65 protein-coding genes (2 of these 65 running past the window's edge) are annotated in these 55566 nt (G+C 40.0%); 57 read left to right on the forward strand and 8 right to left on the reverse strand.

Features of this window, described 5'->3' with window-relative positions:
- The 9 genes from G6554_RS06150 to G6554_RS06190 form a co-directional block, all read left to right on the forward strand.
- Positions 1-302: the end of a cysteine protease StiP family protein gene (locus G6554_RS06150; RefSeq protein ID WP_207342928.1), read on the forward strand. 820 nt of this gene lie to the left of the window's left edge; 302 of the gene's 1122 nt are visible here — the last part of the coding sequence; the start codon falls outside the window, past its left edge; the stop codon is at positions 300-302.
- Complete coding sequence (locus tag G6554_RS06155) at positions 299-1141, forward strand: hypothetical protein (RefSeq protein WP_166239811.1); 843 nt, start codon at positions 299-301, stop codon at positions 1139-1141. Before G6554_RS06150 ends, G6554_RS06155 begins: the two co-directional genes overlap by 4 nt.
- Before the next feature lie 489 nt (positions 1142-1630).
- On the forward strand, positions 1631-3271 hold the full coding sequence (locus G6554_RS06160; RefSeq protein ID WP_166239813.1) for a YceG family protein: 1641 nt from the start codon (positions 1631-1633) through the stop codon (positions 3269-3271).
- Positions 3272-3274: 3 nt separating this feature from the next.
- Positions 3275-4378: a toxic anion resistance protein gene (locus G6554_RS06165; RefSeq protein ID WP_166239815.1), complete on the forward strand. Its 1104-nt coding sequence runs from the start codon at positions 3275-3277 to the stop codon at positions 4376-4378.
- Between the two features lie 42 nt (positions 4379-4420).
- On the forward strand, positions 4421-5032 hold the full coding sequence (locus tag G6554_RS06170; RefSeq protein WP_166239817.1) for a TerD family protein: 612 nt from the start codon (positions 4421-4423) through the stop codon (positions 5030-5032).
- 31 nt (positions 5033-5063) lie between these two features.
- Positions 5064-5642 (forward strand): TerD family protein, encoded by a 579-nt coding sequence (locus G6554_RS06175; RefSeq protein ID WP_166239819.1) that lies wholly within the window; start codon positions 5064-5066, stop codon positions 5640-5642.
- 131 nt (positions 5643-5773) lie between these two features.
- The gene (locus G6554_RS06180) at positions 5774-6475 is read left to right on the forward strand and encodes an anthrax toxin lethal factor-related metalloendopeptidase (protein ID WP_166239821.1); all 702 of its coding nucleotides are present in this window, start codon (positions 5774-5776) and stop codon (positions 6473-6475) included.
- Positions 6476-6530: 55 nt separating this feature from the next.
- Entirely contained in the window at positions 6531-7325 is a 795-nt protein-coding gene (locus G6554_RS06185) for a thymidylate synthase (protein ID WP_166239823.1), read from the forward strand.
- Positions 7322-7810 carry a dihydrofolate reductase gene (locus G6554_RS06190; RefSeq protein WP_166239825.1) on the forward strand — a complete coding sequence of 163 codons (489 nt, stop codon included), beginning with the start codon at positions 7322-7324 and terminating at the stop codon, positions 7808-7810. The genes G6554_RS06185 and G6554_RS06190 overlap by 4 nt, the downstream gene beginning before the upstream one ends.
- A gap of 54 nt (positions 7811-7864) precedes the next feature.
- On the opposite strand, the gene G6554_RS06195 is transcribed toward G6554_RS06190, so the two are convergent.
- The gene (locus G6554_RS06195; RefSeq protein WP_166239827.1) at positions 7865-8104 is read right to left on the reverse strand and encodes a hypothetical protein; all 240 of its coding nucleotides are present in this window, start codon (positions 8102-8104) and stop codon (positions 7865-7867) included.
- A gap of 311 nt (positions 8105-8415) precedes the next feature.
- Here G6554_RS06195 and G6554_RS06200 point away from each other — a divergent pair, with 311 nt between their 5' ends.
- From G6554_RS06200 to hypE, 13 genes are all read left to right on the forward strand, one after another.
- On the forward strand, positions 8416-8610 hold the full coding sequence (locus tag G6554_RS06200) for a twin-arginine translocase TatA/TatE family subunit (protein WP_007084767.1): 195 nt from the start codon (positions 8416-8418) through the stop codon (positions 8608-8610).
- Positions 8611-8632: 22 nt separating this feature from the next.
- On the forward strand, positions 8633-9385 hold the full coding sequence (gene tatC / locus G6554_RS06205) for a twin-arginine translocase subunit TatC (protein ID WP_166239829.1): 753 nt from the start codon (positions 8633-8635) through the stop codon (positions 9383-9385).
- Between the two features lie 216 nt (positions 9386-9601).
- Entirely contained in the window at positions 9602-10681 is a 1080-nt protein-coding gene (locus G6554_RS06210; RefSeq protein WP_166239831.1) for a hydrogenase small subunit, read from the forward strand.
- Positions 10674-12395, forward strand: a complete 1722-nt coding sequence (locus G6554_RS06215) for a nickel-dependent hydrogenase large subunit (protein ID WP_166239833.1) — start codon at positions 10674-10676, stop codon at positions 12393-12395. Before G6554_RS06210 ends, G6554_RS06215 begins: the two co-directional genes overlap by 8 nt.
- 12 nt (positions 12396-12407) lie before the next feature.
- Entirely contained in the window at positions 12408-13202 is a 795-nt protein-coding gene (gene cybH, locus G6554_RS06220; protein ID WP_242637686.1) for a Ni/Fe-hydrogenase, b-type cytochrome subunit, read from the forward strand.
- Positions 13192-13680, forward strand: coding sequence for a HyaD/HybD family hydrogenase maturation endopeptidase (locus tag G6554_RS06225; RefSeq protein WP_166239839.1), 489 nt, complete (start codon positions 13192-13194; stop codon positions 13678-13680). The genes cybH and G6554_RS06225 overlap by 11 nt, the downstream gene beginning before the upstream one ends.
- Positions 13677-14111 (forward strand): hypothetical protein, encoded by a 435-nt coding sequence (locus tag G6554_RS06230; RefSeq protein WP_166239841.1) that lies wholly within the window; start codon positions 13677-13679, stop codon positions 14109-14111. Before G6554_RS06225 ends, G6554_RS06230 begins: the two co-directional genes overlap by 4 nt.
- A gap of 1 nt (position 14112) precedes the next feature.
- The gene (locus G6554_RS06235; RefSeq protein ID WP_166239843.1) at positions 14113-14466 is read left to right on the forward strand and encodes a hydrogenase maturation nickel metallochaperone HypA/HybF; all 354 of its coding nucleotides are present in this window, start codon (positions 14113-14115) and stop codon (positions 14464-14466) included.
- A 2-nt stretch (positions 14467-14468) separates the two neighbouring features.
- Entirely contained in the window at positions 14469-15128 is a 660-nt protein-coding gene (hypB, locus tag G6554_RS06240) for a hydrogenase nickel incorporation protein HypB (protein WP_166239845.1), read from the forward strand.
- The gene (gene hypF / locus G6554_RS06245) at positions 15113-17422 is read left to right on the forward strand and encodes a carbamoyltransferase HypF (protein ID WP_166239847.1); all 2310 of its coding nucleotides are present in this window, start codon (positions 15113-15115) and stop codon (positions 17420-17422) included. Before hypB ends, hypF begins: the two co-directional genes overlap by 16 nt.
- The gene (locus tag G6554_RS06250; RefSeq protein WP_166239849.1) at positions 17395-17631 is read left to right on the forward strand and encodes a HypC/HybG/HupF family hydrogenase formation chaperone; all 237 of its coding nucleotides are present in this window, start codon (positions 17395-17397) and stop codon (positions 17629-17631) included. Before hypF ends, G6554_RS06250 begins: the two co-directional genes overlap by 28 nt.
- Positions 17603-18715, forward strand: coding sequence for a hydrogenase formation protein HypD (gene hypD, locus G6554_RS06255; protein WP_166239851.1), 1113 nt, complete (start codon positions 17603-17605; stop codon positions 18713-18715). The genes G6554_RS06250 and hypD overlap by 29 nt, the downstream gene beginning before the upstream one ends.
- Positions 18715-19716 (forward strand): hydrogenase expression/formation protein HypE, encoded by a 1002-nt coding sequence (gene hypE / locus G6554_RS06260; protein WP_166239853.1) that lies wholly within the window; start codon positions 18715-18717, stop codon positions 19714-19716. Before hypD ends, hypE begins: the two co-directional genes overlap by 1 nt.
- Positions 19717-19755: 39 nt before the next feature.
- On the opposite strand, the gene G6554_RS06265 is transcribed toward hypE, so the two are convergent.
- A complete protein-coding gene (locus G6554_RS06265) occupies positions 19756-20103 on the reverse strand; it encodes a helix-turn-helix domain-containing protein (RefSeq protein ID WP_166239855.1) in 348 nt (115 codons plus the stop codon).
- A gap of 253 nt (positions 20104-20356) precedes the next feature.
- Here G6554_RS06265 and G6554_RS06270 point away from each other — a divergent pair, with 253 nt between their 5' ends.
- The 7 genes from G6554_RS06270 to G6554_RS06300 all read left to right on the forward strand — a co-directional run bounded on the left by G6554_RS06270 (position 20357) and on the right by G6554_RS06300 (position 24894).
- Complete coding sequence (locus tag G6554_RS06270) at positions 20357-20962, forward strand: TasA family protein (protein ID WP_166239857.1); 606 nt, start codon at positions 20357-20359, stop codon at positions 20960-20962.
- Between the two features lie 168 nt (positions 20963-21130).
- Complete coding sequence (gene tapA / locus G6554_RS06275; protein WP_242637694.1) at positions 21131-21886, forward strand: amyloid fiber anchoring/assembly protein TapA; 756 nt, start codon at positions 21131-21133, stop codon at positions 21884-21886.
- 96 nt (positions 21887-21982) lie between these two features.
- The gene (gene sipW, locus G6554_RS06280) at positions 21983-22564 is read left to right on the forward strand and encodes a signal peptidase I SipW (protein WP_166239861.1); all 582 of its coding nucleotides are present in this window, start codon (positions 21983-21985) and stop codon (positions 22562-22564) included.
- Between the two features lie 58 nt (positions 22565-22622).
- A complete protein-coding gene (locus G6554_RS06285; RefSeq protein WP_166239863.1) occupies positions 22623-23246 on the forward strand; it encodes a TasA family protein in 624 nt (207 codons plus the stop codon).
- A gap of 80 nt (positions 23247-23326) precedes the next feature.
- Positions 23327-23551 carry a hypothetical protein gene (locus G6554_RS06290; RefSeq protein WP_166239865.1) on the forward strand — a complete coding sequence of 75 codons (225 nt, stop codon included), beginning with the start codon at positions 23327-23329 and terminating at the stop codon, positions 23549-23551.
- A 141-nt stretch (positions 23552-23692) separates the two neighbouring features.
- Positions 23693-23944: a DUF2535 family protein gene (locus G6554_RS06295; RefSeq protein ID WP_166239867.1), complete on the forward strand. Its 252-nt coding sequence runs from the start codon at positions 23693-23695 to the stop codon at positions 23942-23944.
- 107 nt (positions 23945-24051) lie between these two features.
- Complete coding sequence (locus G6554_RS06300) at positions 24052-24894, forward strand: DegV family protein (protein WP_166239869.1); 843 nt, start codon at positions 24052-24054, stop codon at positions 24892-24894.
- Positions 24895-24928: 34 nt separating this feature from the next.
- Here the strand turns inward: G6554_RS06300 and G6554_RS06305 are convergent, their stop codons facing one another.
- Complete coding sequence (locus G6554_RS06305) at positions 24929-25819, reverse strand: MBL fold metallo-hydrolase (RefSeq protein ID WP_166239871.1); 891 nt, start codon at positions 25817-25819, stop codon at positions 24929-24931.
- 233 nt (positions 25820-26052) lie between these two features.
- Here G6554_RS06305 and G6554_RS06310 point away from each other — a divergent pair, with 233 nt between their 5' ends.
- The 6 genes from G6554_RS06310 to G6554_RS06335 all read left to right on the forward strand — a co-directional run bounded on the left by G6554_RS06310 (position 26053) and on the right by G6554_RS06335 (position 32024).
- Positions 26053-27570, forward strand: coding sequence for a spore germination protein (locus G6554_RS06310; protein WP_166239873.1), 1518 nt, complete (start codon positions 26053-26055; stop codon positions 27568-27570).
- 8 nt (positions 27571-27578) lie between these two features.
- The gene (locus tag G6554_RS06315; RefSeq protein WP_242637687.1) at positions 27579-28703 is read left to right on the forward strand and encodes a GerAB/ArcD/ProY family transporter; all 1125 of its coding nucleotides are present in this window, start codon (positions 27579-27581) and stop codon (positions 28701-28703) included.
- Positions 28687-29844: a Ger(x)C family spore germination protein gene (locus tag G6554_RS06320; RefSeq protein ID WP_166239875.1), complete on the forward strand. Its 1158-nt coding sequence runs from the start codon at positions 28687-28689 to the stop codon at positions 29842-29844. The genes G6554_RS06315 and G6554_RS06320 overlap by 17 nt, the downstream gene beginning before the upstream one ends.
- 76 nt (positions 29845-29920) lie before the next feature.
- Positions 29921-30499, forward strand: coding sequence for an SCO family protein (locus G6554_RS06325; protein WP_166239877.1), 579 nt, complete (start codon positions 29921-29923; stop codon positions 30497-30499).
- Between the two features lie 109 nt (positions 30500-30608).
- Positions 30609-31433, forward strand: a complete 825-nt coding sequence (locus G6554_RS06330) for an SGNH/GDSL hydrolase family protein (RefSeq protein WP_166239879.1) — start codon at positions 30609-30611, stop codon at positions 31431-31433.
- Positions 31434-32024: a YpmS family protein gene (locus G6554_RS06335; protein WP_166239881.1), complete on the forward strand. Its 591-nt coding sequence runs from the start codon at positions 31434-31436 to the stop codon at positions 32022-32024. It begins immediately after the preceding gene.
- 29 nt (positions 32025-32053) lie between these two features.
- Here the strand turns inward: G6554_RS06335 and G6554_RS06340 are convergent, their stop codons facing one another.
- Entirely contained in the window at positions 32054-32806 is a 753-nt protein-coding gene (locus tag G6554_RS06340; RefSeq protein ID WP_166239883.1) for a DUF4397 domain-containing protein, read from the reverse strand.
- A gap of 331 nt (positions 32807-33137) precedes the next feature.
- Here G6554_RS06340 and rsgA point away from each other — a divergent pair, with 331 nt between their 5' ends.
- The 3 genes from rsgA to msrB all read left to right on the forward strand — a co-directional run bounded on the left by rsgA (position 33138) and on the right by msrB (position 35281).
- A complete protein-coding gene (rsgA, locus tag G6554_RS06345; protein ID WP_166239885.1) occupies positions 33138-34205 on the forward strand; it encodes a ribosome small subunit-dependent GTPase A in 1068 nt (355 codons plus the stop codon).
- A 112-nt stretch (positions 34206-34317) separates the two neighbouring features.
- Complete coding sequence (gene msrA / locus G6554_RS06350; RefSeq protein ID WP_207342929.1) at positions 34318-34860, forward strand: peptide-methionine (S)-S-oxide reductase MsrA; 543 nt, start codon at positions 34318-34320, stop codon at positions 34858-34860.
- Positions 34850-35281 carry a peptide-methionine (R)-S-oxide reductase MsrB gene (gene msrB, locus G6554_RS06355; RefSeq protein WP_166239890.1) on the forward strand — a complete coding sequence of 144 codons (432 nt, stop codon included), beginning with the start codon at positions 34850-34852 and terminating at the stop codon, positions 35279-35281. Before msrA ends, msrB begins: the two co-directional genes overlap by 11 nt.
- 19 nt (positions 35282-35300) lie before the next feature.
- Here the strand turns inward: msrB and G6554_RS06360 are convergent, their stop codons facing one another.
- Complete coding sequence (locus G6554_RS06360; RefSeq protein ID WP_166239892.1) at positions 35301-35900, reverse strand: DUF502 domain-containing protein; 600 nt, start codon at positions 35898-35900, stop codon at positions 35301-35303.
- A gap of 119 nt (positions 35901-36019) precedes the next feature.
- Here G6554_RS06360 and G6554_RS06365 point away from each other — a divergent pair, with 119 nt between their 5' ends.
- Positions 36020-36178: a YjcZ family sporulation protein gene (locus G6554_RS06365; protein WP_166239894.1), complete on the forward strand. Its 159-nt coding sequence runs from the start codon at positions 36020-36022 to the stop codon at positions 36176-36178.
- 39 nt (positions 36179-36217) lie between these two features.
- Here G6554_RS06365 and G6554_RS06370 read toward each other — a convergent pair whose 3' ends face one another.
- On the reverse strand, positions 36218-37579 hold the full coding sequence (locus G6554_RS06370) for a TrkH family potassium uptake protein (protein ID WP_166239897.1): 1362 nt from the start codon (positions 37577-37579) through the stop codon (positions 36218-36220).
- A 188-nt stretch (positions 37580-37767) separates the two neighbouring features.
- Here G6554_RS06370 and G6554_RS06375 point away from each other — a divergent pair, with 188 nt between their 5' ends.
- The 10 genes from G6554_RS06375 to G6554_RS06420 all read left to right on the forward strand — a co-directional run bounded on the left by G6554_RS06375 (position 37768) and on the right by G6554_RS06420 (position 47404).
- Positions 37768-39123 carry an aspartate aminotransferase family protein gene (locus G6554_RS06375; protein ID WP_166239899.1) on the forward strand — a complete coding sequence of 452 codons (1356 nt, stop codon included), beginning with the start codon at positions 37768-37770 and terminating at the stop codon, positions 39121-39123.
- A complete protein-coding gene (locus G6554_RS06380) occupies positions 39124-39816 on the forward strand; it encodes a CoA transferase subunit A (RefSeq protein WP_166239901.1) in 693 nt (230 codons plus the stop codon).
- Positions 39801-40466, forward strand: coding sequence for a 3-oxoacid CoA-transferase subunit B (locus G6554_RS06385; protein WP_166239903.1), 666 nt, complete (start codon positions 39801-39803; stop codon positions 40464-40466). The genes G6554_RS06380 and G6554_RS06385 overlap by 16 nt, the downstream gene beginning before the upstream one ends.
- A 32-nt stretch (positions 40467-40498) precedes the next feature.
- Positions 40499-41770: a peptidase gene (locus G6554_RS06390; RefSeq protein ID WP_166240088.1), complete on the forward strand. Its 1272-nt coding sequence runs from the start codon at positions 40499-40501 to the stop codon at positions 41768-41770.
- A gap of 125 nt (positions 41771-41895) precedes the next feature.
- A complete protein-coding gene (ablB, locus tag G6554_RS06395; RefSeq protein ID WP_166239905.1) occupies positions 41896-42750 on the forward strand; it encodes a putative beta-lysine N-acetyltransferase in 855 nt (284 codons plus the stop codon).
- A 65-nt stretch (positions 42751-42815) separates the two neighbouring features.
- Entirely contained in the window at positions 42816-44213 is a 1398-nt protein-coding gene (locus G6554_RS06400) for a sigma-54 interaction domain-containing protein (RefSeq protein ID WP_166239907.1), read from the forward strand.
- A gap of 144 nt (positions 44214-44357) precedes the next feature.
- Positions 44358-45809 carry a lysine 2,3-aminomutase gene (gene kamA / locus G6554_RS06405; RefSeq protein WP_166239909.1) on the forward strand — a complete coding sequence of 484 codons (1452 nt, stop codon included), beginning with the start codon at positions 44358-44360 and terminating at the stop codon, positions 45807-45809.
- Positions 45799-46083, forward strand: a complete 285-nt coding sequence (locus G6554_RS06410) for a YokU family protein (RefSeq protein WP_166239911.1) — start codon at positions 45799-45801, stop codon at positions 46081-46083. Before kamA ends, G6554_RS06410 begins: the two co-directional genes overlap by 11 nt.
- A gap of 267 nt (positions 46084-46350) precedes the next feature.
- On the forward strand, positions 46351-46572 hold the full coding sequence (locus G6554_RS06415) for a YozE family protein (RefSeq protein ID WP_166239913.1): 222 nt from the start codon (positions 46351-46353) through the stop codon (positions 46570-46572).
- Positions 46573-46705: 133 nt separating this feature from the next.
- Complete coding sequence (locus G6554_RS06420; protein WP_166239915.1) at positions 46706-47404, forward strand: hypothetical protein; 699 nt, start codon at positions 46706-46708, stop codon at positions 47402-47404.
- A gap of 3 nt (positions 47405-47407) precedes the next feature.
- On the opposite strand, the gene G6554_RS06425 is transcribed toward G6554_RS06420, so the two are convergent.
- Entirely contained in the window at positions 47408-47572 is a 165-nt protein-coding gene (locus tag G6554_RS06425; protein ID WP_166239917.1) for a hypothetical protein, read from the reverse strand.
- A 188-nt stretch (positions 47573-47760) separates the two neighbouring features.
- Here G6554_RS06425 and G6554_RS06430 point away from each other — a divergent pair, with 188 nt between their 5' ends.
- The 4 genes from G6554_RS06430 (at position 47761) to G6554_RS06445 (ending at position 49589) form a co-directional block, all read left to right on the forward strand.
- Positions 47761-47931 (forward strand): YozD family protein, encoded by a 171-nt coding sequence (locus tag G6554_RS06430; protein ID WP_166239919.1) that lies wholly within the window; start codon positions 47761-47763, stop codon positions 47929-47931.
- A 201-nt stretch (positions 47932-48132) separates the two neighbouring features.
- Positions 48133-48312, forward strand: coding sequence for a hypothetical protein (locus G6554_RS06435; protein ID WP_166239921.1), 180 nt, complete (start codon positions 48133-48135; stop codon positions 48310-48312).
- A 13-nt stretch (positions 48313-48325) separates the two neighbouring features.
- Positions 48326-49123, forward strand: a complete 798-nt coding sequence (locus tag G6554_RS06440; RefSeq protein WP_166239923.1) for a serine/threonine protein kinase — start codon at positions 48326-48328, stop codon at positions 49121-49123.
- Positions 49124-49277: 154 nt separating this feature from the next.
- Positions 49278-49589 carry a hypothetical protein gene (locus tag G6554_RS06445; RefSeq protein WP_166239925.1) on the forward strand — a complete coding sequence of 104 codons (312 nt, stop codon included), beginning with the start codon at positions 49278-49280 and terminating at the stop codon, positions 49587-49589.
- 47 nt (positions 49590-49636) lie between these two features.
- On the opposite strand, the gene G6554_RS25960 is transcribed toward G6554_RS06445, so the two are convergent.
- Positions 49637-49765, reverse strand: coding sequence for a hypothetical protein (locus G6554_RS25960; protein ID WP_278187228.1), 129 nt, complete (start codon positions 49763-49765; stop codon positions 49637-49639).
- Between the two features lie 153 nt (positions 49766-49918).
- Between G6554_RS25960 and deoD the strand changes: the two genes are divergently transcribed.
- From deoD to G6554_RS06465, 4 genes are all read left to right on the forward strand, one after another.
- Positions 49919-50623: a purine-nucleoside phosphorylase gene (gene deoD, locus G6554_RS06450; RefSeq protein WP_166239927.1), complete on the forward strand. Its 705-nt coding sequence runs from the start codon at positions 49919-49921 to the stop codon at positions 50621-50623.
- 132 nt (positions 50624-50755) lie between these two features.
- Positions 50756-52951, forward strand: coding sequence for a heavy metal translocating P-type ATPase (locus tag G6554_RS06455; protein ID WP_166239929.1), 2196 nt, complete (start codon positions 50756-50758; stop codon positions 52949-52951).
- A 278-nt stretch (positions 52952-53229) separates the two neighbouring features.
- A complete protein-coding gene (locus G6554_RS06460; RefSeq protein WP_166240090.1) occupies positions 53230-54696 on the forward strand; it encodes a lmo1851 family serine protease in 1467 nt (488 codons plus the stop codon).
- A 67-nt stretch (positions 54697-54763) separates the two neighbouring features.
- On the forward strand, positions 54764-55566 hold the 5' portion of the coding sequence (locus G6554_RS06465) for a CobW family GTP-binding protein (protein ID WP_166239931.1). 106 nt of this gene lie beyond the right edge of the window; 803 of the gene's 909 nt are visible here — the first part of the coding sequence; its start codon is at positions 54764-54766; its stop codon lies off the right edge, out of view.

Consider the following 55566-nt stretch of genomic DNA (forward strand, 5'->3'; position numbering starts at 1 on the left):
CTTTGTTTGAAAAACTTCAGGATGATATTGAAACAGGGTTCTTGGGGATGGCAGATGTGATGAAAATTCAAGCGGAGTTTGCTATTGACAGCACCCATTATATTAAACCTGGTGTGGGCGAAACCACGAGAGTTCTTCTCCGCAGGGTTCCATGGAAGATATTAATGAGGGATCCCTCGAGTCCGTTTGTTAAACATATCCTCATGTTAGCTGAAGAAAAAGGAGTTGAAGTCGTGCCATATCCTGATTTGAACTATTTATGCTGCGGCTTGATTAAATCGGTAAAGGGGATGCAAAAATGATTTTTGCATCCGATCTTGACCGCACCTTGATGTACTCTATGCGAGCAATTGAAGAACTTGGGGAACCAAAAGAGTCTATTCTTAAACCTGTTGAACAAAAGGATGGCAAATGGGTGGGCTATATGACAGCACCCGCCTTTTTGGCATTAAAGAAGCTATCCTCTCATAGTTTGTTTGTACCGGTGACTACAAGGACAACGGTGCAATTTAACCGCTTTGTCATCCTAGCGGAGGAGATCCCGATTAAATATGCGATTACAACCAACGGCGCTACTATTCTCTATCAAGGGGTGCCGATGGAGGAGTGGTCAAACCATATTTATAGCAAGATACACTCGGAGTCGGTTTCGCAAACCGAGTTGCTTTCAATTTTGCACCGGGAAGGTTTCTATTTTGATGGGGAAAAGAAGCAGGCAGAGAATCTATTTTTCTATTACATATTAAATTGCCTCCCGACTGCCTCCGACAAAGAATTGCTTCATAATTTAGCTTTCAGATATGGTTGGAGGATTTCCTTGCAAGGGAGAAAGCTATATTTTATACCGAAAGCGATTAGTAAAGGAAGTGCACTTGAATATATATGTAACCGTGAAGGGATGAAAACAATTGCGGGCGCAGGGGACTCCATCCTCGATTGGGACTTCCTAAAGAACTGCCAACATCGATTCATTCCAAACCACGGAGAACTTGTAAATGAACTTGCCAATATGTCAATATTGTCAAAGGTGACAGGCACCATTAACCATATTCTTACAGAAAACCATGGGATACTTGCAGGAGAAGAGATCCTCCAAGGGTTTCTGAAACTGTTATCACATGAAACTAACTTTTGTTCATAATGCGACTAAATAGAAAATAGTAGAGGCTTATGAATAGGCTATAGGCAGCAATGAAAAATAGAATGGACAGGGCAAATGAATGGATTGCAGGGGAAAGAAGCAATGTGAAGATGAGGCTGAACACAAATAAATCCAGATAGACAAAGAGGTCCAGAACCATTACTTCCATAAGAGTATCCAATTCTTCCTGAACGTGTTCCATCCTCGGCCGCTTATATAAAAATCTCATTTGGGTCACCTACTTTAGTATCGTACTCATAAGTATGTAGGGACAAGAAGAAAGGTGAAAAATGGCGTCCAGGCTAAAATGTTGAAACATTTTTTCATGACTTGCGTATAAACAAATGAACCATTTAATTAACTGTGTTATGATGATAAAGAAACCTTACATAATTTTCTAATAGAAAAGTGGAAGCGTCTTGTTCAGGCGCTGGAGCTAGACATTTTTCGAGTAAAAAAGCTTTCGCTAATAGAGGGAAGGGATTATGAATGTATCTACCATTAAATCAGTTGAACGTCCGTCCTGTAGGTGCCCTCACATATGAAAATTGGTATGGCATGCTGAAAAAAACGCTGCCGGAACGGCCAAATTATTCAGTGGAAAATGGAGTAATTCAAATTCGTCAAATACTTGGAAAGTTTTTCGGTGTACCAATTGACATAGATGATTATTATAATCAGTTATTTGATTACGTCCATAATCAGGAATGGGGCCTACGGCTGCTAAGTGAAGAATCACTTGATAAAACGATAAATAATGCTCATTTCCAAGCCATTCAGCGTGTGATCAATATTAATAATGAACAGAAACTGTCAATCAACCGGTTCACGGCATTTCTCGATGGGGAGCAGCTACTTTTGAAATCAAGCGTGCCAGTGATCCATCGAAAACTCAGAGAAGCGATGATTGCCACGCTTGAGTTGTATTCGAAACTTGAACCTACAGGTTTAAAGAGCCATGAGCTAAGACGGGTTCTTGTAGATCTTGTTAAGTGGTCCATCAACCATTTACAGCCAGAACTGGAGCATGCTGATCCGCAAAAAGCAATGCCAAAATTCCTCTGGTATGGTGATTTTAAAAAAAGCCATCAATATTTTGTATATTATTTAATCAAGATAGGTTGTGACATTGTTATTTTTCACCCAGAGGGCAGGGATATGTTAGCGGATATGATGGATGAGCAGGTTTTCACCCATCAATTTCAGAATAAACAGCCGCCAGAGCCGTTTCCAAAGGAAAAGCGGAGCCGGAAGACAACGGTTGCCTATCGGGCTTCAAAAGAGATTGAGACGATATTAAACCAGGAGGGCTCCGGCCTTTATAAACCATGGCAATTAAGGGACTACACCCCGTCATCGTTTACCTTGAGAACAACTTACGACGAGCTTTTTATTCTTAGTAAAGAAATGGCGATGATTCGCCCGGATTTTGTTGCCCAGAACGGACAAGTTAATATCCCCTCCATTTTTGCTAAGGTACAAGGCGTGAGTAAAAATCGTAAAGAATACTGGGATCGGCTGCAATCACTTAGTCAATTAGAAAATAGCTTACTGATTCGAAATCTTCCAATTACGATTCCAAGCCACAGTGATTTTCGCTTTCATTACCGAAACGCACTAGGCAAGGACGGCTCAATCGTTCCTGAAAAAATCATGCAGGCACACTATTGGCCATATTCATTTTTAGCAACGGGCCTACAAAAAGGAATTGCAAAAGCCGTAGGGAGAATCTGTGATAAACCGGGATTAAAGCCTTTGCCGAATGAAAGTCAAGATGATGTGAAAATGTTTTTATTTACACAGGCTATGTTTATGCCCAAAAACATCATTCAATTGTTGGAACGGTTTGATTATTCTCAGCATGTCCCGAAATTAATCATTTACAATAATGAGGCAACTGGTCCGCTATCCAGGTCGGATGCGGCACTGCTGCTGCTTCTTAATCAATTTGGAATTGATATTATCTTATATAATCCGCCAGGACATAATGATATCGAAAATTATCTTGATGAACGCATATTTGATAAACATTGGCTTGATGACGTGGTCTTTGATCTGGAATTCAAAGAGCCATCACTTTTCAGAAAAGGGCTTTTTCAAGGTATCTTAAAAAATTTAAGGGGAGATTAACCAGTGAATCTATCGCCAAATCCATCTAGCGGTTTAACACCTGCGAATGCCGAGGATGTACTTTCAGAAACAAAGGTATCTGATATTAAACTGGCACTTCGCAAAGAACCAGAAATTCAGAACTTAGCCCGCACCATCGATGAACGCGACCAAATTCAAATATTGGAGTTTGGGAAAGAACCGGCCGTGCAAATATCTCGATTTTCTGATCAAATATTAAGCAATATGCGGACAACGAAAGTAGAAGATTCAGGTGAACTGTTGAAACATCTTGGCCGTATCATGGATAAATTTGATGCCAAGGACTTCCAAAAAACTTCAAGCGGCCTGTTTGGTAAGCTCTTTAAAAAGGGTGAGAAAATGGTTGAAAAACTATTTGGGAAGTACCAGACAATGGGTTCCGAAATTGATAAGGTATATGTAGAGATTTCGAAATATCAGCATGAGATGGTTGATTCAACAAATATGCTTGAGCAAATGTATGAGCAAAACTATCAATACTATTTAACCTTAGAAAAGTATATTGTTGCCGGAGAATTAAAGGTGGAGGAGCTAAAGAATCACCAGCTTCCACAACTTGAAGCCCGCGTCGCTTCCGGTGATCAGCTTGCGTCTATGCAGCTGGACTCATTGAAAAATGCGATTGATTTGCTTGAGCAGCGAATTTACGATTTAGAAATGGCGAAAATGGTTTCTTTGCAGACAGCCCCGCAAATCCGTTTATTGCAAAGAGGGAATACAAAGCTAATCGGAAAAATTAATTCTGCCTTTGTTACGACGATACCTATATTTAAAAATGGCTTGATTCAAGCCGTTGCAGCGAAAAGACAAAAACTTGTAGCTGATTCGATGAGTGAGCTTGACCGCAGGACGAATGAAATGCTGCTTAAAAATGCGCAAAACATTTCCCAGCAAAGCACCGATATCGCGAGGCTTGCCGGCGGTCCGAGCATTAAAATCGAGACGATTGAAGAATCTTGGAATATTATCATCAAAGGAATGCAGGAAACGCAAGCGATTGAAGAAGAGAATAGACGGATGCGTATCGAAGGTACAAAACGTTTAGAGCAATTGCAAGACAACTTTAAAAAATTAAAACAGTCATAGTTTTTATTGTGAACTTAAAAATAATAAATTGGAGTGATGGACATGGCTATTAATTTACAAAAAGGTCAACGTGTTGATTTAACGAAGGGCAATCCAGGGCTTTCCAAAATCTTGGTAGGATTAGGCTGGGATCCCGTACAAAGCGGAGGTGGCGGCGGCTTGTTCGGCGGGTTATTCGGCGGCGGAGGTGCTGCTAATGTCGACTGTGATGCTTCCGTGATTATGTTAGGTGCGAATGATAAGTTGCAAAATAATAAAGATGTTGTTTATTTTGGAAACTTAAAAAGCAATGACGGCAGCGTTCAGCACTCAGGTGATAACTTGACTGGTGACGGGGATGGCGATGACGAGCAAATTATGGTCGATCTAAACAGAGTACCGTCCCATATCCAAAAGCTTGTTTTCGTTGTAAATATTTATGATTGTGTAAAACGGAAACAACATTTTGGCATGATCAAAAATGCATTTATAAGAATCGTCAATCCAAGTAACAATCAAGAGCTCATTCACTACAATCTAACCGATAATTATAGCGGGCTAACTTGTCTCGTAACAGGTGAACTTTATCGGCATGGGAATGAGTGGAAGTTTGCGGCAGTAGGCAGCGCTACAAATGCAGCAAGTCTTAGTGAAGTTGTTCGTTCCTTCAGTTAATTGGAAAAATGTACTTGTAGAGGTGATTTGATTGGGTATCAATTTAGCAAAAGGTCAAAGAATTGATTTAACCAAAACAAACCCTGGGTTAACCAAGGTCATTGTCGGTCTCGGCTGGGATACGAACCGTTATCACGGCGGTCAAGACTTTGACTTGGATGCTTCTGCTTTTTTAACAGATGCAAACAGTCGAGTGACACAGGATTTGGACTTTATTTTTTATAATAACTTAGTTCACTCTTCAGGTTCGGTTGAGCATACCGGAGATAATCGGACTGGTGAGGGAGACGGCGATGATGAGCAAATCAAGATTGATTTCAGTAAAGTCCCTTCCCATGTGCACCGGATTGCGATTTCGGTCACGATTCATGATGCGGATACAAGAAACCAAAATTTTGGCCAAGTCTCCAACGCCTTTGTTCGCGTAGTTGATGAAGACACGAACCGTGAAGTCTTAAGGTTTGACCTAGGTGAAGACTTTTCTGTTGAAACAGCAGTCGTTATTTGTGAACTGTATCGACACAATGGGGATTGGAAATTCAACGCTGTCGGAAGCGGTTTCGCTGGGGGCTTAGCGGCTCTTTGTCGGAACTTTGGGTTAGAGGTTTAAATTTTTCAAGGAGAAGCTGCCGGTTTCATAGGGGCTTCTCTTTTTGTGTGACCTATTTCCTAAAAGTTCCAATCGTTAATAGGTTCTCACATGATATAATTCTATTAATTATAGAAAAGTGGGGACAATATATGAAGAAATGGGCCGTTGTCATTTTTATTACGGGCGTTTTTTTAACATCTATCACGACATCACAGGCTTCATTTGATGGTATCATGCTTGCAAATTATCCGAGTCATACGTTACTCTACCAAACTATAAAAAATGAACAGTCTGTGAAACAGCTAAATCAAATTATTGTGTTACCAAAGCAATCTATTGATCAAAGAGAAACAGCCGCGATGATCACACGGATCGCTTCATTACCGAGTTCCCTTTTGGAAAAAATCATACAAAACGGCATTAATGTTAAGCTTTTCACTGGAAAGCTAACTGATAATCCCACTGTTCAACAATTAGCTGGAAAAGTTCCAAGAGGGTATCAAGCCAACGTCACATGGGATGTGGTCCCTGGTATTGGTGGCTCCAAAGTGGTGCTTGCCAAAATCGGTTCTAGTAAAAAAGGAAAAGGACATGGTTCCGTGAATTTAGAGTTACATGAACTGGCACATTCAATCGATCGCTATGTGTTTGCGGACATTAGTGGGACGTTAGAATTTCACAATGTGTGGGAGAAAGAGCAGGAACAATTGTTTCCAGGGAATAGTTACTTCCATTATCCAGAGGAATATTTTGCCGAGAGCTTTGCCATGTATTATTTAAATAAGGGTACAAAAGAACAATTACTTTTAAATGCCCCTTTAACATATAATTTAATAAAAAAACTTCACTAAGGTCCGTGTGATTGTTAAAATAGTATGAATGAGTGGCTGGTAAGGGAGTGTCGAAATGAAACAATATTTAGAACTATGTGAGCATGTTCTTGAAAATGGTACAGTAAAGGGTGACCGTACCGGAACAGGTACCATTAGTACCTTTGGTTATCAAATGAGATTTAATTTAGATGAGGGTTTTCCATTAGTAACAACCAAAAAATTACATTTAAAATCAATTATCTATGAATTGCTTTGGTTTTTAAATGGTGATACAAATGTTCGCTATCTCCAAGAGAATGGGGTGCGAATATGGAATGAATGGGCCGATGAAAACGGAGAATTAGGGCCTGTCTATGGCCATCAATGGCGTTCTTGGACTGGTGTCGATGGGAAAACCGTTGATCAAATCAGCGAATTAATCGACCAGATTAAAACAAATCCGAATTCACGAAGATTGCTTGTCAATGCCTGGAATGTTGCAGAAATTGAAACAATGGCACTGCCACCTTGTCATTGTATGTTCCAGTTTTATGTAGCAGATGGAAAGCTGAGCTGCCAGCTTTATCAACGTTCAGCAGACGTATTCCTTGGTGTCCCGTTTAATATTGCCTCTTATGCATTATTAACACTAATGGTTGCACAAGTGTGTGATTTACAGCCAGGAGAATTTATTCATACATTTGGGGATGTCCATATTTATCAAAACCATCTTGAACAAGTTAAGCTGCAATTGAGCAGAGAGCCGAAGGCTTTGCCTGTACTCAAAATCAATCCAAATGTAAAGGATATTTTCTCATTCGAATATGAAGATTTCACTTTAGAAGGATATGACCCACATCCACATATTAAAGGAGTGGTCAGCGTATGATTTCTTTTATCGTCGCGATGGACGATAATCGCGCAATCGGTAAGAATAATCAATTGCCATGGCATTTGCCAGAGGATTTAAAGTTTTTTAAACGAGTGACGATGGGCCACCCGATTGCCATGGGGAGGAAGACGCATGAATCAATAGGGCGTGTCTTGCCGGGACGTGAAAATATTATCATTACGCGTCAACTTGACTACAAATGTGAAGGATGCACGGTCTTCTATTCAGTCGAGGAATTTGTAAAGTACAGCCATAAACAAGATGATGAAATTTTTGTGATCGGTGGGGCAGAAATCTTCAAAGAAACATTTCCTTTTGTAGACCGCCTTTATATAACCGATATTCATTCCACGTTCGACGGGGACACCTTTTTTCCGGAATTTGCACTGGGTGATTGGAAATTGACTTCTTCTGAAAAAGGAGTTAGGGATGAAAAGAATCCTTATGATTACGAATTTATGATTTATGAACGGAAGGCTTAGCAAAATGGAAAGAAGCAACAGTATATGTACCGTTGCTTCTTTCAATGAAGTGAATTATAAATAGGTCCCATTTAATTCATATTCCGCCATTTTCGCTAACATACCTCTGAATTCATGGGGATGGCAAAATTCCTCTTCACAGAAATGTGTTTTCACCCAGGCAATTAATTCAACAGGACTATTGAAATATTCTCCACTTCGATCACTTTTACGAATGGTATATCTCCCGTTATCGTCATCAATTGTAACCTCAACAGGGAGGGCTCCATCAAAACTACATAGTGAAAATTCCATCCTCATCACATCCCATCCAAAGGTTTTTTATAATTTTTCCTTAATATATGTTCCTATTGTTCAAATTATATGCAAAAAGCGAATAGTTGTCAAAATATTTTAAAAATTTCACCAACAAATTGGACATTGACTTACGCCATAGTAATTGTTAAATTGTCTATAGTGATTGAAAATGCTAAATATCACTCTGAACGTATTTTTGGGGGATTTTGTGAAATTACTATGAATTATTGTAGATAATTTACTCAAAAGTATTTTTCAATACTATAATCATAGTAGGAATATACAACATTTGAAGGGGATGTAAATCCATGTTTTCTAATATCGGAATACCCGGATTAATTTTGATTTTAACACTAGCGCTTATTATTTTTGGACCAAAGAAACTACCGGAAATCGGAAAAGCATTTGGACAAACTTTAAAGGAATTTAAGAAATCAACCCGCGAACTTACGGATGATGTAATGGAAGATATCAAAGAAGAAAAGAACAACTTGACTAAATAAGCTGTAAGAGCAGGGGAAGTACATGGAAGATAAAGAATTAAATTTAGTTGATCATTTAGAGGAACTACGCAAACGGATTATCATTTCTGCACTGGCCTTTGTCGTCTTTTTTATTATTGCCTTTATTTATGTAGACGATATTTATAAATGGTTTGTTGGCGATCAAAAATTGCTTGTTCTGGGTCCAAGTGATATAATGTGGATTTATTTTATGCTCGCAGGCGTTGTTGCTCTAGCAGGAACGATTCCAGTCCTGGCATTACAAATTTGGCTGTTTGTCAAGCCTGCCTTGAGGCCGGTAGAAAGAAGAATAACTCTTTCCTATGTTCCTGCATTATTTCTTTTATTTATTATTGGTCTTGCCTTTGGATACTTTGCCATTTTTCCAATGGTCTTGAACTTTTTAGTGAACATTGGTCAAGACATGTTTGTGACAAACTTCACTGCTGAGAGGTACTTTAGTTTTATTTTGAATATGACTCTTCCGTTCGGAGTGTTGTTCGAGCTACCGGTAGTGGTCATGTTTTTAACTTCACTTGGAATTATCAACCCGTTTGTATTATCAAAAATTCGTAAGTATGCCTATTTCGTTTTAATTATTATTGCCGTTGTGATTACACCGCCGGACTTTATGTCAGATTTCGTCGTAACGTTACCACTATTGCTTCTATATGAAGTCAGTATTAATTTATCGAAGTTTGTATACCGAAAACGGCTGAAGAAACAACAAGAAGCAGAGCAAGATGAGGATAAGGAAGAAGTTGTAGAAGTCTAATTGAAAATGGAAGGCCATAAGAGATTAAATTCTCTTAAGGCCTTTTTTTGTTAGAGAGAAAAATAAATATTTCCACCATATTTAATGAAAATATTGTAGAAATGCAGTTAAGGATTCTTTGTGTACTTTTTGGAAAATTCAGGACGAATGACCCACCCATATACTACAATTTTCTTGAAATTAAGTTTTTATATGTTTAAGAGGAGAGGAAAGCGGATGAAGAGACAGAGAACAGTATATGAAGCCGCAACCGACATGGGTTTTAGCCGGCGTGACTTCCTAAAAATGTGTACAACTTTGGCTGCCACGCTTGGGTTGGAGTTTACACAGTCCGATCAAGTTGTTAAAGCCATGGAGACCAAGTCAAGGGTACCCGTTGTTTGGCTGCAATTTCAGGATTGCACCGGTTGTTCCGAATCATTTATTCGTTCATCACAACCGAAAACTGAAAATGTCTTATTAGAAATGATTTCACTTGAATATTCAGAGGTTCTTTCCGCACCTTCCGGCCATCGAGCAGAGGCTTCCATGAAACAGGTACTAAAGGATTATAAAGGAGACTATGTGCTTGCAGTGGAAGGGAGCATTCCTGATGATGATGCCTTCTTAACAGTTGGTGGTCAATCGGCGAAGGAAACCTTCCTGGAAATGGCCGCAGGGGCAAAAGTAATTATTGCCTATGGATCTTGTTCATCATGGGGTGGAATTGCGGCCGCTCATCCGAATCCAACTGGCGCTAAACCCGTCACCGGCTTTGTCAAAAATACACCAACCATCCTTGTCCCGGGCTGCCCGCCAATTGCTGAAGTCATGACCGGAGTAATTGCTCACATTATAACATTTGGAAAATTACCGGAACTGGATCATTTTGGACGCCCGAAAGCGTTTTATCGCCACCGGATCCATGACAAATGCAACCGAAGAGCCTATTTTGATGCCGGCTTATTTGTTGAATTCTTTGATGATGAAGGGGCTAAACAAGGATATTGTTTATATAAAGTGGGCTGTAAAGGTCCAACCACCTATAACTCTTGTGCCGAAATGCGCTGGAATAGCGGGGTAAGCTACCCAATTCAATCAGGTAACCCATGCATCGGCTGCTCAGAGAATGGTTTCTGGGATAACGGTCCGTTCTATACAAGAAGAGCTAAAATACCTGGAACACAAACAACTATTAATCCCGATGCCGTAGGCTTAGCAACGATTGGTTTGACAACGGCGGGTATAGCCGTTCATGCCGCAGGGACAGTAGTTAAGAAAAAGTTAGATGATAAACGAGGTGAAGAATATGAGTGAGCGCATTGTGGTTGATCCAATAACAAGAATTGAAGGTCACCTACGTGTAGAAGTAGATGTGGATGACCAAGGTGTCATTAATGAAGCATTCAGCTCTGGTACTTCTGTCCGCGGCCTGGAGTTAATTGTTAAAGATCGGGACCCACGTGATGTTTGGGCATATGTCCAGCGAATTTGCGGTGTATGCACAACAGTGCATGCGCTTACATCAATTCGGGCTGTAGAAGATGCATTGAAAATAAAAATCCCCAGAAATGCCCATCTAATCCGGGATATTATGAACGAAGCACAATTTGTCCATGACCATGTTGTCCATTTTTACCATTTGCATGCGTTAGACTGGGTCGATGTGGTCAGCGCAACTAGTGCGAATCCAGCGGAGACCTCCAAACTTGCCCAGTCGATTTCAAATTGGCCAAAATCATCACCAGGCTACTTCACGGATGTACAAAATAAGGTGAAAAAATTAGTTCAAAGTGGGCAGTTGGGGATTTTTGCTAATGGCTATTGGGGCCATAAGGCGTACAAACTTCCACCAGAAGTAAACTTACTTGCCGTGGCCCATTATTTAGAGGCGTTAGATTGGCAGAAGGAAATTGTCAAAATTCATACCATTTTTGGTGGTAAAAACCCGCACCCGCATTATGTAGTGGGAGGAATGGCGACACCTCTTGATATTGATAGTGATAACGGGGTGCATGCAGAAAGACTTATGCATGTTTCACAGATTATTGACCAGGCGCGGGAATTTGTTACCCAAGTCTATATTCCTGATTTACTTGCAATTGGATCTTTTTATAAAGACTGGACATATGGCGGAGGTTTAAATAATTTCCTATGCTACGGAGATTTCTCTACAGGCGACCTTTACGATACAAAGCTTTACCGGATGCCACGGGGAATTGTCTTAAATGGCAACTTGAAAGAGGTAATAGATGTTGACCTTAAGGATCCTAAGCATGTACAGGAATTTATCGATCACTCCTGGTATACCTATGATGGAAAAGAAGGTGGCAAAGGAAAGCATCCATTTGATGGTGAAACTACATTGAATTACACTGGTCCAAAAGCACCTTTCAAAACATTGGAAACTGACAAACAGTATAGTTGGCTAAAAGCTCCGCGATGGAAAGAGCATCCGATGGAAACTGGCCCACTTGCTAGGATGTTGGTTGGCTATGCGGCTGGAAAAGAAGAGATTGTAACAATCGTCGATGATACCTTGAAAAAGCTTGATCTGCCAATAACGGCATTGCAATCAGCACTTGGACGCACCATTGCACGTGGCCTTGAAACAGTGTTGATTTCAGGGTGGTTGCGTAACGATATGGATGAACTATTGAAAAATGTAAGGAGCGGCAACCAAACGACCTTTGACCGATCAAAATGGGAACCAAGCACATGGCCGGAACGGGCCAGAGGTGTTGGCTGGATGGAAGCACCACGCGGCGCACTTGGACATTGGATTGATATTAAAGATGGAAAAACGCATAACTACCAAGCAGTGGTTCCTACTACCTGGAACGCATCTCCGCGGGATCATAAAAATAAAATCGGAGCATATGAGGCAGCACTTAAAGGTACACCAATGATAAATAAAGAGGAGCCACTCGAAATTATGCGGATCATTCATTCTTTTGACCCATGTCTTGCCTGTGCTGTTCATTTAACTGATTTACAAACAAATAAAACGACTGAAATTCGTTTAGGTTAGGAGGTCTGAGAAATGGGTGCGCCAAAATTACCGACCCAAATGCCTGGCCAATCCCCTGAATATCCGGTGATCAACAGCGAGAACTCTTTACACCCTGAGAGACCAATACTGTACAAACAAGTAAAAAATGAAGTTAGGGCCTATGTTTGGGAATTGCCTGTACGGATTTTCCATTGGTTAAATATGCTGGCAATCTTTGTATTAATGGGCACCGGCATTTACATTGGTAAACCATTTGCAGCTGCCGGGATTCCTGAGGAAGCCTATTATTCTAATCTCATGGGCTGGATGCGATATATTCACTTTTTTGCTGCCTTTATCTTTGTGATCAATCTAATGTTTCGCTTGTATTGGGTTGCGATTGGGAACAAGTTTGCCACATCAAACCCTTTCAGATGGATCTTTTGGAAGGAACTATTTGAAGCCGTTAAATTCTATTTATTTTTAAAAAATAAAAAGCCGCACTATGTGGGCCATAACCCACTGGCACAGTTAAGCTACTGGATCTTTATCGGGTTGGGTTCGTGGATTGTTATGCTGACAGGTTTCTATATGTATTTTGAACCACAGCCGGAATCCTTCTGGGCAAAGTTGTTTATCTGGATTCCTTATCTATTCGGTGGTGAAAGCTATACGATTCGTTCCTGGCATCATCTTGCCGCATGGGGCTTCATGTTATTTACTGTCATACACGTATATTTAGCTGTCCGTGATGATTATCTGGACCGAAATGGCTGTATATCATCGATGTTTACAGGTTATAAAACAACTACGAATAAGTCAGTTGGTGAAAAGGATGAAAAATAGGAAACCAGATAAAAAAATCACGATTTTAGGTATCGGCAACACCCTCTTCTCTGATGAGGGTGTTGGCATCCATATTTTGCCAATACTTGAGAAATCGTTTATGGACGATGAAAATATCGAAATTATTGAGGGCTTAACAGACGGCATGAAGTTGCTTGGTCCTGTTGAGGATGCTGAAAACCTTATCATTATTGATGCGATTAATGCAGGCAAGGAAGGCGGAACCATTATCAAGTTAGAAGGTGAAGAGATTCCCGCTTATTTTGGGATCAAAATGTCTGTCCACCAGCTGGGCTTTCAAGAGGTCTTATTGGCAGCGAAAATGCGCGAACGATATCCGAAGGAAATCATTATGCTCGGGATGCAGCCATCCTCACTGCAATTGGGGATTGGATTGACAGAAACCAATCAAAGCAAGCTTGAGGAGCTGGCTTCGGTCGTTGTAAACCATGTCAATAGTTGGAGAAATGTGTCATGAAACGAGGCGACTTTTTAAAGGAAATGGCGGGAGGCCTCTTCCAAACGGTTAAGTCTGTTTATGAACCATTTTTAAGTGAGGACTTGGAAAAGGTAGAAGCTGTGGCGGACAGAGCTCTTGGAATAACATGGCAACCTCTCGTAATAGAACAGGGGACTTACCACAATCTCGAAATGAAATTTATTTGTGGAAAGCCCGTAATAGTCGCACGGAATGGAACGAACATACTGGCAATCGATGGTGTGTGCCCTGTATGTTCGAATATTATTATCCTAACAACACTATTTTCAACTGGAAAATGTTTGAATTGTCAAAAGGAATACAATTTTAAGACACAATCCGGTGATCTTCAGCTCAAATCCTACCCACTAAAACGGAAGGATGAACTCTATTTTATCGGGTTTCAGAAGGATCAGAAACAGGGTGGTTGATATGCATGAAATGTCGTTAATGGGTGATATTCTTCAGCTTGTCCAGGAGGATGCAGCAGCAAAGGGCATTCAAAAAGTCGAAAAGGTAGAACTAATTGTCGGCGAGATTGCAAATGCCATGCCTGATGCATTAAGAATGGCGTTTGATTTATTCCGTGCTCAAAATCTTCATCTTTTTTCAGAGAGTGCCGAACTTGTTATTCATCTTGAAGAAGCAAAAGCAAAATGTGTTCTATGTGGCAAAGAGTACAGGCCAGATCAGAAAATAGCACTATGTCCATGCTGTCTTGTTCCTTCCGGCCAAGTGCTGGCAGGGGAAACATTCCAGGTATTATCATACGAAGGGAGTCAATAAAAATGAAAGTGACATTAAGAACAGATGTGTTAACGAATAACAATATGGCCGCAGACTTCAACCGAGAGCTATTCCAACAAACAAGAACTCTAGTGATTAATCTTATGAGTTCTCCTGGGGCTGGTAAAACTTCCCTGTTAGAAGAAACGGTCAAAGAGCTTTCGGGAAAATATCGTATTGCGGTCATTGAAGGGGATTTAGCCACTGAAAGGGATGCAGATCGAATTCGGGCCATGGGAGCAAAAGCGGTTCAAATTAATACCCATGGCGGTTGCCATCTTGATGCTCGCATGGTTACCGCAGCATTGGGAGAATTTGATCTGGAAGAAATTGATATCCTTTTCATCGAAAACGTCGGTAATCTTGTATGTCCATCTGGCTATGATCTTGGTCAACAGCATAAAGTCGCTGTTTTAAGTGTACCTGAAGGGAATGATAAAATTCCGAAATACCCACAAATGTTTATGCGTACGGAACTTGTTCTCTTAAATAAAATTGATTTACTTCCATACCTCGATTTTCATGTGGGTGAAGCAAGGAAGGACCTAACTGAAATTAATCCTGAGTCCATTCTTTTACCACTTTCCGCCCGGACACAGGAAGGGCTTCATGAATGGTTCTCTTGGATTGAAGGAGCCTATCAAAAATGCATAGCGCAGTAAAGATTGCCGTCCGAGGCAGGGTCCAGGGCGTCGGTTTTCGGCCATTCGTCTTTCAGCTTGCTGATAGATACCAGCTATACGGAACCGTACAGAATAATATGGATGGTGTCAAAATTCATATTGAAGGGAATGAAAAAAGAATCCGTCTCTTTTTGGCAGATTTGAAAGATAACGCTCCAAGACTATCAAAAATACAAGCGGTTTTAGTAGAGGAGACTAAACTACTTAACTTATCTGACTTTACCATTATTCCAAGTGAACGCAACGGTACATCGATGCTCGTCATCCCGACCGATTCTGCTGTTTGTGATGATTGCTTAAATGAAATGAACGACCCAACTGATTTTCGCTATCAATATCCATTTATTAATTGCACCCAATGCGGTCCGCGCTACACGATCATCGAGGAATTGCCATATGACCGACCGTACACATCAATGAAGAACTTCCCGATGTGTGATGATTGCCGAAGAGAATATGAAGACCCAACAAACCGGCGACATCACGCCCAGCCAATTGCCTGCCCAACATGCGGCCCAAAGGTGCGCCTACGTGATGGGGGTGGTTTGAAAGTGGTTTCCGAGAATCCAATTAGGACCACGATACAGTTATTAAAAAAAGGAAAGATTGTGGCGATAAAAGGGATTGGCGGTTATCATCTTTGCTGTGATGCTCGTAATGAGCCGGCAGTAGCAGAATTGCGAAAGAGGAAGAGCCGGCCAGTTCGTCCGCTTGCAGTCATGGCTGCATCTATTTCAACTGCTGAAGATCTTGCTGTATTGGGACAAGACGAACAAAACCTGTTAAAAAGCCCTGAGGCACCTATTGTCATCCTGAAAAAACAAGAACAATATCCGCTAGCTGAAAGCGTTGCCCCAGGAATGGGGACCATCGGAGTGATGCTTCCTTACACACCACTCCATCATTTATTATTGACTGACCCAGAATTAGACTGCATTGTAGCGACAAGCGCAAACCCCTCAGGGATGCCAATTCTTTATAGAGACAAGGAGGCTTTTCACTATTTGGCAGGGATTGCTGATTTTTATCTCGTTCATAACCGTGAGATTCTTCACCCGGTTGATGATTCCGTTGTCCAAATAAATAATGGAAAGCTGGATTTTCTGCGCCGGGCAAGAGGATACGTCCCGGATCCTTCTTCAACAAAGCGAGATGTGACAGGAATCGTTGCTTTTGGTGGGCAGCAAAAGACAACATTTTCAATTGGTCGAAATGAACAGGTTTTTGTCGGTCCGCATATTGGCGACCTGGAAAACATCGAAACGATTGACCATTATAAACAAGAACTGGAACATTTGTTAAAGTGGATCGATATCCCTAAAACGACGGCTGTTATTGATGTCCACCCAGACTATCATGTTCAGAAACTGGTAAAAGATTATGAGTTTAATAAGGTAATGGAAGTCCAGCATCATCATGCCCATTTGGCTGCCTGTATCGAGGAACATCAAATCCCGGGAAAAGCATATGGGATTATTTTGGACGGTACAGGTTATGGACTTGACGGCAATCTCTGGGGATTTGAAATCCTCTATGGAGATGCCTTAGGTTTTGTCCGCATGGCCCATTTACACTATACACCACTTCCCGGAGGCGAAAAATGTATTCGCGAGCCGTGGCGGAATGCGGCGGCCATGCTAATTTCACATCATGGTGAGATAGGTATGGCACTTGCAAAGGCAATTTTTGCAGATAAATCAGCAGAGATTGATATTTTAGAAGCGATGATTAGAAAAAGTGTGAATACGGTTTACGGCGGGACATGCGGCAGGCTGTTTGATGCCGTTAGTGCACTGTGCGGCGTAACAAAGGTTTCCAGTTATGACGGGGAAGCGGCAATCCGGTTAGCAGAAATGGCAGACGAAGGGGTGATTTACGAGCCTTATCAGTTTGAATTGATAGACAAAGAGATGAAAATCATTAATTTTTCCAAAACGTTGAAGGAAGTTGCTCTCGATGTCTTAGCTGGTATGGATGTTCACTTCATAAGTGGGAGATTCCATGAAACGGTAGTTCAAGCGATTGTCAGTGCCATGGTGGAACTAGATAGAAACGATCCTGACTTAGAAAAAACAGTGGCTTTATCAGGAGGAAGTTTCCACAACCGTTACCTAAGAAAAAGAATCTCAGCTGAATTAAACGAAAGGTCTTTTCGAGTGTTTGTACCAGAAAAGGTTCCATGTAATGATGGTGGTTTATCTTACGGGCAATTAGTGGTTGCCGCGGCAAAAAGGAGTGCTAACCAATGTGTGTTGGAGTACCAGCAAAAGTAATGAGAAAAATGGAATATAGTGCGGTCGTTGATGTCATGGGTTCGCAGACGACAGTAGGTACTATATTTGTACCTGAAGTTGAGCTCGGTGATTTTGTCATTGTTCATGCGGGTCAAGCAATGAGTATTGTTGATGAAACCTATGCAAGGCAAAGTGTGGAAGAATGGAGGAGGCTCGTCGATGCTCGAAATTCTGAAACAGTCCAATGATCCGGAAATTTGTAAACCGCTTGTAGAAGCCGTCATTGAAGTAGCGAAGGAATTCCGGCAAAATTTTGGCCGTAAACCTGCCTTTATGGAAGTTTGCGGTTCTCATACCATGTCACTTGCGCGAACTGGGGTGAAGCAGTGCTTAAAGGATTACGTCCATCTCATCTCAGGTCCTGGCTGCCCTGTCTGTGTCACAGATCAGCGGTCAATTGATGCAATGATTGCGCTAGCGGAAGGTGAGCAGCGGATCATCTGCACCTTTGGCGACATGATGAGGGTCCCGGGCTCAAGCAAAACATTGCTAGATTCAAAAATCGCCGGGAAAGATATCCGTGTTTTATACTCCCCTGTTGATGCTGTTAAGATTGCAGCGGAAAACCCTGATAAGGAGGTTATTTTTCTTGGAGTAGGCTTTGAAACGACGATTCCAATACTGACTCTATTGATAGGGGAAGCAGAGAAGCAAGGGATCAAGAACTTTTCAATTTGGATGACTACTAAGCTTATCGAGCCGGTTCTTCGCTATTTATTAGACACAGGAGAGATCCAGTTGGATGGCTTCTTGCTTCCTGGCCATGTATCTATCGTTTTGGGAGAGGATTCCTATCAGTATTTAGTCGACGAGTACAGCATCTCCGGAGTCATTACCGGCTTTGAAACAGCAGAATTACTTTCTGGAATTTATAAATTAATTGATATGGCAGTAATAGGAAGAATTGCTATTGAAAATAATCACAAAGCGGTTGTAAGTCGATCAGGAAATCGTGTTATTCAACAATGGCTTAATCGGTACTTAACTGAATGTAATGAGGCATGGCGGGGAATTGGAGTAATTCCACATAGCGGTTTAGATTTGAAACCTGAATACGATCGGTTTAATGCGAAGAAACGGTTTCAAGTGGAAGTGGGAGAACCGAAAAAGACAAAATGCAGGTGTGGAGAAGTGATCCGAGGATTGATCACACCGAATGAATGTCCGCTGTTCGGAAAAGCCTGCCAGCCAATGAACCCAATTGGCCCATGTATGGTTTCAGCGGAAGGCAGCTGTGCCGCTTATTATCAATACATGAGGGAGAGTTTTTAATGGAGAAATATATCAGTTTAGCACACGGGGATGGCGGGGAGTTAAGCCATCGATTAATCAAAGATGTTTTTATTGAAGCGTTTGATGGTGGAAATACAGCCCTGTTTGATGCGGCGGCGATCACGATACCTACACACAAAATCGCAGTTACGACCGACTCGTTTGTCATCAAACCGATCTTCTTTCCCGGGGGGTCGATTGGTAAATTAGCGGTTGCAGGAACGATCAATGACCTTGCCGTAAGCGGGGCGAGGCCGGCCTTTTTAACCTGCGGTTTTGTCATTGAAGAAGGCTTCCCGATTTCTGATTTAAAGAAAATTGTTTTGGATATGGCAAATGAAGCGAAGAAAACGGGTGTGACCATTGTTGCCGGTGATACGAAGGTAGTAGAACGTGGCAGTGCCGATGGAGTTTTTATAAATACGACTGGAATTGGAATCTATGAACCTAATATCGACTGCAGTCTAGAGTTTGAAGATGGTGATGCTGTCATCGTGACAGGAACAATTGGTGACCATGGGATAGCTGTTCTCGCGGCAAGAGGTGAACTAGGGATAACAACACCGATAACTAGCGATTGTGCTTCATTGAATACAATGCTTTTGGAAGTGCTTAGATCTATTAATGGTGTTAGAATTATGCGCGACCCAACAAGAGGCGGTCTAGCAACAACCCTCGTGGAAATTGCTGAAGACTTTCAGTTAACAATGAAAATCCATGAACTCGATGTGCCTGTAAAGAAAGAGGTTCATGGAGTTTGTGATTTACTTGGATTCGATCCGCTGTATCTTGCCAATGAAGGAAAGGCGATTATTGTGGTCGCAAGTAGTGATAAAGATAAAGTGGTTGATATTTTACGCGAGTTTCCCGAAGGAAGGGACGCCGTTGTGATCGGCTCCATCATTGGGAAAGGGAAAGGTCAATTAATAGTAGAAACCCCACTTGGCTCTAGCCGGCTATTAACGAGACTTTCCGGAACCATGTTTCCAAGAATTTGTTAATAAGTAGCCCTCATTCTCTAAAAAGAGTGGGGGCTATTTTTATGTTTTGTTCTGTTCCTTCAACCAGGATTGGAATTTTATATAATTAAGATACTCCTTGAATTCTTCTTTTTTTAGACCATTTTCCATTGCCTGTTGAAATAACACCATCCACTCATCATCGAGTTTCGCTTCAAACTTCCCTTGTGGATCTCCATCCAATAACAAGTAATCAAGGCTAGTATCTAATGGGATCGAAATCTTCTTTAAAAATTGCATAGACGGATTGGATTGAAGTCCCCTTTCGATTTGGCTTAAATAGGACTTTGAAACATCCGCCAATCGTGCTAACTCTGTAATGGAATAGCTTTTCTTCTGTCTCAATTGTTTAATTCGCTCCCCGATCATCACCCTCAACTCCTAAATTAGTGAACATAAACCATATGTACATTATAAAGCACGGAGTATATTTTATAAAGTACAAAATAGTAAGGAAACGAAAGGAAATAGGAGAAAAATACTAGAATATGTTCTTAATTGAGAAAATATGCCCGTTTTTGGAGTTTTTCAAGTTCGTTATTTTGGCATATACTCTACCTATAAGTTCTTAAAAGAGAACGGAACTTATAAAAAACAAAGAGAATAAGAGGAGGAAACAAAAATGAGTCTTAAAAAGAAATTAACTTTAGGCGTAGCATCGGCAGCACTAGGATTGTCACTAATCGGTGGGGGTACATACGCGTATTTTAGCGACACAGAAGTAAATAACAGTAGTTTTGCAGCTGGTACGCTAGATATAAATGTTAAAGGTAATGATGCAGCAAATGCGATTATTGATGTAAGTAACATTAAACCAGGAGATAAAATGTTTAGAACATTCAAGCTAAATAATACAGGTTCTTTAGATGTGTCTAAGGTTTTATTAACATCCAACTATAGTGTTATTGGTGATGCAAATAACGGTGGAGATGACTTTGGTAAGCATATTAAAGTTAAGTTCTTAACTAATCTGGATAAAGTCACTACGGTAATTGCAGAAACTACACTTGATAAACTATCACAGTATGACGTGACTGATAACAAAAATGGGTTTCCAATTAATTTACTTACTGAAAAGGACGGCTTAAAATCCGGAGATAATGATACAATCACTGTTCAATTTGAATTTGTTGACAACGGACAGGATCAAAATCACTTCCAAGGCGATTCTTTAAAATTAAACTGGACTTTTACGGCTCAGCAAACAGCAGGTAATCCACTAAAATAAAACAAATAAAAGAAGGATGGGTGGCGATTAAACTCATCCTTCTTTTAAAGATATACATATTTATTCCTTTCACGTTAAATAAAACTATTTATATAAGGTGAATAGAATAAAAATAGATTATACATAAATTTATAGATTAATAAATTTAAGGAGATGAGGGGTGTGATTATGATTAGAAAGACTAGATTAAAGAAGTTTAGAAAAAAATACAAAAAGATCAAGCTTGCATCCCAAATCTTGGCGATTTGGTATGTGCTAATGTTTACAGTGGGATATTTATCTTCAGATACTGGTGCATACTTTAATTCCTCATCACAAATTGGCGGAACTATTACGGTAGGTACATGGCAAGAAGAATGGGATAAGAGTTCACTGGAATTTGTGAATAAAGAAAAAGACCAACTTTTTACCACCTGTGAAGCAGTTGAAATTTCAGCAGCTATTAAGAATAGTGGCAATGACATGAAAGGTCAGTCACAGTATGAAGTATTTTACAATGACAGGAAAAATCCGAAGGATGGGCAAAAGATTGGGGAAGGAATGGTTGAAGCGCTAAAATCAGGTGAAACAGGTACACTCAAATTTTCTGTAGATAAATCCGGAAACTATAAATTCAAGGCATTGCAACGCCCCGGACACGCGAATAAGTATGACACAAGAAAAGAATTATGGAGTGAAACCATTACAGTAAAATGCCAGACTCCGAACCCAAAAGAAAACGAAGAAAGGTTAAAGACTCAGTCTCCAACAGAGAATGGAATTACTCCTAAAAATAACCAACAACAGCCAACTGAGGGATTAGAGGCGAATGTTCAGCCACCACAAAGTGAAGGTACAACAGAAAAAACTCAACCATCAGCGAATGAAAAAGATGAATCGAAACAGAATGACGCTCCAGAAAACCAAAATGATAGTGATTCTTAAAATAATGATTCGATTAGTGAGAATAACTAGGTTATAAAATCTAGTTCCAAAAAGTTACTTGTGGGTAGATTTTGAAATAGAAAGGTAGAGGAGAAAATGGAAGTAAAAAAAGTTAAAAAATTGCTTAGTAACATAATCACAATTTTCTTATTATTAGTGTTTTTATTAATGATTTTTGTTGTTGTGTCTTCAAAAGCAGCAGGAGGAGAGCCGCAAGCGTTTGGCTACCAATTAAAGACAGTCTTATCCGGATCAATGGAACCTGGAATTAAAACAGGATCAATTATTGCAGTAAAACCAGCAGTAGATACGAAAAATTTTAAAAAGAATGAAGTCATCACATTTAAGGAAGACGAAAATAAATTAGTAACCCATAGAGTAGTAGAGGTAATAAAAAATGGTGATTCCGTAATGTATCGAACCAAGGGTGACAATAATAAAACGGAGGATATGAACCCTGTTCTCTCAGATAACGTTGTTGCTAAGTATACTGGATTCACTATTCCATATATAGGCTATTTCACAGCATTCTCTAAGTCAAAACAAGGTAGTGCACTGCTATTAATACTACCTGGAATTTTACTATTACTCTATTCAGGATTTACCATCTGGCAAACTATTTCTAAGCTAGAAAAGGATAATAAATCATCACAGGGCACGGGAAAAACTAGTAGCTAAGTATAATCGGCAGGGATTTACTTTATTGAGAAGAAAAGTTTTCTCAAAGGAGGATACCATGAATGAAAAAAAGGTAATTACTATCTTGGTTTGTTATTTTCTACTATTAACAGTATTTATTCTCGCCCCCTTTGCCCAAGACACCTACGCTTCAGAGATACAAGAAATTGATATTGCTACCTCGCCAGAGAAGGTGCTATTTGACTTAAATAATTTAAAGCCAGGTGATTGGGCGGAACGGACATTAACCATTCAGAATAAGGGGAAACAGGATTTTAAGTATCTATTCTCTAGTAAACTAAACGAAGGCTCAGGAAAGTTCTATAATGCTCTGGAATTAAAAGTATCGGATAAAAACAAAGTATTATTTGAGGGAAAAATGCACGATTTCTCTAAGCTTGAACCAAGATTTATATCAAAAAATGATGAAGAAGAACTGTTCTTTACGGTAAAGATTCCAGATGAATTAGGAAATGAGTACCAAGGTCTTAATTGTAAGGTAGAGTTTAAATTTTATGTGGAAGGTACTTTTGGTGGGGTTTTACCGGTAGATGGACCTAAATTGCCTGAAACTGGAACAAATATGTTTACTATTCTTGTAGCCGGAGCGGCACTCGTAATAACAGGAGGAATTTTTCAGTTTGTCCTTTACTGGAGAAGGAAAATGGCAAGAGAAGCATAAATGAGCCTTGATTGAATATTATTTATCAAGGCTTTCTCTAAGATTATTAAAATATATTTGATTTTTTAGGAGCTGGTAAAATGTCCAAATTACTCTGCCCAAAGTGCCACCAACCATCTTTTAGCGATAACATTGTAGATTTTTGGGTCTGCCCAATCTGCAATAACGAAAATACTAATTCATTAGAAATTGTCACTAGTAATCAAACAAAACCGCAATTATTTATCATCAAAAAGGACTACCTCGAACAAACCCCAGAATTGAATACAAAGATAAAACCATATGTATTCCAATCCTTCGATTAATCCAACGGGCCATGTAAAAATGTCCTGTTTTTTGTTGCAAATAATTCACAAATAATTTCCTAATCCAAGCATAAATAGACACCTTTCGAGTTGTAATAGGTGTATAATATAGTCAAACGGGTGAAAAAGAGGATTGATATTTTGTTATTCAAAAGCCTAGAGTTCAAAAATGATGTTGGACAGAAGGTTAAAGTCATGGATATTCCTGTATTGGAGGAAGATAGTACGTATAAATTTATGATCCAAGTCCGTTTACAATCATTTCTCACAGCTATTGATCGGGAAACGAATCCAAAGAGATGCTATTCCTTTAAAGAGTATTTGAAAAAGGTCATGAAGTGGCCGGATTATGAGCAACTGTTTAAAGTAGCAGAATTAAAAAATAATGCATAACTTATTCCTTTCGAGCATCGGGCAACCGGCGCTCTTTTATTTTTATTATTCCATTCAATTTGTGAAACCTGTATAATACATAGGAGTAATGGTAGGGATGTGATTGCATGAGCAAGATTAAAATTGTAACCGATTCAACTTTGGATATCTCAAATGAAATAGCTGAAAAGCTTGGTATTGTCATTGTACCTTTGACTGTAACGATAAATGGTGAAACGTATTTAGACCGGGTGGAGATTGATCCGGTTGAATTTATTGAAAATATGAGTGGTACAAAAGAATTGCCGAAAAGTTCGCAGCCTTCTGCAGGTTCCTTTCTAGAGGTATATGACCGTCTGGGTGAGGAGGGCTATGAAGTCATCTCCATTCATATGACGGGAAAAATGAGCGGGACCGTTCGCTCAGCCGAAAGCGCTGCCGGGATGTCTGAAACAAAGGTAACGGTTGTTGATTCAAGGTTTATATCGAAGGCCCTTTCCTTTCAAGTGAGAGAAGCTGCCGAAATGGCAAAACAGGGCAAGAACGCGGAGGAAATTCTCGAACGTCTAGAGGCAGTCCGTGAACATACAAAACTATACATTATGGTAGATACGTTAGAGAATCTTGTAAAAGGCGGAAGAATCGGCAAAGGAAAGGCCTTTATCGGCTCCCTATTAAATATTAAACCGATCGCCTCGCTTGAGGGGGCAGAATATAACCCGGTAACAAAGGTTCGCAGCCATTCCCAAGTCGTAAAATTTATGGTCAAGCAGTTTGCTGAAGATGTAAAGGGAAAAACCATCCGCGGTGTGGGGATTGCCCATGCGGAAGCCTATGAGCTGTCTATGAAAATAAAAGAGAGTATCATTGATTTAACTGGGTTTCAAGACGTGGAAATTGATTACACGGGCCCAATTGTCAGTACGCATACGGGTCCTGGAGCACTTGCATTGATGTATTATGTTGATTAGTAAAGTAGTAAATAGGATGGGCACCATGCCCATCCTATTTTGCATGCACAAATTCTCCTGTTGATTCAGAGCAGGAGATCCCAAGACGCTGTAAATGCTTGCGAATACCACTTCGTTCCCATGTTCTTAGGATTGTGTTTTCTAAACTTTTTTTGGGGTAAAAAATCCCGATCTTCGTTAATTCTTCAAAAGTCATCCCGTGGCGAACGTGTTTTTCGATCGTTTCATCTCTTTGTTCAATTATATCAAGGTACTTTTCCATTCTATCGGCAAATTCTTGCTTGGAGAAAGTTCCTTTTTGGTGACCCGTAATGAAGACGTCTGCATCAAGTGTTAGCAGTCTTTTGCCTGAAGAAATGAAGTCATCAATATCACCATCGGTGCCGTTATACCATGGACCAAATGATGTCATATCATAATCGCTAACGAAGACGACCCCTAATTCAGGAAAGTAAGGGCATGACAGACCGCTTGTGTGTCCTGGAGTGTGTAAAAACTGCACCTTTACATCACCAAATAAATAGTCTGTTTCATATTCATAGGTACCTGATATTTCTCCTAGATTTTGTACCCACTCTTGAGGAAGAGATTTCTTCCACTTTTCAACCCCTAGGGCTCCCCATTCCTGATAAACACCATTAGCACGGGCCACGCCCTCTACAGTTCGTGCCGTTTCAAATTCAATTGGATTGATCCACTTTTTTACATCGCTAAATAAGTGGTTATGACGGGTGTGGTCAGGGTGATAATGCGTATTAATAATCAATTCAATCCCATATTGCTGACTTATGTCTAACAGGATGTTGGCATCCGCTCCGCTATCGATTAATACTTTTTCCGGACAATCGATGAACAGACTGCGTGAATAGGGAACCTTACTGTTGTTTGGGCCTTCCAAAATCAAGATTGGGCCAATTTTTTGCATATGATCACTCTGCCTTTCATTGCATTCTATTAATTCATAATTTTCCCTTTTGAATGAATACTCATTCATAATAATAGCATATAATTTGAATTCATGAAAATAGTTCTTTTGTTAGCATGTTGAGGCACTGCTTCATTTGGCCTAAAATCTTTGGAATCCTCAACCATATTTGATGGGTAAAATCTGATATTTTGGAAAAGATAAGAAAAATTGTTAGCTAAAAGGTGTTGCAAATGTTCAAGTGGATAGCGGAAAAAAAACAGCCTAAGGATTCAACGGCACATAGTTTAAGTGTTGATGAATTAAAAAAGCAATTGGAAACAGAGCTAGCCTCCCGTTCAGATATTAGTTTTCGGACATTAAAAGTGGAGGGAAAAAAGGTTTTATTTAGTTTTTTACCCAGCTTGGTTGATCAAAACAAACTAGATGAATTTGTCCTGCAGCCCATTCAGAAGAATAGCAACAAGGATATGACGGTAGAAGTAACGGCACAAGTTCTGCCGATTTCTCAATTATCTGCTTCGAACCAACTAGATGAAATTGTTGAGTCCATCGCTGAAGGAAATGTATACATTTACATTGACGGAGAACCATGTGGATTACTTGCTAATGTTAGTTCGACCGCTGAAAGATCATTGGAGAAAGGTGAAACAGAGGCATTAGTTTACGGCCCGAAAATATCCTTTACCGAATCATTACAAGTGAATGTGAATATATTAATGAGCAATTTAAAGGATGCAAATTTGTGCATTCAGGATGTAGAAGTTGGAACGAGAGTAAAGGCCAGAATAAAGCTCGCTTATATTAAAGATATCGCAGATCAAACGAATATCGAAAGCTTCCAACAGAGAATAGCAGATTTACAGGTGGATTATATCCCTGACACTACTGTCCTTGGTCAACTAATTGAAAATAATAGCTGGACCGTATTTCCCCAGTTAATGACAACGGAATTGCCTGACCGAATTTCCAATGCGATAGTCAATGGGAAAGTGGCAGTTTTAATGGATCGCAGTCCTGCTGCCTTATATGGACCCACACCGTTTTTTACGTTCTTTGAATCAACGGAAGATATTTATATGCGTTGGAATATGGCGTTTTTCTTACGAATGCTTCGTTTAACTGCCATTTTTTTGTCCGTCCTTTTAACCCCTGCCTATGTGGCGGTTTTGACCTATCATTATGAAGTGATTCCCTCTGCATTGCTTGTTTCACTAGGGCAATCAAGGGCAAATGTTCCCTTCCCACCCGTTTTTGAGGCATTTCTTCTTGAATTTGTTATTGAGCTATTGCGGGAGGCGGGAGCCAGACTGCCTACGAAGGTTGGTCAGACAATGGGTATTGTCGGCGGTATTGTCATTGGACAGGCGGCGGTTGATGCCGGGTTTACCAGCAATATTTTAATCATCATCATTGCCCTAAGTGCCCTAGGTTCATTTACAACTCCAAGTTATTTAATGGGTACTGCCATTAGGATTATTCGGTTTCCCATAATCGTGTTAGCTGGATTATGGGGGGGGATTGGGATCATGATTGCCTTCTGCTTTTTCCTCATTCACCTATTAAAACTGGACACCTTAGGTACACCTTATCTATCTCCGGCCTATCCTATTAGATGGAGGGATTTGGGATACAGTATATTCAGATTCCCAATAAAATATCTATCCTACCGTCCCGTCACAAATCATCCGGTTGATGGAGATCGTTATCCGACTATAAAAGCTAAGGTTAAAAAGGATGTAGATGAATAGGAGCGGTTATGATGAAGGTAAATTTACATCCCAGGGAAGGCTTACTCATTAATGCTTTTCTACTCATATTTTTTATTCATAAAGCACAAACAGGTGTTGGGATTGTTGGTCTTCCACGAATTGTTTATTTAGAGGCCAAGCATGATGCCTGGATTTCTGTGTTGCTATCAGGGGTTTTGGTAAGTGTAGTGATCTGGTTTATGGTTCTGATGCTGAAGCAATATGACAGTGCAGATTTGTACGGCATCCATGCTGACATCTTTGGGAAATGGTTGGGCATCCTGTTAAATATCATCTATATGGTTTATTTATCCGCCTGTTTTTTTATGATTTTTATGAACTATATTGAAATCGTTCAAGTATGGATATTTCCCAACTTCCCAACATGGCAACTTTCGCTCGTTCTCATATTTTTAGCGATATATGCCGTTCAAGGGGGAATTCGGATCATTGTTGGTGTAGCCTTTCTGGCAGTGGTTGGAACATTATGGCTAATTTTTGTTCTTATGGTACCAATTAAATACGCAGATGCGACCCATTTGTTTCCCATTTTCAATTCAGACCTCAAACACATAGTAAAGGGGATATACGGTACCTCTCTTTCGATGATGGGATTTGAATTACTCATGTTTATTTACCCCTTTGTCAAAGAGAAAAAGAAAGTCTTTTTATTCGCAACGATTGGAAATATCTATACCACAATTATTTTTACCTTAATTACGATGGTGTCGATCACTTTTTTTGCTGAAGATAGTTTGGGACGCACCATTTGGCCAGTATTTTCGATGTTTAAAATAGTTCGTCTCCCAAACCTGGAGAGATTTGAATTTATCGCTGTATCATTTTGGATGTTGATCATTTTGCCTAATTTATGTGCCTATCTTTGGGCGGCATCAAAGGGATTTTCGCGGATTATGAAGAAAAAACAAAAACATGGCGTTTGGGTGATCGCGGTTCTTGCCTTTGGTGTTTCGTTCTTCATCCAAACACGCTATCAAATGAATCTAGTCACTGATTATATCGCCAAAATAGGATTTATTCTTTCCTTTTGTTATCCGGTTCTGCTTTCTGTCATCGTTTTAGTGAAAAAATGGTTCACGAGGAGGAAGAAAGTGAATGTCCAAAGGTCGTAAATGGGCGTCCATCGTGGTAGCTTTTTCTTGTATGATTACCGTAACAGGCTGTTTACAGCAAAAGCAGCTGGAACAATTGGCCCTGGTTACAGCAGCCGGATATGATTTAGAAAGGGAAAATGTAATCCGCGGAACGGTTGCGGTTCATCAATTTGACCCAATGCAGCAAAATATTACCCGAATGATTTCAACTGTTGCCAATACAAGTAAGGGTTTATTGCAGGAACAGAACCTTGAATCTAATCAGAAACTTGTTACCGGGCAGTTACGTTGTGTGATTTATAGCAAAGAACTAGCGGAAAAGGGAATTTTTCAACTTGTTGACGCCCTCAACCGGGATTCTACCGTCGGGAATATGGTATTCCTTACAATTGCTGAGGGCTCTGCAAAAGAAATTTTGAAAATAGATAGGTCAAGTACAAAAATCAGCTTAGGCACCTATTTATATAATTTAATTAAACAAAACGTGGAGAATGAACAAATCCTCTCGCCCACTCTTCATGAATTCAATCATAAATATTATGACATTGGCAAAGATCCTGTACTTCCTATCTTGAAAATAAAGGATAAGGATGTAATCATATCAGGGATGGCTCTCTTTAAAGATGATCAGTATATTGCCAAATTGGAAACAGAAAGGCATTTTTATTTAAAGATTCTTTCGGACAAGTATAATGCTGGAACACATGAATTTGGATTTAAGCGCAGTGAATTTGATGAAATTCGGAATAAAGGAGAAGAACACTCAGTTAGGAATGTTTACAATAAACTATATATTGATGTTGATAATATTCGAAGTCATGCAAAAATTAAATTAATGGATAAAAAGAATTTGAAATTCAAGGTGGAGGTGGAGCTTGCATCCCGTTTATTGGAGTCGACTGAACCATTGGATCTATCCAAACCCGGTGCAATCAAATTCATTGAAAAGAAGTTAAATACGGCGATGGAAAAAGAGATGAAGCAGATGGTTGTCTACTTTCAGGAACTTGATATCGATCCCGTCGGGTTTGGCAATAAATATATAACCCACATTCGTGGGAAGGGGTTTACCAAAAAAGAATGGCGCAAATTATATAAACAGGCAACATTTGATGTTGAGGTGAAAAATAAAATCATTAAAACCGGTGTAATCGATTAGCACTTGATACTTTATTCTTTTAGATAACTTTGTTACACTTATCTCGTAAAAGAATAGAAAGTATGCAGGTGATTAAATGAAGGCTCGGGTTTTGGTTGTTTTTTTAGTTTCTACTATTATGTTGCTCTCGGCTTGCGGAAAAAAGGAAATTGAAAATGCGGTGGATTGGCCGGTTAAGGATTTTACGGCGACAACCCAGGATAATAAGCCATTGGGATTAAAGGATTTAAAGGGTAAGATCTGGATTGCGGATTTTATTTTTACTAGCTGTGCGGATGTGTGCCCGCCTATGACCTCGAATATGACTAAATTACAACAGATGGTGAAAAAGGAAGGCTTAAAGGATGTTGAGTTCGTCTCCTTTAGTGTTGACCCAACCGTAGATACTCCTGAAGTATTAACGAAGTATTCCAAACCATATGGAGTGGATTTGAGTAATTGGACGTTTTTAACCGGATACTCTCAAGATTTTATTGAAACGTTTGCGGCAAAAACGTTTAAGACAATTGTTAAGAAACCAGAGGAAGGCGACCAGGTGATTCATCAAACCTATATCTATTTAGTTGATCAGGATGGCACTATCAAAAAAACCTATCAAGGATTTAAAGATGTTCCTTTTGATGAAATGATCAGTGATATTAAAACATTGCAATAGACCTTTACATAGGTCTATTTTTTTTGCCAGGAATAGGATAAAGTATATATTTGTTTTGAATGAATAGGGACGTGGTATAATAAATTATAGTAGAAGGCAGGTGAATAAAATGAAGAAATTTTTCACCCCTCTTATTCTCTCGGTATTATTATTATGTTCATGCAGCGGATCCAATCCTTTAGTGCTTCATCAGGAAAAGAAAGTTTCAGCACAGGTATTTGCACCAATTCCCGCAGATTTTGTCCCACGAAAATTGACGATCGTTTCTGCAGGTGATTCCTTAACACAAGGCGTTGGTGATAGTACGGGTCAGGGTGGTTACCTGCCCTACCTAAAAACAATGCTGGAAAAGGAAAAAGGGATTCAGGAAGTGGATTTCTATAATTTTGGTGTAAAAGGAAATCGGACCACACAACTGTTAAAAAGACTTAAGACGCCTGAAATGAAGGATGTTTTGCAAAAAACGGATTTGGTCATCCTTACGATCGGTGGAAATGATATTATGAAGGTTGTTAAGGATAATATCTCCAACCTGCAAATCTCTAATTTTACAAAGGAAAAAGAGGCTTATCAAAACCATTTAACGCAAATTTTCGAGGCAATTGTTCAAGAAAATCCAAATGCGTCTATTGTGCTGGTAGGGTTGTACAATCCATTTTCCACATGGTTTTCTGACATTAAGGAAATGGATCAGGTCGTATCCGAATGGAATCAAGTTGGGCAAAATGTGATAGCCAATTATCAGCATTCCTACTTCGTTAAAATCGAAGATGTGTTCTTGAAAGCACCTGAAGAACTATTGTATACCGATCATTTCCACCCTAACGACAAGGGATATGAACTAATTGCCGAAAGGTTAAATGAGACCTTAGGTGATCGTGTAATACCTGACCTGGAGAAACCGTCCTATACGGTCAGTACAGAGGAGAATTAGATGAAACAAAACAAATGGAAAATCGCTTTCCTGCTTTTGTTAGGAATTAACCTTTTGTTCGCTATTATTATTATTTCACTCATTACCGCTCCCGGAGATAGTAAGAAATTAAGCAAAATAAACAAAATAAACAGTCCCACTAATGACCCTGTTTCCTTTCATGTTAAATCGAACAAGTATGACTTAAATCGGCTTATTAATCACTATATAAAGGAAGAAGCTGCTGATTCTCCCATTGATTATCGGGTCTTATTAGGGGACGAGGTCGAGCTTTACGGGACATTACCATTCTTTAGCGAAAAGTTAAATTTGAAATTAACTTTCGAACCAATTGCGCAGAAAAATGGAGATTTAGTCTTGGAGCAAAAAGCAATGTCGGTCGGAAAGCTACATCTTCCCATCTCATATGTATTAAATATTATCAGAGAGAACTATAAGCTCCCAAAGGGGGTTGAGATTCGCCCAAATGATCATCTCATCTATGTCCACATGCAGCAATTAAAATTGAAAAGCGATCTTCAAATTAAGGCAGATAAAGTTGATTTGAAGAAAGATGATATTGGTATTACGATATTGGTACCAGTGAAATAGGTGCCTCGTTAATACGGGGCACCTGTTTTTTATTCTTTGATGCTGATAAATTGAAACTCGGGCGTACCTTTAGATAAACCGAGAAAGACAATTGTAGTGGTCTCATTTGCTTTGAACTGTACTTTCGGCAATGGTAGGAATACCTCTTTCGTACCTGCTGTTCTTGCCTCTAAATCAACGGTCATCGGTGTCAATCCCAAATAATCTGTTGCTTGTTTGTAGGTAATCTTCGGAAAGATAACATCCCGATCCTTCACGGCGATATCAAGTGGCGGGGTATCGGGAGATAAGTGGATAAAGCGAACCTTTGCTTCATTTAAAGGTACCTGCGGCTCATTCAAAAATACAAGCAGACGCATTTTTTTTATAGAATCAATCGTTGTCAGGGTGTATGATTTTCCCGCCTCAACCGTTATTTTTTTATTTAAGAAGCTATCTACCATATTTCCTGCTGGATAAATATCTACATGGTATTTACCGGGTTGTAGGGTAAGTTCCTGGCTAACTTGTTTTAATGGGAGATCTCTTATGACTCGGTTACCATTTATATACATATCAACATTAGAGGCATCCGGGGAGGTGTGCAGCAGGCGGACTTTGGCTTCTCCCTGTTGTAATTGAGAATTTGTGCGCATGATGTTCATTGCTTTATTGAGGCTTTTAACATGTTTTAAATAGAAATGAATGTGTAAGTTTGGGTTTGAGTATTTATAATATTGTGCTAACAAATCATACATGGCAGCTTTTTGGAGATAATCAGCTTGGTTTCTTGTTTCGGACATTTTTTCAACTCCTTACTAGTGACTTTCCTATATTTTATTCAAGCTGAAATAGGTAGGTGTCTATTATCCCATCGCTCTAAATGGAAATTTTGTTTACAAATGGGGAATTTTTGCATATAATAAGCCTAAATATGATCGAAAGTGGGTGACGTGCAATGTTAATTGAAACGATGAGAGCAATTGTTGAATTGAATAATGTTGGCACAGCCCAAGGATTTTCCGTTTAGGGTCTTTTTAGTAACCCTTATTAACGATGCGAATACAACCATGGGCTGTGTGTGCCTATGGTTTTTTATTTTTTTAAAAATAAAAGTTCGCTGGAGGAATAAGGATGAATTTAGTAAAAATGGGTTTAACAGATAAAGTGTTGAGAGATTTTAATACAGGAAAAACGAGTGATGATTTGATCATCGGCCGCGTAGCCCTTGAGCATAAACGGATGTACCGGGTTTGGACAGAGCAGGGTGAATTATTATGTGAGGTTTCGGGTAAGTTAAGCTTTCTGGCTCACACGAGAGAGGATTTTCCCGCGGTTGGTGATTGGGTCTCTTTGAAACCAAGGTTTGATGAAGGGCGTGGAACCATTAACGCTGTCTTGCCGCGAAAAAGTAAATTTTCGAGAAAAACAGCCGGTGACACCACTACAGAACAAATAGTTGCTGCAAATGTTGATACTGTTTTTCTTGTAAACTCACTAAATGAAGATTTAAATTTACGCCGAATCGAACGCTATTTATTGTTAACTTGGGAGAGCGGAGCAAATCCAGTTATTGTGTTAAGTAAAGCAGATTTATGTCAAGATATTCCTGGAAGGCTGGCAGATGTGGAAGCGATTGCCTATGGCGGTGTTCCTGTTATTCCCATCAGTTCTGAGACGAATAGCGGATTTGAAAAATTAGAAGAATTTTTGCTGCCAGGAAAGACAGTTGCCCTTCTTGGATCATCAGGCGTAGGAAAATCGACTATTACCAATCGATTGTTGGGAGAAGAAAGGCAATTGGTTCAAGAGATTCGTGAGGACGATGCGAAAGGCAGACATACGACAACCCACAGAGAGCTGATCATATTGCCGAATGGAAGTATCTTAATTGATACCCCCGGAATGAGGGAATTACAGCTTTGGGAAAGCTCTGAAGGGTTAATGGAAACCTTTTCCGAAATTGAAGAACTTGTTACCCGGTGCCGTTTTCGTGATTGCCAGCATAAGAATGAACCGGGTTGTGCGGTCGTGAAGGCAATTGAAGAAGGAGTAGTGGAGGCTGACCGGCTACACAGCTATAACAAGCTGCTAAAGGAACTGGCGTTTATTGAACGAAAAGCCAACAAACGGGCACAATCTGAAGAACGAAAACAGTGGAGACAAATCAATAAACAAATGAAGCAGCGGAAAGGCTGCTAAGTAAGGATGCTGAACCGGTGGAGGCTGGGTCGGCATCTCTATGTGAGTTGCCAGATTTTATTTTTACTAAAACATTCTGTATACTTTATGTAACATGAAAAGGGGTGGAAACGTGGAAGAGAAGCATCAAGTAGCAACATTTGCAGGCGGCTGTTTCTGGTGCATGGTGAAGCCGTTTGATGAACAGCCTGGCATTATTAGTGTTTTATCAGGTTATACCGGTGGAACCGTCGAAAATCCAACCTATCAACAGGTTTGCACTGATACGACCGGGCATTATGAAGCTGTCCAAATTACTTATAATCCGGATATTTTCCCGTATGAAAAATTAGTAGGGTTATTTTGGCAGCAAATTGACCCTACTGACGCAGGCGGTCAGTTTCATGACCGCGGCCAATCCTATCAAACAGCGATTTTTTACCATGATGAAACACAAAAGAGGATTGCTGAAGAGTCTAAGCTACGATTGCAAGAAAGCGGCCGGTTTACTAAGCCGATTGTAACACCGATTTTGCCGGCGAAACCCTTTTATCCGGCTGAAGAATATCATCAACACTATTATAAGAAAAACCGAGCTCATTATCAGTCCTACCATGTCGGTTCAGGACGGGCTGGATTTATCGAGAGGAGCTGGGGGGATCAAAATGGAAAATAAAGATTTAAAAAAGGAATTAACACCCATCCAATATGAAGTGACACAAAAAAATGGTACGGAATCGCCGTTTCGCAATGAATATTGGAATGAAACGAGAGACGGAATTTATGTTGACCTTGTTTCCGGGAAGCCATTATTTAGTTCTTTAGATAAATTTGATGCCGGCTGCGGCTGGCCAAGCTTTACGAAACCACTGGAAGAAGAAGAAGTACTAGAAAAAGTGGATCATAGTCATTTTATGGTTCGGACGGAGGTACGGAGTAAATCTGCTGATTCCCATCTGGGTCATGTATTTAATGACGGGCCGGACCCAACAGGACTCCGTTATTGTATCAACTCCGCCGCGCTACGATTTATCCCAAAAGAACAGCTTGAAGAAGAAGGGTACGGGGAATTTACAAAACTTTTCGCTAAAAAATAAGAGCCGCATTTGCGGCTTTTTATGATGAACTTTTCCCTTTGGGTTTTGAAGAGGATGTCATCCCGCCGGATAAAACAAATTTCATGGCATCCTCAGGCTTAACCTCGATAATCTCCACTTGTTCCTTAGGAATTAAAAAGGTAAATCCGGCGACCTGAAAAGTTTGCGGGATATAGACGGCCACATGATCCCTTAGAGGACTGTAGAAATCCTCTAATTGCTCGGACGTAATAAAACCAATACTGCGCATTTCAGTTCCCGGAATCACAACCAATGCTACTTTGGAAAAAGACTTTTTGTCGCCAAGGAAGGACTGTACCGTATCCTTGATGACAGAATATATGGTCTTTACAATGGGGATCTTTTCAAGAAGACGATCAATGAGTCTAATTATTTTTCCCGTTACATACTTTGTAGACAGCCATCCAAGAAAAGTGATCAAAACAACAGTTGTCAATAAACCAAATCCGGGTATGTAATCTTCCCTAAGGTAAGGTCTCAATGAATTACCTAACAATCCGTCTAAAAATAAAAATGTTTTATAAATGACATAAATGACAAGAATAATCGGCACAATCGTTAAAATACCATTAATAAAATTCTTTAAAATTGCTTTCACATTATCACCCACAAATTTATCATTGTCTTTCATAATATAGGCGAATGCACATACAGGTCAAGTACCCAGTACATAAAGTAACAGGGAAGAGATATAAATTATCGAGGAGTGATTCGTGTATGTATGGTGGATTTGGTGGATATGGATATGATGGCTGCTGCGGTTACCCAGTCGCCCCGGTAGGTGGATGCGGAGGCTTTGGTGGTTTCGGAGCATTTGCGTTAATCGTCGTATTGTTTATTTTATTAATTATCATCGGCGCAAGCTGGGGTTTCTAAACTGGAAAAAAGCTGCCTCACGAGGTCAGCTTTTTTATTTTATCCGATGGTCACCTTTTCTTTAGGATATTTAAATTTCTCCTTACTTCCTTTTCCACGTAAGATTAGTAAACATGTAACAATTCCCACTCTTCCAATAAACATTAAGATGATAATAAGGATTTTTCCAAAAGTTGTTAATTTAGATGTTAACCCCATTGATAATCCATTTGTACCGAAGGCTGAAGAGACTTCGAAAATGACTTCAATTAATGTACCGTGCTCTGTAATGGATAACACGATGATGGAACTCAAACATAGGAAGGCTGCAGTTGTAAGCACGATAAATGATTTAAGTACATCTTCGCTATGAAGTTCCCGTCTAAATATTTTGATGGAGCCTTTTCCTTGAGCATAAAAAATTATCGCTAAGATCACGATGGCAAAGGTAGTGGTTCGGATCCCTCCGCTTGCACTGCTGGGTGAACCGCCAATAAACATCAAAATCGACAGGAACAACTGATTGCTGGGCGTAAAATCATTGATATCCATTGTCGTTAAGCCGGCACTTTTGGTTGTAGCCGAATGAAATAGCGAATAAAAAAACGATTCATGCCAGGTCTTGTTTGCAAAAAAGTGATGACTGTCTAAAAGAAAAATAAGTAGGGCACCAATTACAGTTAGAATGACAAAGGTTAACGTTGTTAATTTCGTAAACAAAGTAAAATGGAATTTTTTCTTTTTTTTCATGCTTAAAAAGAATTCATAAATCTCTACCATTACAGGGAAACCAATAGCACCGACAATCATTAAAATGATTATGACCGATTGAACAAAATAATCATGGCTAAATGGGCTCAACGACTCATCCGTAATATCAAACCCTGCATTGGTAGTAGCACTAATGGAAGCAAAAAAACCATGTTTAAAAGCAGTTAACGTGCTATCGTAGTAATCTTTGAACCAAAACCCTAAAATAAGGCCGCCGACTAATTCAAAGGAAACAAATATGATAAAGATCCGTTTTGCCAGCTGCACCAACCCTGCGAGATTGGACTGATTTTGGTCAATCATAATCAGCTGCCTTTCCTTCAATCCCACTTTTTTCCCCAGCATAATCCAGAGGAATGTACTTAACGACATGACCCCAAGTCCGCCTAATTGCAGAATCAAGCATAGAAGAAAAATTCCAAAGTTACTAAAGGTCTCTTTTAATGAAATGACACTTAGGCCCGTTACGCTTATCGCACTAGCGGAAGTAAACATGGCGTCGATAAAACTAAGCGAAACATTTTCACGATGGGCTAGAGGGATTTTTAATAGCAATGTAGAAACGATTAATGCGGACAGATAAAATAGGACGATTAACTGGATCGTCGATAATTCCTTTGTTTTTAATTGAATTTTCTTAATTGTGTCCATATGACCCTTTCCTTTTGTAATCTACTGCCATTCTATAATACCCATGTAAAAAAGTAAAAGAGAGTTTTATATGGTCATGGTGGTTTAATTCTTCAACATCACCTTTTCAAATGCGATGATAGAATGAAATATTGATTCATATAATGAAGTATGTATGAATTTTAGCTTGAAAAAGAAAGTGGTGGCATATGGAAAAATCGTATCTAATCAAACCCATGCTTGATGAAATATACCCGGTCATTGATTATGGCAAAGGGGTCTACTTATATGATATGGAAGGCAAAAAGTACCTTGATGCCGCTTCCGGTGCCGTAACGGCCAATATCGGTCATGGCGTTTCCGAAATCATTGATGCGATGCAGGAGCAGGCAAAAAAAGTCTCATTTGTGTATCGCTCTCAATTTACCAGTGATGCAGCGGAAAAACTGGCGAAGAAAATCGCAGATTGGATGCCGGGAGACTTAAACTGGAGTTTTTTTGTGAACAGCGGTTCGGAAGCGACAGAGACGGCAATGAAAATGGCTATTCAATATTGGCAGGAGCAAGGGATTCTCACCAAGACAAAGGTGTTATCAAGATGGGTTAGTTATCACGGAATCACCTTGGGGGCGCTTTCCATGTCAGGGCATACCGGAAGAAGGGCTAGGTTTGTTCCCCTATTAGAAGATTTCCCTGTCATCAATCCACCCTATTGCTACCGCTGTCCCTACAATTTAGAGGCACCAACCTGCGGTTATGCCTGCGCTAATGAATTGGAATTGGCCATCAAACGGATTGGAGCTGACCAAATCGCAGCCTTTATTGCTGAACCTGTGATTGGGGCTTCAGGAGGGGCCATTGCCCCGCCAAAGGATTATTTTACAACCATAAAAAAAATCTGCGAGGACAACAATATTCTTTTTATCGCTGATGAGGTCATGACCGGTTTTGGCCGGACAGGAACGGTGCTAGCCTGCGAGCAATGGGATGTTATCCCGGATATTGTTGCATTTGGCAAAGGGATGGGGGCTGGTTATGCACCAATTGCTGCCGCCGTTGCCAGTGAAAAGGTAATGGCCCCGATTCTGGCCGGAACAAAATCAGTGATGAGCGGGCATACATTAAGTGCAAATCCACAGTCCTGCGCCGTGTCTTTAGCTGTCTTGGAATACTTGGAAAAAAGCGAGATTATCAAAGATGTAGAAGCAAAGGGCGCTTTTTTGAAAACTCAGCTTGAAAAGTTAAAAGAGCAATATTCCTTTATTGGCGATGTCCGTGGTAAAGGTTTGCTGCTTGGTATCGAATTTGTTGAAGATCGTGAAACCAAAAGGCCATTCCCGAGAAAGGCTATAATAACCCAAAAAGTGGTAGGGCTTGCAAAGGAGAAAGGCCTCCTTGTTTATCCTGCAGGTTCCGGGATCGATGGGATGAATGGTGACGCCATTATCATTTCTCCTCCCTTAACAATCACCGGAAAGGAGATTGAGAACTTACTATTATTAGTAAAGGAAACATTTGCTGCTTTTTCAAATCAAATAAATGCAGATACGGTTGGTGATAGCTAAATGGATAATTTATTCGGAAAAATAACGACCATTGAGGCCGTCATGGAATTTTTTCACGACGGCATGACTGTCATGTTTGGCGGCTTTGGTGGAGTCGGTTCCCCCCCGACATTGATTGATGGAATTTTGGAGAAAGGCGTCCGGAATCTTATTCTGATTGGAAATGATACAGGTTTTCCACACATTGGCATCGGGAAAATCGTCAGCCGGGGATTTGCTAAAAAAGTGATTGCTTCACATATTGGCTCCAACCCGATTGCTGGACAGCTTATGCACGATGGAAAGCTAGAAGTAGAGTTTTCACCGCAGGGTATTTTAGCTGAAAGAATCCGTGCAGGAGGTGTCGGACTGCCAGCCATTTTATCTGATATCGGCATAGATAATGAACTCGTTTCGAAAGATAAACCCCGTTTTACAATCGATGGGAAAAATTATCTGGTTGAAACGGCCTTAACAGCTGCTGTTTCGATTATTTATGCGAAAAAGGCAGACGAGTATGGCAATTTAATTTATGACAAAAGTGCTCGTAATACTAATCCGCTTGTGGCGATGGCCGGGGATATTACGATAGCTGAAGTAGAAGAGATTGTACCTATGGGAAGTCTTGACCCTGATGAAATCATTACTCCCGGAGTGTTTGTTGATTACCTGATTCCATCGAAGGGAGTGAATTGGAAATGGGCATGGGAGTAGACGTACGTAACCAAATGGCGAAAAGGGCGGCGGAAGAAATTAAAAGCAGGATGGTGGTTAACCTTGGTATAGGTATACCATCCCTTGTTCCAAACCATTTGTCAAAGGAAACTATGGTGATGTTTCATGCTGAAAACGGAATTACAGGGATGGGGCCAAGTCCTAATAAAGGGGAAGAGGACGCGAACTTATGCAATGCCGGCGGATTTCCGGTCACACTTACAGGTGGCGGTTCTTATTGTGACAGTGCCATTTCGTTCGGAATGATTCGTCGCGGCAGGGTGGATATCACGATTTTAGGTTCGTTGCAGGTCAGTCGATATGGAGACCTCGCTAATTGGATTGTTCCTGGGAAAAAGGTACCGGGCATGGGAGGGGCAATGGAACTTGCCCAAAAAGCGAAAAAGGTGATAGTTGTGATGAATCATTGTGACAAGCATGGAAATCCCAAAATTTTACCATCCTGTACATTACCATTAACTTCGGGACGATGCGTCGATCTTATTATTACCGATTTAGCTGTATTTGAGGTGAGCAGCGACGGCTTACTTTTGACAGAATTATTTGCACCATACAATTTAGAGAATGTAGTGAATAAAACAGGCTGTGAATTTAAACAAGCCGAAACTGTTCGCGAGATCCCGTACTAAGTGTAAATCTTCCTGGAGGAGTGAATCAGTTGATGAAACATGAAGACCAAATAAAGCAGTGGCTAAAAGAGAATCGTGCACGTGGAGCGAGACTGTTACAAATCCTAGTTCGTGAAAATAGCACAAGGGGAAACGAAAGCAGCACACAAGCACTTGTGATTGAAAAATGCCGCCAGCTTGGGCTTATACTGGATATTTGGGAAATAGGCGACGCTAAATTAAAAAAACATCCAGCTTATTGCTGCGACCGGAAAAGCTTCGAAGGGAATCCCAATCTTGTGGCGGTGTTAAAAGGTACGGGTGGCGGTAAATCAATTATTTTAAACGGACATATCGATGTGGTTCCAGTTGGTGACGAGTCGAGTTGGACCCATGACCCATTTAGCGGCATGATTGAGTGCGGAAAGTTATATGGTCGCGGAGCAACCGATATGAAAGGCGGAAATGTGGCACTGCTAATGGCGATCGAGTCGTTGGTCGCCAATAGAATTAAACTGAAAGGAGATGTTATTTTCCAAAGTGTCATTGAAGAGGAAAGCGGTGGAGCTGGGACGCTTGCTGCCGTTTTAAGGGGATATCATGCTGACGGAGCAATCATTCCTGAACCAACCAATATGAAACTATTCCCTAAGCAGCAGGGTTCGATGTGGTTTCGTGTCACCATTACCGGTAAAGCCGCACATGGCGGTACAAGGTACGAAGGTGTTAGTGCTATCGAGAAATCCCTCCTTGTGATTCAGAGATTACAACAGTTAGAGAAAGATAGAAATGAGAAAATAACAGATCCCTTTTTTGAAAAAATCCCAATCCCAATTCCAATTAATATTGGAAAGATTACAAGTGGGGAATGGCCTTCATCGGTGCCTGACACCGCCATCATTGAAGGGAGAATGGGTGTATCGCCTGAGGAAACGATTCAAGCGGCACAGCTTGAAATGGAAAGTTGCCTACGTGAAATAAGTGAGCAAGATGAATGGCTGCAGGAAAATCCTCTCAAGCTCGAATGGTTTGGTGGCAGGTGGCTGCCTGGGAGTCTTGAGAGTGACCATCCATTGATGAATGAACTGACAAACAGCTTTATAGAAGTGAAGGGGACACCCCCTGTTGTCGAAGCAAGTCCGTGGGGCACCGATGGCGGTATACTTTCCACTGTCGGAAATACGCCCACGCCCGTTGTTGTGTTTGGGCCTGGTATAACGGAAATAGCTCATGATGCCAATGAGCATATTAATCTGGAAGATATGTTCGCGGCAAGCGAAATTATTGCATTAACACTATTGAAATGGTGCGAGGTTGTGGAGTAGGGGTTCACCATTTTTTACAATTACTTGATATAATAGATTTGAACATATGGAAATGTCTGGCTTAATTTCAAGGCCAGACATTTTTCAAATAACTGTTTCCGGAAATAAGGTAAGGAGTGACCAAAATGAATCTAACCGCGTCCACCATTTATCTGGAGGAAGAAAGCTATTTCCTTGAGGTGTATCTTGACCCTTTTAATAAACGAATTCGCGTAGATGATTATCGCGGGAATACAAGATTACTTCTTGAAAAAGCAGAGGAGCTCGCACAGCAGTATCAGGCAGAAAAATTAATCATAAAGGCACGCAGCGAAGATTTTTTACTTTTTTTCGAAAAGGGCCTTCAGCCGGAAGCGGTGATTGAACGTTATTTTCTAGGCTCAGATGCCCACTTTTTCTCTAAATTCTATACACCGGAGCGGAAGCGGAATGATCATTGGATCACCGAGGACGGGATGATTCATAGTATTTATCAATTAGACACTTCTGTGGAAAAAACATACCCGCCAAAGGAATATGAATTAAAAAAGGCAGATGAGAGCTGTGCGGAAGAACTTTCAACACTCTATAAACAAGTATTTCAAATCTATCCAACCCCCTTGCATGATCCGGAATATGTAAAAAAGACAATACAAGAGGGAACCATTTATTACGTCTTTTATTATCAGGGGAAAATTGTCAGTGCTGCTTCCGCCGAAATCAATTCCTTTTATAAAAATGCCGAATTAACAGATTGTGCCACAGTAACGGAACACAGGAAATATGGGCTTATGAAGATTATTCTGCAGGAGCTTGAACGTGAATTGAAACGAAATGGAATTTTTTGTGCCTATTCAATTGCAAGGTCGCTATCCTTCGGGATGAATGCTGTTTTATTTCAACTAGGCTATTCGTACCGGGGAAGGTTCGTTAATAATTGCTATATTTATGATAAGCTTGAAAACATGAATATGTGGGTGAAAAATCTGGCAAACTGCTAGAAAATCGGCTTAAGAAGCCGATTTTTCGGCACCATACAATACCTCCAGAAGGGCAGGTGAATGAAATGGTTCAATTAACGGCACTAACACAAGAAGTTCTGACAGCCATTCTTAAAAGCATTGATGAAGGCATCCATGTGGTCAATATAGAGGGAAAAACTATCTTTTATAATGAAGTCGCCGCAAAGCATGATGGCATGGATGTCAAGGAAGTCCAGGGGAAGCATTTAATTGACGCATTCCCCTCCCTGACAGAAGAGTCCAGTACACTTTTAAAGGTAATTAAAACAGGAAAGCCAATTTACAATCAAACACAGGTCTATCTGAATTTACATGGGACTAGAATTGACACCATTAATACGACACTGCCAATCTTTCTGGGCGAAGATATTATTGGAGCAGTTGAAATTGCGAAAGACTATTCGCGAATGAAGCTGTTGGCAGAAAGGTTATTGGATTTACAAAAAGGCGTCAATAAGAGCAGAAAGAAAAGGACATCAAAGCAAGTAAACTATACATTAAACGATTTAATGACGGTAACTCCTGAATTTAGCAGCTTGATAAACGAAGCTAGGAAGCTGGCAAAATCGGATTCTCCAATTCTGGTTTATGGCGAATCCGGAACGGGGAAGGAATTATTTGTCCAAGGAATTCATCATGAATCACTCCGCTCGAGTGGTGCCTTTATTGCTCAAAACTGTGCCGCCATCCCGGAAACCTTACTGGAAAGTATCCTTTTTGGAACCGCTAAAGGGAGCTATACAGGGGCAATTGAGCGCAAAGGGCTATTTGAACTTGCCGATGGTGGTACCCTGTTTCTTGATGAATTACATACTATGCCAATCGAACTGCAGGCGAAGCTATTACGGGTATTGGAGGATGGAATGGTGCGAAGGGTCGGCAGCTCGCAAAATATTTCCGTTGATGTCCGTGTGATCGCGGCCATGAATGTACACCCAAGCATGGCACTTAAGGAACAGAAACTGCGCTCCGACCTTTATTATCGCTTAAATGTATTTACTTTCTCCCTCCTCTCATTAAGGGAACGGCAAGAAGATATATTGTATTTAACGAATAAGTTTATTCACGAGCTTAATATAAAACTAAAAAAAGATATTCAAGGTTTGGAAAAGAAGCTTGAACATTTCTTCGTTAGCTATCAATGGCCGGGAAATGTCAGGGAACTTAAACATACGGTGGAATATATGATGAATGTTTGTGAGGTACGAAAACTAAGATTTGAGGATTTGCCGATCCTGTTACGGCAGCAACTGGTCCAATCTCAAGGAAAGAATCCACCACAACCAGAAGGCTTATCATTAAGAAAAAATCTCGAAGCTGTAGAGAAGATGTTGATTACTGATGCGCTGGAACAAAGCGATGGGAATATAAACCAAGCAGCAAAGCTTTTAGAAATTCCAAGGCAGACATTACAATATAAAATAAAAAAAATGAAGGAATGAGCCGCCGAGTTTTCGGCGCTTTTTTTATGGGACTCTTTAGTAATAATTTGATTTTTTTGCCAATTCCCATTCTAAAGCCCTTTCGAGTAATTGGCATGAATCTTGCATGATAGCTATATAAAGCGAGATTAGGGGGAATAGATCATGAAACATTTTTTATATAAACCGAAAAGACATTGGCAGGATATAGAGCTTTGGAAAGATGTGAGCGAAGAACAGTGGAATGATTGGCTCTGGCAATTAACCAATACGATCCGCACTTTAGATGATCTGAAAAAGGTAATTAACTTAACTCCTGATGAAGAAGAGGGGGTAAGGATTTCAACGAAAACCATTCCCTTAAATATTACTCCATATTATGCTTCCTTGATGAGTCCTGACGATTCAAGGTGTCCAATCAGGATGCAGTCTGTTCCGATTTCGAAGGAAATTTATAAAACGAAATATGACCTGGAAGATCCCTTGTATGAGGATGAGGATTCTCCAGTTCCAGGGCTGACGCACCGCTATCCTGACCGTGTCCTCTTTCTTGTAACTAATCAGTGTTCCATGTATTGCCGCTATTGCACACGAAGACGCTTTTCCGGGCAGATTGGGATGGGGGTGCCGAAGAAACAGCTGGATGCTGCCATTTCCTATATTAGGCAGACACCACAAGTTCGCGATGTGCTAATTTCTGGCGGTGATGGGCTATTAATCAATGATAATATTTTAGAATATATACTGAAGAATTTACGTGAAATTGATCATGTGGAAATTATTCGGATAGGAACGAGGGCACCAGTTGTCTTTCCACAGAGAATTACCGAAAACCTCTGTAATATTTTAAAAAAATACCATCCTATATGGTTAAATACTCATTTTAATACCTCTATCGAAATTACCGAGGATTCAAAAAGGGCATGTGAGATGCTTGCAAACGCAGGCGTTCCGGTCGGGAACCAATCGGTTATCCTGGCAGGGATTAATGACAGCGTCCCGATTATGAAAAGGCTGATGCATGATCTTGTCAAAATTCGTGTCCGCCCCTACTACATTTATCAATGTGACCTGTCAGAAGGAATTGGTCATTTCCGGGCACCTGTATCGAAAGGCCTGGAAATTATTGAGGGACTCCGTGGACATACAAGCGGATATGCTGTTCCGACCTTTGTGGTTGATGCCCCTGGAGGCGGCGGGAAAATTGCTCTGCAACCCAATTATTTAATTTCCCAAAGTCCGGAAAAAGTCGTTCTCCGTAATTTTGAAGGAGTTATCACTTCTTATCCGGAACCTGAAAACTATGTGGCAGGCAGAGCAGAAGGGTATTTTCAGGAAATTTATCCGGAAATGGAAGAGAAACGGTCGCTGGCCGGTATTGCCGGAATTATGAACGATCAACATTTTAATCTCGTTCCGGAAGGCCTGATAAGATTGAATCGCCGTCAGAATTACAATCAAGATCCTTTGCACACCTCGTTAAAGGATAAACGAAGTAAGCGGGATGAATTAAAGGAAAAGAAATTTAAAGCCTTGACTGAGAAGGATAAGGGTGTGCAAGAAATGAATACTGCCGGGCCGGTATCGGAAAAGGGGGTTAGGAAGGATGAAAATTGAATGTGAATGGTGCAACAGTACTGGTGTAGAGCAAACCACGAACTCTGTTTTCTGGGAATTACCGGACGGATCGAGAGCGATAGAAATTGCCGAAACTCCCACATATCACTGTTCTGACTGCGATATGATTTATCAGAGCGAAGTCATTGTCAAAGAGATTGAGAACCATTTGTATTTAATTGATTGTAAGCAAATTGGAAAAGTGATTACCTTTGAGGAATTAATGAAAATCCGAAGATTATTGAAAAAGAATTATTTTGATTTTTCAAACTAATGTTAGCAGCCCCGAAATTTGGGCTGCTTTTTCCCGCATTAACGGGCAGTAAGACCCCCAATTCAAGACTTTGAGTTATAAAAAGGATATGTGGGGGATCCACTGCCCGTAAAAGCCCGATTGGTTCAACTAACAATCATTGGTGGTTGGAAGAACCCCCAATGATTGAAGTTTCACTTTATCCAGTATTGCACATAGACGATGGCGTCTGAATCCGTTATAGTATTTCTTATAAAAACTGATTCCTGTAAAGAAGGTCATTTATAGATGAGAAAATCATTTTATCATTTTTTATTGAAATTTAGACATCCGGCGCCAAAGGATGCGATTAGTAGGTTTGCTAACGATGCTTATTTGGATCATGCTTTTCCAAAAACGGCAGAAGATTACCATGAACTGAGTTCCTATTTGGAGCTAAATGGCGCCTATTTAGAATCTATGACTGTGTTTGATGAAACCTGGCAGCAATATATCGCCTCAGAAAGTTAATTATGAAAGAATGGAATCGTCTCGTAATGGGAGGCGATTTTTTCATTTTTTAATTCACGTTAGCGATATTGAGTACCACGCATATACTGTTGTATATACTATTAGACTAATCCAATTGAGGGGATGGGAGGACATGGCAAAAAGGAAAAAATCGAAGTATCAGATTGGTGATACGGTCGTGATTACAATGTATGGTACCGTCGGTAAGGTCACGGATGTAAAATGGCTGGAAGGAAAATATGTGTATGAAGTAAACAAGAGTGAAGGCCTATATATTGAAGAAGCCTTACAATTACTTTCAGAATATGATGGCAGCATTATGGAGCAAGAACAGATTGATATTGAATACAAGTTCTTTTTCGGAGATTTAGTTCAAGTAAGTGGGTATGGAGCTGACTTATTTAAAGTTGTTGGTTTTCGGACTGAAATTTGGCGCTATAAAGAGGATGCCTGGGAAGATGTCATTTACGAACTTTCAAGGGTTAGTGATGGGGAATGGCTTGAAGCGGGTGAGGAGGAATTAACGCTTGTTGCCGATGCGGAGAATGCCGACACCTTTATTCAAAAGCTAGGACTTCTATACTTAGTCAACAAAAATGAAAAGACAGAAAAAAATCCAAAATTATTGCAGAACATGATCAGAAAAGCAGAAGTAGAAGAAATCGAACGGAAAAAGGAAAAAAAGGAATTAATCGATAACTTATTAGACATATATAATGATTATCGAATTTTATATGATATGTTTCAGGATCAAGAATATTATCAGGTCATGCGCGTGATTCTTAGAAAATTAGAAGGTCTAGCAAGCAACGATGGCAAAAGCCATGTTTAGCTATCAGCTTGATATGACAAATAATAAATAGATAATAAACGGTATTGCGGCCCATTTAATCAAAAAAAACATGGAATTCGTTATCTGCTCCATGATTTTGACGGTGCGGCCATCCTCACAGTTAACATCATTAATAAACGCCTCTAACTTTAATTGCAAGTTCGACATTTGATCACCTCAAAGTGTTTTTTTACATCCTATGCTTGTCCAATCCAAATAAGACATGTTTCTTTTTTATTTATATTATTCCCCTGATGTGGATATGTAGGGGTTAAACCAAGTGGCAAATGGAAATCAAAGTAAATAGCATGAAAAGGCCATGTACATCATACATTCTCTAAAAAGGGGGCGATGCTATGAGAGAAATTGAAGTATTCATTGATACTGAGGAAATTGCCGAATTTTTCTTTCATGAGCTTGTAAAAAGGGGATACGTTCCTAGCGAAGAAGAATTGGAAGAACTTGCAGACATCACATTTGAATATTTAATTGAAAAGAGCATTATTGACGAAGAGACGGAGGAATAATAACGAAAAAATTTTGCGGAGAGAAAGAATCTCTTCCATTCATAATAGATGAGGACGAAAGACGAGCATTTGTTGCTCGCTTTTTCTTGTGCCTGCTGTTGAATGGTACATAGGAAAGTAGAATTATTTTATTTAAAAAACTGCGAAACCTTCCGTTATTTTCCTCGTATATATGAATACGAACCTAAGGGGGGATAGCGGATGTTCAAAAAAATTCTCAAATCCATTATCAAAAACAAACTTAGTCATCAACATAAATACGGCTCTTCAAGCGATGCATGGAAGAAGATGAAGCATCATAAACATAGCCACCTCGGGCATCATCATTATAAAAAGAAGCATAAAAGCGGCAGTTTTATGTCCAGTTTCTTTAGCAGTTAAAAAGGCGGGCAAGATGCTAAAAAGATATGTATTCTATCTGTCTACCTTATTGGAAAGGCCAATTCCTCTTGGTGAAATTGTCTCTAATCGATATAAAGTGGTTGGGCATCTTGGTGCCGGGAGCTATGGACATAGTTATTTAGTTATAGACCTCTTTAATCAACAGAAAAAGGTGTTAAAAGCATTAAGGCTTCATAAGCGGTTAACTCGGTCTGGACGAAGTGGCTTTGAGCAGGAAAAAGAACTGTTACTATCGATTGATCATCCGGGATTTCCAAAGTATTTTGAGGATGGGATCTATAAAAATATCCCCTTTTATACGATGGAATTTATTGATGGCAAGAACTTTGAACAGCTTATTTTTTCAGAAGGAATGAAAGTTTCAGAAACAGAAGCATGTAGGATCGCTGATGATTTGCTGCAATCCATTGAATATTTGCATGCTCATAATATCATCCATAGGGATATCCGTATTCCTAATGTCCTACACGATGGAAAACGGATTAGACTGATTGACTTAGGACTCGGAAAGCATCTTGAACAGAAACAATCTGGAACAGCGGTGAGCGGTTTTGATTTGCGGAAGGAGATTAACTTCCAAGCAGATTTTTATGGACTTGGTCATTTTTTATTGTTTCTCCTTTATTCCAACTTTTCCATTAAAGAAAATCAACAGGAAATGAGCTGGGAGGAAGAATTGGATATTTCGAATGAGGTTAAACACATTATTAGAAGGCTCTTACAGATTGAACCATCCTATGATTCCTGTTCCCAAATTAGAGCTGCACTTCATAAATTATTTGTTTTTTAGGTGGAGTAACTGATGTCATTTTTCAACAAGGTATTTGCAACAAAAATAGAAAAAATATGAATTCGACAAAAATAATTAAGTTTCTATGGAGGATTCGACATTACCTACAGCTAATTATTAGAATAGACAATAAATTCTAATTAATTGGAGGTATATGATGATCAAAATGTTAACAAAACGAGCATGTAGTCAATTTGATGTGACGATCTTTCAAACTCCAAAGTTTCGCGAGCGAAAAGGGTATAAAGAGGTTTATCGTGTCACTATTCCCGCAACCAACCGTGAACATTGTTTACAAGAAACCTTTAGCATTTTTAATGTGACAGATAGAATTCCGACAAATTATGAAGGACGGTTCCTTGCGACCGGTGACATTATCTTTATTGACGAAGGCCGCGGCGGGCAATATTATTATCAATTAAAACCCGGCGGCTGGTTTCCGATAAATCGAATCATTATTCGCTAGCCAAACTTAAACTAAACCTAAGGGGTCCCTTAGGTTTAGTTTAAGTTTTAGCTCTTACGTCCGCCGCTTGCATTAAGCTCTTTTGCATGTGCATTGTGTTCTGCCTCAATAGCTTCGGCGGGGGTGTGATTATTTTTCTTTTGTCCATTTATCCGAGCACGGTGTTTTTTACCCATCGATAATCCCTCCTTTTTACGTCTAGAAATAGCTTCCCTCAATTATGAAAAAACATGTCCATTCTGTGTAACGATTTTCATTGAAAATCGAATATGTTATATTGTCTATGGTACAGACTAATTTTCGTACTACTATTGACTGGAGGCTTATTTATGAGTGTACATATTGGTGCAGGAGAAAATGAAATTGCGGAGACGGTATTACTTCCCGGAGATCCACTTCGAGCTAAATATATTGCAGAGACTTTTTTAGAGGATGCGACATGTTATAACGAGGTTCGAAATATGTTCGGCTATACCGGAACCTATAAAGGAAAAAGAATTTCTGTTCAGGGGACAGGAATGGGTGTTCCTTCTATCTCTATTTATGTGAATGAGTTAATGCAAAGCTATCAGGTTCAGAATTTAATCCGTGTTGGTACTTGCGGGGCTATTCAAAAGGATGTAAAAGTCCGCGATGTGATTTTGGCGATGACTAGCTCAACAGATTCTAACATGAACCGGTTAACTTTTGGACATGTAGATTTCGCCCCGTCTGCCAACTTTGATTTACTCAGAAAGGCCTATGATGCAGGGGTAGCTAAAGGGCTTAATTTAAAAGTAGGTAATATTTTTACTGCCGATTCTTTCTATAACGATAATGCAGAACTTGAAAAATGGGCTAAATATCAAATTCTTGCGATTGAAATGGAAACAACCGCCCTTTATACATTAGCGGCGAAATTTGGCCGAAAAGCCCTTTCCGTCTTAACCGTTAGTGATCACATTTTAACGGGTGAGGAAACTACCGCTGAAGAACGGCAATTAACCTTTAACGATATGATTGAAGTCGCATTAGAAGCGTCTATAAAGGAATAATCTCACTATCAAGCCTCTTCCAACACGGAAGGGGTTTTTCTTTTTTGAAAATGAAAGGAACTTCGGGATTACGTGGAGAATTATTAAAGACGATTACATGATACGTGGGCAAAGCATTAAGAGGTGAGAAAAATGAAGGAACAGCTCAAATTGGATATTTCGGGGATGACGTGTGCGGCATGTTCAGCAAGAATTGAAAAGGTACTCAATAAAATGGACGGCGTCGAAGCAAATGTGAATTTGGCCATGGAAAGTGCGACCATTTCCTATGATCATGACCTCGTTTCCAGTAGGGATGTAGTAGCAAGAATCGAAAAGCTTGGATACGGTGCCAAAGAGAAAGTGGAAAGGGAAGCGAGACAGCAATTAAAGGAGGAAGAGATAAAGGCAAAATGGAGGAAATTTTACCTCTCCGTCCTTTTGTCTCTCCCGCTTTTGTACACAATGCTTACGCATCTCCCTTTTGATAGCGGTTTACCAATGCCTCATTTTTTCATGAACCCATGGTTTCAATTGCTCTTAGCTACCCCTGTGCAGTTTTATATTGGCGGCCCGTTTTACATAGGCGCCTATAAAGCCCTTAAAAATAAAAGTGCGAATATGGATGTTCTTGTCGCATTAGGAACTTCAGCCGCTTATTTCTATAGCCTTGCAGAGGGAATCAAAACAATTGGAAATCCATATTACATGCCGCATCTTTATTTTGAAACAAGTGCTGTTCTCATTACCTTAATCCTTTTAGGAAAATTATTTGAAACTATGGCTAAAGGAAGAACCACAAGGGCTATTTCTGAACTGTTAAACCTTCAAGTAAAGGAGGCAACGGTCATTCATGATGGAAAGGAACGGCTAATCCAAATTGAAGATGTGGTGGCAGGGGACTGGTTACTTGTGAAGCCAGGTGAAAAAATCCCAGTGGATGGCGAAATCCTTTTAGGACAATCGTCAGTCGATGAGTCGATGATTACCGGTGAGTCCATCCCAGTGGAAAAATCGGTGGGTGATCGGGTAATTGGTTCTACGATGAATAAAAATGGAACCTTGACAATGAAAGCAACAAAGGTTGGGAAGGACACGGCACTCGCCGGAATTATCAAGATTGTCGAGGAAGCTCAGGGGAGCAAAGCACCCATTCAACGGCTCGCGGATACCATTTCTGGTTTTTTTGTCCCCGTCGTTGTCGGCATATCATTATTGATTTTCTTGGTTTGGTATTTTTTTGTTAAACCAGGAGATTTCCCTGCAGCTTTAGAAACGGCGATTGCGGTCCTTGTAATTGCCTGCCCGTGTTCTTTAGGACTTGCAACACCAACATCGATTATGGTTGGTACTGGAAAAGGGGCGGAAAAGGGCATCCTTTTTAAAGGCGGAGAGTATTTAGAAACGGCTCATAGACTCAATGCTGTTGTTTTTGATAAAACTGGAACGATTACAAAAGGACAACCAGTCGTTACTGATTTTATTGCTTATCAGGAAAAAAAGAAAGTTCTTCAATATTTAGTTTCAGCTGAAAAATCATCGGAACACCCCCTTGCTGAAGCGATTGTAACGTATGGGTTGGAAAAAAGATCGAGTACCCTTCCGGTAAAAAGATTCCAGGCTATTCCAGGTTACGGGATTGAAGCAAAAATAGGTAATGATGAAATAGTTGTTGGGACAAGGAAGTTGATGAAGTTAAAAGGAATTTCCTATAAGCGGTTTGAAGAGGACCTGATTCGCTTTGAAACCGAAGGGAAAACGGCTATGTACATTGCCATCAATTCTACCATCATGGGTATTGTGGCTGTTGCTGATACGGTTAAAGAACTGGCGAAGCTTGCGGTGCAGCAATTAATGGAATTGAATATCGACGTTTACATGCTTACCGGCGATAATGAACGTACGGCAAAAGCAATCGCAGCGCAGGTAGGAATTAATCATGTAATTGCGGAAGTCCTCCCGGAGGAAAAGGCCAATCAAGTGAAACAACTCCAACGCAAAGGGTTGAAAGTGGCGATGATCGGGGATGGAATTAATGATGCACCGGCACTCGCGGTAGCAGATATTGGTATTGCCATGGGCACCGGAACAGATGTGGCTATTGAAGCGGCTGATATTACCATTCTTGGTAGTGAATTGACGCTAATTCCAAAGGCGATCACACTAAGTAAAAAAACCATGCAAAATATCCGCCAAAACCTTTTCTGGGCGCTTATTTACAATTCTGCAGGAATTCCTATTGCTGCCCTTGGATTATTGGCTCCATGGGTGGCAGGTGCAGCCATGGCTTTTAGTTCCGTATCCGTTGTTACAAACTCACTTCGATTAAAGCGTGTAAAACTTAAATGATTTACCGTAAAACGTACGGGTACTTCTCTTTTGAGAGGTACCTTTTATCATTGAAAAGGGTTTTTACATCAATTCTCATTATTTTCATTAACTTTTCTTTGTTAATTTTATAAAAAAGATGTTATTCTAATCACTAAGGGTTTACAAATTAAAGTATTTGAAAATAGCTTCTTAAAAAATATGAAAACATTCAGGCTGTTACGGTACATGTCCAGTTCATATTTTGATGGTGAATGAAAGTGGTGAAGGATTTGAACGAAAATAATGAGGAACAAAAGATGATTGAAGAAGGTAAAGTAGAGCAAGAGCAGATGACAGATAACAAATCCGGGTACATAAGAATGAAAAAGTTTCCATTTATCATGCTGCTATTTTTGCTCGTTTTTCTATCGGCAGGGATTACCACCTTTGCCTTGGCATTTGGAAAGGACAAGGTTGTTACGGTCGCACCGCAAAGATCGGAATTTAATAAACTTTATGAAGCATTTGATACTTTGAAAAATGGATACTACAAGGATGTGAACCAGCAAAAGCTAATTAATGGGGCGATTGATGGAATGGTTACGTCACTTGATGATCCATATTCCGACTATATGAGCAATGAAGAAGCGAAAAGCTTCCACAGTAGTATTTCTTCTTCTTTTGAAGGAATCGGTGCCGAAATTCAAGAAAAGGAAGGACATATTATAATTGTCTCTCCGATTAAAGGCTCACCTGCTGAAAAAGCCGGATTAAAACCGAATGATGTGGTCGTAACGGTAAATGGAAAAAGCATTCAGGGGATGAATTCAACCCAAGCTGTTACGTTAATAAGAGGGAAAAAAGGAACAAAGGTCGAATTAACTATTCAACGACCTGGAACAGATGCCCCAATGACAGTGCCGATTGTCCGTGATACTATTCCAATTGAAACGGTTTATGGGGAAATGGTAGATGATTCGATTGCGAAAGTTCAAATAACAAGCTTTTCAACCAATACAACAAAAGAACTTGTAACAGCCCTAAATGATTTACAGAAAAAGGGTATGAAGGGTGTTGTCTTAGACTTACGTCAAAATCCTGGTGGGCTATTAGACCAAGCCGTAAGTATAACAAGCATGTTCGTACCAAATGGAAAAGTTATTGTTAAAGAACAAGACCGAAATGGAAAAGTGAAGGAGATCGCTTCACAGAATGAAGGAAGCCCAGAGCTTCCGTTAGTAGTACTAATTGATAAGGGGAGTGCCAGCGCATCAGAAATTTTTGCTGCGGCTGTAAAGGAATCTGCCGGTGTACCACTTGTTGGTGAGAAGTCATTTGGAAAAGGTACGGTGCAAACCGCAGCTGATTTCAAAGACGGCTCCAACCTCAAATATACAATTGCAAAATGGCTAACACCAAATGGGAATTGGATTCATAAAAAGGGAATCGTGCCTGATTTTGAGGTAGCCCTTCCAGATTTCGCGTCATTACCGATTATTAATCCGGATAAAGAGCTAGCCCTATCCACTTCATCTACAGAAGTTCAAACAGCTCAGAAGATGTTGAAAGCTGTCGGATATGACCCTGGACGTGAGGATGGATTCTTTGATGAAAAAACAAAAGAAGCTGTCATCGCCTTCCAAACCGCGCAAGGCCTTGCTGCTGATGGTGTGTTAAAAGGTGATTCCACGATGAAGCTAATGGATCTTTTACGGGAAAAAATTAAAACAAGCGACACCCAACTACAAAAGGCTGTAGAAGTATTAAAAGGAAGAATGAAATAATTGATAACCCGATTCCATTAGGAGTCGGGTCAACTTTTTTTAATTATCAAAGATTGAAGGGAAAAAGATGAAAAAAGCGGAAGTATATATTTTGTCAGGATTTTTAGGAAGCGGAAAAACGACACTGTTAAAACGATTGCTTGAGGACGAACGAGATGCCGGTAGAAGGGTAGCAGTCATGATGAATGAATTGGGGAAGGTCTCGATTGACTCTGATGCTGTCAATGATGATGTTGCACTAAAAGAGCTTTTAGGCGGCTGTATTTGCTGCTCGATCCAGGACAAGCTTGAAGCACAGCTACAAGGTTTATTACTAGATGAGCAGCCAGATGTTATTTATATTGAAACAACTGGAGCTGCTCATCCCGTAGAAGTGTTAGATGCGATCCTATCCCCTTTGTTTGCCGATAAGCTAATCATAAAAGGTATTATTACAACAGTGGATGGTACAAGATGGAAAGAGCGAAAAATATTAAGCCCTCAGCTGCAGCAATTGATCCTTGAGCAGGTTCGACATGCCGACTTTATCATCATTAATAACATGGATGATTTAATGGAAATGGATCAGGCACATATTACCTTTGAAATCCAAGGAATAAATCCAAAAGCAAGATGCCTGTTGACGAATTTTTCACAGGTTTCGATTAGACAGCTTAGAAATCTATCTGTATCTTTTGAAAAAGAATCACAAAAGATTGATTTGAATTTAACAACCTTTGTGTATCAATTTAAGAAGGCAATCAATCATAATATGTTTGAGGAATTTTTAAGAGAGCTTCCTAATACCATCTATCGAATTAAAGGATATATAAAATTTGATTATGCAGAGCATCCGTTTTTATTTCAATTTTCATATGGAATGCCGCTATA

It is taken from the genome of Bacillus sp. MM2020_4 (assembly GCF_011250555.1).
GTDB lineage: Bacteria > Bacillota > Bacilli > Bacillales > Cytobacillaceae > Neobacillus.

What these genes read in the sequence shown, in the direction of transcription:
- G6554_RS06155 (WP_166239811.1), top strand. Translation starts at nt 299, where the DNA reads ATGATTTTTGCATCCGATCTTGACCGCACCTTGATGTACTCTATGCGA.
- G6554_RS06160 (WP_166239813.1), top strand. Translation starts at nt 1,631, where the DNA reads ATGTATCTACCATTAAATCAGTTGAACGTCCGTCCTGTAGGTGCCCTC.
- G6554_RS06170 (WP_166239817.1), top strand. Translation starts at nt 4,421, where the DNA reads ATGGCTATTAATTTACAAAAAGGTCAACGTGTTGATTTAACGAAGGGC.
- G6554_RS06180 (WP_166239821.1), top strand. Translation starts at nt 5,774, where the DNA reads ATGAAGAAATGGGCCGTTGTCATTTTTATTACGGGCGTTTTTTTAACA.
- G6554_RS06185 (WP_166239823.1), top strand. Translation starts at nt 6,531, where the DNA reads ATGAAACAATATTTAGAACTATGTGAGCATGTTCTTGAAAATGGTACA.
- G6554_RS06190 (WP_166239825.1), top strand. Translation starts at nt 7,322, where the DNA reads ATGATTTCTTTTATCGTCGCGATGGACGATAATCGCGCAATCGGTAAG.
- G6554_RS06195 (WP_166239827.1), bottom strand. Translation starts at nt 8,104, where the DNA reads ATGGAATTTTCACTATGTAGTTTTGATGGAGCCCTCCCTGTTGAGGTT.
- G6554_RS06200 (WP_007084767.1), top strand. Translation starts at nt 8,416, where the DNA reads ATGTTTTCTAATATCGGAATACCCGGATTAATTTTGATTTTAACACTA.
- tatC (WP_166239829.1), top strand. Translation starts at nt 8,633, where the DNA reads ATGGAAGATAAAGAATTAAATTTAGTTGATCATTTAGAGGAACTACGC.
- G6554_RS06210 (WP_166239831.1), top strand. Translation starts at nt 9,602, where the DNA reads ATGAAGAGACAGAGAACAGTATATGAAGCCGCAACCGACATGGGTTTT.
- G6554_RS06215 (WP_166239833.1), top strand. Translation starts at nt 10,674, where the DNA reads ATGAGTGAGCGCATTGTGGTTGATCCAATAACAAGAATTGAAGGTCAC.
- cybH (WP_242637686.1), top strand. Translation starts at nt 12,408, where the DNA reads ATGGGTGCGCCAAAATTACCGACCCAAATGCCTGGCCAATCCCCTGAA.
- G6554_RS06225 (WP_166239839.1), top strand. Translation starts at nt 13,192, where the DNA reads ATGAAAAATAGGAAACCAGATAAAAAAATCACGATTTTAGGTATCGGC.
- G6554_RS06230 (WP_166239841.1), top strand. Translation starts at nt 13,677, where the DNA reads ATGAAACGAGGCGACTTTTTAAAGGAAATGGCGGGAGGCCTCTTCCAA.
- G6554_RS06235 (WP_166239843.1), top strand. Translation starts at nt 14,113, where the DNA reads ATGCATGAAATGTCGTTAATGGGTGATATTCTTCAGCTTGTCCAGGAG.
- hypB (WP_166239845.1), top strand. Translation starts at nt 14,469, where the DNA reads ATGAAAGTGACATTAAGAACAGATGTGTTAACGAATAACAATATGGCC.
- hypF (WP_166239847.1), top strand. Translation starts at nt 15,113, where the DNA reads ATGCATAGCGCAGTAAAGATTGCCGTCCGAGGCAGGGTCCAGGGCGTC.
- G6554_RS06250 (WP_166239849.1), top strand. Translation starts at nt 17,395, where the DNA reads ATGTGTGTTGGAGTACCAGCAAAAGTAATGAGAAAAATGGAATATAGT.
- hypD (WP_166239851.1), top strand. Translation starts at nt 17,603, where the DNA reads ATGCTCGAAATTCTGAAACAGTCCAATGATCCGGAAATTTGTAAACCG.
- hypE (WP_166239853.1), top strand. Translation starts at nt 18,715, where the DNA reads ATGGAGAAATATATCAGTTTAGCACACGGGGATGGCGGGGAGTTAAGC.
- G6554_RS06265 (WP_166239855.1), bottom strand. Translation starts at nt 20,103, where the DNA reads ATGATCGGGGAGCGAATTAAACAATTGAGACAGAAGAAAAGCTATTCC.
- G6554_RS06270 (WP_166239857.1), top strand. Translation starts at nt 20,357, where the DNA reads ATGAGTCTTAAAAAGAAATTAACTTTAGGCGTAGCATCGGCAGCACTA.
- tapA (WP_242637694.1), top strand. Translation starts at nt 21,131, where the DNA reads ATGATTAGAAAGACTAGATTAAAGAAGTTTAGAAAAAAATACAAAAAG.
- sipW (WP_166239861.1), top strand. Translation starts at nt 21,983, where the DNA reads ATGGAAGTAAAAAAAGTTAAAAAATTGCTTAGTAACATAATCACAATT.
- G6554_RS06285 (WP_166239863.1), top strand. Translation starts at nt 22,623, where the DNA reads ATGAATGAAAAAAAGGTAATTACTATCTTGGTTTGTTATTTTCTACTA.
- G6554_RS06290 (WP_166239865.1), top strand. Translation starts at nt 23,327, where the DNA reads ATGTCCAAATTACTCTGCCCAAAGTGCCACCAACCATCTTTTAGCGAT.
- G6554_RS06300 (WP_166239869.1), top strand. Translation starts at nt 24,052, where the DNA reads ATGAGCAAGATTAAAATTGTAACCGATTCAACTTTGGATATCTCAAAT.
- G6554_RS06305 (WP_166239871.1), bottom strand. Translation starts at nt 25,819, where the DNA reads ATGCAAAAAATTGGCCCAATCTTGATTTTGGAAGGCCCAAACAACAGT.
- G6554_RS06310 (WP_166239873.1), top strand. Translation starts at nt 26,053, where the DNA reads ATGTTCAAGTGGATAGCGGAAAAAAAACAGCCTAAGGATTCAACGGCA.
- G6554_RS06315 (WP_242637687.1), top strand. Translation starts at nt 27,579, where the DNA reads ATGATGAAGGTAAATTTACATCCCAGGGAAGGCTTACTCATTAATGCT.
- G6554_RS06320 (WP_166239875.1), top strand. Translation starts at nt 28,687, where the DNA reads ATGTCCAAAGGTCGTAAATGGGCGTCCATCGTGGTAGCTTTTTCTTGT.
- G6554_RS06325 (WP_166239877.1), top strand. Translation starts at nt 29,921, where the DNA reads ATGAAGGCTCGGGTTTTGGTTGTTTTTTTAGTTTCTACTATTATGTTG.
- G6554_RS06330 (WP_166239879.1), top strand. Translation starts at nt 30,609, where the DNA reads ATGAAGAAATTTTTCACCCCTCTTATTCTCTCGGTATTATTATTATGT.
- G6554_RS06335 (WP_166239881.1), top strand. Translation starts at nt 31,434, where the DNA reads ATGAAACAAAACAAATGGAAAATCGCTTTCCTGCTTTTGTTAGGAATT.
- G6554_RS06340 (WP_166239883.1), bottom strand. Translation starts at nt 32,806, where the DNA reads ATGTCCGAAACAAGAAACCAAGCTGATTATCTCCAAAAAGCTGCCATG.
- rsgA (WP_166239885.1), top strand. Translation starts at nt 33,138, where the DNA reads ATGAATTTAGTAAAAATGGGTTTAACAGATAAAGTGTTGAGAGATTTT.
- msrB (WP_166239890.1), top strand. Translation starts at nt 34,850, where the DNA reads ATGGAAAATAAAGATTTAAAAAAGGAATTAACACCCATCCAATATGAA.
- G6554_RS06365 (WP_166239894.1), top strand. Translation starts at nt 36,020, where the DNA reads ATGTATGGTGGATTTGGTGGATATGGATATGATGGCTGCTGCGGTTAC.
- G6554_RS06370 (WP_166239897.1), bottom strand. Translation starts at nt 37,579, where the DNA reads ATGGACACAATTAAGAAAATTCAATTAAAAACAAAGGAATTATCGACG.
- G6554_RS06375 (WP_166239899.1), top strand. Translation starts at nt 37,768, where the DNA reads ATGGAAAAATCGTATCTAATCAAACCCATGCTTGATGAAATATACCCG.
- G6554_RS06380 (WP_166239901.1), top strand. Translation starts at nt 39,124, where the DNA reads ATGGATAATTTATTCGGAAAAATAACGACCATTGAGGCCGTCATGGAA.
- G6554_RS06385 (WP_166239903.1), top strand. Translation starts at nt 39,801, where the DNA reads ATGGGCATGGGAGTAGACGTACGTAACCAAATGGCGAAAAGGGCGGCG.
- G6554_RS06390 (WP_166240088.1), top strand. Translation starts at nt 40,499, where the DNA reads ATGAAACATGAAGACCAAATAAAGCAGTGGCTAAAAGAGAATCGTGCA.
- ablB (WP_166239905.1), top strand. Translation starts at nt 41,896, where the DNA reads ATGAATCTAACCGCGTCCACCATTTATCTGGAGGAAGAAAGCTATTTC.
- G6554_RS06400 (WP_166239907.1), top strand. Translation starts at nt 42,816, where the DNA reads ATGGTTCAATTAACGGCACTAACACAAGAAGTTCTGACAGCCATTCTT.
- kamA (WP_166239909.1), top strand. Translation starts at nt 44,358, where the DNA reads ATGAAACATTTTTTATATAAACCGAAAAGACATTGGCAGGATATAGAG.
- G6554_RS06410 (WP_166239911.1), top strand. Translation starts at nt 45,799, where the DNA reads ATGAAAATTGAATGTGAATGGTGCAACAGTACTGGTGTAGAGCAAACC.
- G6554_RS06415 (WP_166239913.1), top strand. Translation starts at nt 46,351, where the DNA reads ATGAGAAAATCATTTTATCATTTTTTATTGAAATTTAGACATCCGGCG.
- G6554_RS06420 (WP_166239915.1), top strand. Translation starts at nt 46,706, where the DNA reads ATGGCAAAAAGGAAAAAATCGAAGTATCAGATTGGTGATACGGTCGTG.
- G6554_RS06425 (WP_166239917.1), bottom strand. Translation starts at nt 47,572, where the DNA reads ATGTCGAACTTGCAATTAAAGTTAGAGGCGTTTATTAATGATGTTAAC.
- G6554_RS06430 (WP_166239919.1), top strand. Translation starts at nt 47,761, where the DNA reads ATGAGAGAAATTGAAGTATTCATTGATACTGAGGAAATTGCCGAATTT.
- G6554_RS06435 (WP_166239921.1), top strand. Translation starts at nt 48,133, where the DNA reads ATGTTCAAAAAAATTCTCAAATCCATTATCAAAAACAAACTTAGTCAT.
- G6554_RS06440 (WP_166239923.1), top strand. Translation starts at nt 48,326, where the DNA reads ATGCTAAAAAGATATGTATTCTATCTGTCTACCTTATTGGAAAGGCCA.
- G6554_RS06445 (WP_166239925.1), top strand. Translation starts at nt 49,278, where the DNA reads ATGATGATCAAAATGTTAACAAAACGAGCATGTAGTCAATTTGATGTG.
- G6554_RS25960 (WP_278187228.1), bottom strand. Translation starts at nt 49,765, where the DNA reads ATGGGTAAAAAACACCGTGCTCGGATAAATGGACAAAAGAAAAATAAT.
- deoD (WP_166239927.1), top strand. Translation starts at nt 49,919, where the DNA reads ATGAGTGTACATATTGGTGCAGGAGAAAATGAAATTGCGGAGACGGTA.
- G6554_RS06455 (WP_166239929.1), top strand. Translation starts at nt 50,756, where the DNA reads ATGAAGGAACAGCTCAAATTGGATATTTCGGGGATGACGTGTGCGGCA.
- G6554_RS06460 (WP_166240090.1), top strand. Translation starts at nt 53,230, where the DNA reads ATGATTGAAGAAGGTAAAGTAGAGCAAGAGCAGATGACAGATAACAAA.